A 56,886-nucleotide genomic window follows, 5' to 3' on the forward strand; every position below is an offset into this window, starting at 1 on the left:
CTCATTGCGCGCGCGACGGCGTGGGTTGTGTTAATCGCACCAAGCTTGAAACGCGCGGACTCGATATAGACCCGAAGCGTATGTTCCGAGATAGACATCGTGTCCGCTGCTTGCGCACGGTTCAGGCCCATCGCAAGGAAGGTCATCGCATCGGTCTCACGCGGGGACAAATTACGCGATGCTTCGGGCACTCTGTCAGGTTCGAATTCCAGCGCTTTTTGGTTAAAGAAATGCGCAAGCAAAATAAGCTGCCTACGGTTTGTTTGGTAAAGCCCTGCCATTCAACATCACTACAATTGTGCGACGCTGTGAACAACGCGTATTGTCCGTTCGGTCCTCGGATCGGAATTGAAAAACCTTGATTTCCAACCCCGTATTCAATTGCTTCGCGTTGAAAGTTCCGCGCTGCTTTTGATGACCAATCGAGCCGCTTCCAATCCACTGGATGAAACCGCTGATAACACCCTAGGATCACAGGATCGATGCGCAGGTATTCCTGATCAACGTATCGGGTCACCCAATCTGGCGAATAGGTGCCGCAGCCATACTGATCACCCTTAATGTTCACCCAATGGTAAACCATGTGATCAATTTGATATGTATCACGCAGACCGATTATAACGGCCTGCAGGTCTTCAAGCCCTGAAGCGCGTTCCAATGCTGCCAAGCTGCGGTCCACGTCCGCGATGTACAGTTTCTGAGCCAACGACAGGCCTTTCCATTAATGCGTCAAGTTCTGCGGTTGCAACGCGGTGGGTGCTATCAAGTTCGCCTGCAAGTTGAGTCAGGCCATTAAGTGAAGCAAACGTTTTCAAATCCGTTAGAACGCCGAGTATCCAAGTATTATTCATTATTACTCTCGCCTGTAGTAGTTAAAGAAACCTTAACACAACCATAACATGAGTTTGTTAATTTTTGGTATTCGCGAAAAACAACTCCCCAGAAATAGCGAGGTAGGGTTTCGCAACCCATTGTTGTTGTTTTACTCGCGTTCTCGAACGCATAGCGCCCACGATCACATGAGCGATTCGCGGGCGCATTGTTTCCAAATCGGAAACATGTGGGATTTAAGTCGCGTTCAGGACATCTTCAAAAGTGCGCAGACCCGTCTTTGGGGCCTGTACAAGCACAGACATATTGCCCGGCTTGTGTTCGTTACGCAGCATTTTCATATGGGCGGCTGGCAGATCATCCCATTCAAAAACCTCAGACATGCATGGGTCAAGACGGCGTTCTAACATTAACTGATTTGCAGCCGAAGCCTGCTTGAGGTGCGCAAAGTGGCTACCTTGCAAACGTTTTTGGTGCATCCACATATAGCGCACGTCGAACGTCAGATTAAAGCCGGTCGTACCCGCACAAATTACAACCATACCGCCCTTTTTAACCACGAATGTAGACACAGGGAACGTCGCTTCGCCGGGATGTTCAAACACCATATCGACGTTGTTGCCCTTGCCTGTGATGTCCCAGATCGCCTTGCCAAACTTGCGCGCTTCTTTGAACCAATCGGCGTATTCGGGCGTGTTCACTGTGGGCAGTTGTCCCCAGCAATTGAAGTCTTTGCGATTCAAAACACCCTTCGCGCCAAGGCCTATGACGAAATCACGCTTGGATTCATCAGAAATAACACCAATCGCATTGGCACCAGCCGTGTTGATCAACTGGATCGCGTAAGATCCAAGACCACCAGATGCGCCCCAAACAAGGACGTTTTGACCCGGCTTCAAATCATGTGGTTCATGGCCGAACAACATACGGTACGCAGTTGCGAGGGTTAGTGTATAACACGCTGACTCTTCCCAAGTTAGATGCTTGGGGCGGTGCATAAGCTGTTGGGCTTGTACGTTCGTGAACTGGGCAAATGATCCATCTGGCGTCTCATAGCCCCAGATACGTTGGCTTGGCGAATACATCGGATCACCGCCATTGCACTCTTCATCGTCGCCATCGTCTTGGTTGCAGTGGATCACAACTTCGTCGCCAATCTTCCAGCGTTTGACCTTGTCACCGACAGCCCAAACAATGCCCGACGCATCAGAACCAGCAATGTGATAGGCTTGCTTGTGCCCATCAAATGGTGAAATTGGCTGGCCAAGTGACGCCCAGACACCATTGTAGTTAACGCCTGCGGCCATAACCAAAACCAGTACTTCGTGACTATCCAAAACAGGCACGTCGAGCACTTCTTTTTGCATCGCTGTATCAGGGTCACCGTGGCGTTCGTGGCGGATCGCCCATGCGTACATTTTCTTGGGAACATAGCCGAGAGGAGGCATTTCGCCCATCTCGTACAGGTCTTTCTCAGGCGCGTCATACGCCACAATTCCGGTTTCGATATCCAGAGCCATATCACCCTCCTGCCAATGTATTTGCCGCAACGCAGAATCATTGCTTTCAAGAAGTGGTAGAGATCGACGCGCAACAATGCAACACATGAAAGTCTTTTTGGGTAATTTTATAACCCAGCAATCGCAGCAATTGATGCTGCGCCTGCATCCTATTTTGCGAGGTGCTCAATCGTGTTCGCATAATAGCGAAGAGCAAAGCGCTGTGCGTCGTCCACGACAACCTTGTCACCCTCAACGCGCAGGATACGGCGCTCACAAAGATGTTTCAGCGCAATCTCTGAAGCATATTCAATGTTATCGCGCGGCATGTGAACATAAGCGTCTTTCATCCGATCTAGCTGGGCTTGCATCAATCCAGGTAAGTCCGCGTGCACAACGCTTTCGCGTTCTTTCATCACGGACGCCAAAAGCGGCACAGGCACAACAGGCACCACATCCGCAATCCGTTGCATCAACTCTTCGCCCAAATGTTCCGCATCTGCATTTCCGTATTCCTGCGCATGTGCCCGCAAGGAAACGGGCGATCCAAAACTAACAGCCGCATAGCCAAAGCGATGAAAGCGCCCGATGACACGCAGCCAAAGTTGCTTAAAGAAGAACCCTGCGACAACACTTATACGCGCGCGAAACCTGCGGGTTCCGGCAGCATCTGCTGCCATTAGTATGCGATCCTCAAGAACACGGTCATAGTTCAAAGCGACGGGCACAAACAAAACATCGCGCCCACCTTCTTCATAGCCGTCCGTCAGATATTTAAGCAGACCCAGCTTTGGCGGCGCAATCTTACCGTCCAACGATAGCCCCCCCTCAGGGAACATCGCCTGCGTCACACCCGCTTGTGTCGCCAGATAAACATAGCGCGCCAGAACGCGGCGATAGAGATCACCGCGCGATTTACGGCGAATAAAATACGCACCCATCGCCTTGATCAAACGGCTTAGCGGCCAAACCCGCGCCCATTCCCCAACCGCATAAGCCAGCGCGGATCGCTCTGCCGCAAGATATGTGACCAAAACGTAGTCCATGTTCGAGCGATGGTTCATTACAAAAACAACAGTCGCATCTTTGTCCAACGCACTAAGCCCAGCATCGTCATGATACCCTAAGCGCACAAGATACAGCGCATTGCTAAGACCGCGCGCAATTCGAATGGCGATGCCGAAATACGCGGTCGCACTGAACGACGGCACGATCTCGCGCGAATATTTGCGGGCCTGTTCAAACGCGACGTTCTCGGGAACGCTATTACGTTTTGCATGATCCGCAATCGCCTGGCTGACTTCGGGATCATAGATCAAGCGTTGGATCATGTCATAGCGCCGCGCCAACTTGAACGGTTCAATCGGACGTTCAAGCCGCTCGTTTACACGTTTTACGACGCGCTCCATACGGCGGCGAAAGAACCAGCGCACAGAGGGAAACAGAAAATGGGATGCAAAGGTAACCACTGCAAAAAGCAGGATCAGCGAGAATAGCCAAATGGGAAGTTCCACGGTTTGCATCATCAAAGGACCCTTGCAGCATGGCCGCCTAGGGTAAATACGTTTCTTCACAACGGTGCGCGCATTCCCCAGAGTTGGTGGTGGAATACATCACTTCTATTTTGCTACCGAATGCGCGCCCTAAAGTTACGCTGCGGGCGCATCCCCGAGAATGCCGCAACGCGGCGAAATAATGGTTGCGTAAAGTTCCGCTCGCACGTATCAAAACGTAATATTATTACCCAAACGATTCACGAGGCGCCCTATGTCCGATATCAAAGCAGCCATCACAAAAGACCGCCCTTGGTTGATCCGTACATATGCTGGCCATTCAACTGCCAAAGCCTCAAACGCCTTGTATCGTGGCAATCTGGCCAAGGGTCAGACGGGTCTATCGGTCGCCTTCGATTTACCAACCCAAACAGGCTACGATAGTGATCACGTGCTTGCGCGCGGTGAAGTCGGCAAAGTCGGTGTTCCTGTCTGCCACTTGGGCGATATGCGCACGTTGTTCGACGAAATCCCGCTTGGGGACATGAACACCTCCATGACGATCAACGCGACCGCCCCTTGGCTGCTTGCGCTTTATGTGGCCGCAGCTGAAGAACAGGACGCGGATGTGTCCAAGCTACAAGGTACGGTTCAAAACGATCTGATCAAGGAATATTTGTCGCGCGGCACCTATATTTGCCCCCCTGCTCCAAGCCTCAAGATGATTGCGGACGTGGCTGAGTATTGCTACACCAATATCCCCAAATGGAACCCGATGAACGTGTGTTCCTACCACTTGCAAGAGGCAGGCGCGACGCCCGAACAAGAGCTGGCGTTTGCTTTGGCAACCGCGACAGCCGTTCTTGATGAACTGCGCCCACGCGTACCCGCTGAGGACTTTCCCATCCTCGTTGGTCGTATTTCTTTCTTCGTGAACGCAGGCATCCGTTTTGTGACCGAGATGTGCAAGATGCGCGCCTTCGTGGATCTATGGGACGAAATTTGTCGCGATCGCTACGCTGTAGAGGACCCAAAGATGCGTCGCTTTCGATACGGTGTGCAGGTGAATTCACTCGGCCTGACCGAACAGCAACCTGAAAATAACGTCTACCGTATCCTGATCGAAATGCTGGCCGTCACACTCTCCAAAAACGCCCGCGCCCGCGCCGTGCAATTGCCTGCGTGGAACGAAGCGCTTGGCCTGCCGCGTCCTTGGGATCAGCAGTGGTCCATGCGCATGCAACAAATCCTAGCCTATGAAACCGACCTGCTGGAATTCGACGATCTATTTGATCAAAACCCAGCCGTAGATCGCAAAGTGGAAGAGCTGAAATCAGGCGCGCGTGCAGAGCTTGCCAACCTCGATTCAATGGGCGGCGCGATTTACACAATCGACTACATGAAGTCCCGCCTTGTGGATAGCAATGCAGATCGCCTGAACAAGATCGAACGCAATGAGACCATCGTTGTCGGCGTGAACAAGTGGCAGCAGGGCGAGCAATCGCCTTTGCAAACCGAAGACGGCGGTATCATGGTCGTTGATCCAGCAGTTGAGGGCGAACAGATTAACCGTCTTGAGGAATGGCGTTCAAACCGTGACCAAGCTGCAGTGAACTGCGCCCTTGCAGCTTTGCGCGAAGCGTCTTCCAAAGGTGAGAACGTCATGCCTGCCTCCATCGCCGCCGCAAAAGCAGGCGTGACGACAGGCGAATGGGCCGCTGAAATGCGTGCTGTTCATGGCGAATATCGCGGCCCAACCGGTGTTTCCGCCTCTGTTTCCAACAAGTCAGAAGGTCTTGATGACATTCGTGAAGCTGTAAATGTTGTCAGCGACAAGCTGGGCCGTCGCCTTAAGTTCCTTGTCGGCAAACCTGGTCTTGACGGTCACTCGAACGGGTCCGAACAGATTGCGTTTCGCGCGCGCGATTGTGGAATGGACATCGAATACGATGGCATCCGCCTCACGCCTGAAGAACTCGTTACCTCTGCGGTCGAGACAAAGGCGCATGTTGTTGGGCTGTCTATCCTCTCTGGAAGTCATATCCCATTGGTCGAAGACCTGATGAAACGCATGCGCGATGCTGGCCTTGGCAACACGCCGGTTATCGTTGGCGGCATTATCCCCGATGACGACGCAGAACGCTTGCTCGCGATGGGTGTGGCACGCGTCTATACGCCAAAGGATTTCGAACTCAACGCGATCATGAAAGATATCGTTATGCTGGCTGATCCAAGCCCACTTGCGGCTGAGTGATTGACCCTATCGTGCGGCAGTCCTACCGTTGCACTAATGAAAAATGACATCATCATCCGCCCCTTGGTCCAGAGCGACGAAGCCGACTGGCGCCGCCTTTGGACCGCGTACTTAGAGTACTACGAAAGCTCCGTTACCGAAGCGGTTTACGTGACCACTTTCGAACGCCTCATCGACGCAGACAACACCAAACAATGCGCAGCTTTGGCCGTACAAGGCGATACACCTATCGGCCTTGTTCATTGGATTTATCACCCGCACAACTGGAAGATTGAGGACGTGATCTACCTGCAAGATCTCTACACCGACCCAACCGTGCGCGGCACTGGTGTTGGGCGCACGTTGATCGAACATGTGTACGATGTGGCGGATCAGAGCGAAACGTCCACCGTCTATTGGATGACACAAGAATTCAACACAACCGCGCGTCTGCTCTACGATCGCATCGCCGCGAAAACCGTCTTTGTGCAGTACAAACGTTAGGAAATCCCCATGACCATTCACATCGGTGCCAAGCCAGATCAAATCGCTGAAACTGTTCTTATGCCTGGCGATCCCTACCGCGCCAAATGGGCCGCCGAAACCTTTCTGGAGGGCGCGGAACTCGTGAACGAAGTGCGCGGCATGCTTGGATTTACTGGCACTTGGAAAGGCAACCGCGTCACGATCCAAGGCAGCGGAATGGGCATGCCTTCCTTGTCGATTTACGCCAATGAACTACTGAAAGACTATAATGCTAAAACGCTGATCCGTATTGGGTCTTGCGGCGCGATGCAGAACCATGTGGGCATCCGTGACGTTATCATCGCAATGACAGCAACCACGCTGTCCACCCCGTCGCGCGGGTTTTTTAAAGAAGTGAACTATGCCCCCTGTGCCGATTGGAGTCTGCTACGCGCCACTGTCACCGCGGCCGAGGCCAAGGGCACGAAAACCCACGTAGGCGGCATTTATTCATCGGATGTGTTCTATGACGAACGCCCCGACCTGAACGAACAAATGGTGCGCCACGGAATTTTAGGCGTAGAAATGGAAGCCGCCGAACTCTACACGCTTGCAGCGCGCTATGATGCACGTGCTTTAGCGGTGCTAACAGTGTCTGATCATTTACTAACGGGCGACGCCTTGCCTGCGTCTGATCGCGAAAGCAGCTTTGGCGAAATGGTCGAAATCGCGCTTGAAGCTGCCTTCGCCTAACGCCGCATTTTATCTACCATGCGAGCCGTCATAGCCATTTGGTTGCGGCGGCTCCCAACCCTTTAGGCTGGCACTTTTGGGCTTAAACACTTCTACAAGTAACGGATGGCATTGTGCTTCGTCGCTTGAGTGGATCGTACTGCAATCTCCACCGGGACAGGCGCTAAGCGCACCCAAAAGATCAATTTCTGCGAAAAACTCTAGATAGTCGCCCTGCCGAACGGGGCTGGCTTTCATAAAATACTGACCCATATCGCGTGTAAAACCTGTACACATGAAAACGTTTAAAACGTCATGAATATATGGCTCTGCCTCTTGCAAGGAGACGTTCAAATGATCTGCAAGAGCGCGCGTAAGGTTCGAATGACAGCAATGGTGATACTGCGTGCTGGACAACAGATTACCAGTGTAGGGATCACAGCGCGTCCCAATCACATCGTGAACAGAACCACCGAAAGCATCGATGCCATACCAGCCAAGCGTGTCCGTAGTGATCGTTGCCATGGGGCGTAGAGTAGGAAAAGAACTCCACATAGAGTCACCCGTTGTGATATGGGTTCTATGCAGCGCACGCGTTTTGCCGGAATAAAACCGTTCTGTCAGATCGTGCGCGCTCCACAGATTAAGGTCGCCGACCTGAGACCCTTCAGGGCACGAAATGCGAAAGAAATGACCTACTGGAACCTTAAAACACCGAGCGTCCCGCGCTGGTACGAGCGTTTCACTGACTTTCATAGCGGTGGCTCGCGCATTTTCATAAAGAGGCAAATCGCGTTGCGGCAAGCCTTCGACAGGATAGCAAATCACAGGTTCAATAGCACGGCGTTCGTCGGCATCTGTTGGTCTAATGTGCATCGTCATTCTCGCTAGATTTCAAACAAAGCATACGGACAAAAAAGAGACCCCACCACAAAGCTGTGACGGAGTCTCGATTTTTCTAGAAAAATCACGCGCACTTAAACTGTGCGCTCAACCATCATCTTTTTGATTTCTGCAATTGCTTTGGCAGGGTTCAGACCTTTGGGACATGTCTTTGCGCAGTTCATAATCGTGTGGCAACGGTAGAGCTTAAAGGGATCTTCAAGCTCGTCCAAACGCTCGCCTGTCGCTTCATCGCGGCTATCGATGATCCAGCGATACGCATGTAGCAGCGCGGCTGGTCCGAGATAACGATCACCGTTCCACCAGTAAGATGGGCAAGACGTTGAACAGCATGCACACATGACGCACTCATACAGACCATCGAGCTTCTTTCGATCACCGATAGACTGCTTCCACTCTTTTGCAGGGCGGTTTGTCTTTGTCTCAAGCCATGGCATGATCGACGCGTGTTGTGCGTAGAAATGCGTCAGGTCAGGGATCAAATCCTTAACCACAGACAAGTGAGGCAGCGGGTAAATCTTCACGTCGCCTTTGACTTCATCCATGCCATAGATACACGCAAGCGTATTGATCCCATCAATGTTCATCGCGCAAGAACCACAGATGCCTTCGCGGCAAGAACGGCGGAACGTCAGCGTCGGATCAATCTCGTTCTTGATCTTGATCAAACCATCCAAAATCATCGGACCGCAATTGTCCATATCCACCCAATAGGTATCGATGCTGGGATTTTTACCGTCATCGGGATTCCAGCGATAGATCTGAAACTTGCGCAAGTTGTTCGCGCCTTCAGGCTTTGGCCAAGTTTTGCCAGTCGTCATGCGGGAATTCTTGGGGAGGGTCAGTTGTACCATCGTCTCACTCCTTTACGTAAACAGGCCAAGGCCGTTTTTTGAAATACATTGCACCTTTTCGGGACGCGATGCGATTGCGGTGACGGTTTCAACAGTGCTTGGTGTGACGCCTGTTGCGCCCGCCTTTGCAATATCAAAAATCTCAAACCGGGACGCATTGTCGATCACGCAGTCGGTGATCGGCGACGCATTTACACCTGGAAATTTCTGCGCTACCACACCGTTCACGACACCTTTTGCCGTATTGCGCGCAACAGTGTCCGCAGCATCATTCGCTTGAACACATGCGCCTAACGCAAAAACCGTCGCAATTGATAAAACCAGAAGCATTAGAACGTCCGCTCTTTTGGTGCGATTTTCTTCAAACTAATGCCGCCCTCAGCTTCGGTCGTCAACGGATCGGTCACAACGGGACGATGGGACAATTCAACCTTGTTGCCGTCAACGCGGCTGATCGTGTGTACACGCCAGTTTTCGTCGTCACGCGTTGCGTAATCTTCGTGGGCATGTGCGCCGCGAGACTCCTTACGCGCCTCAGCACCAACGATTGTTGCCAAAGCGTTTGGCATCAGGTTCGTCAATTCCAGCGTTTCCATCAGATCAGAGTTCCACACAAGACTGCGATCTGTCACTTTCAGATCAGCAACTTTACCCGCAACATCCGTCATCTTTTCAACACCCTCTTTGAGGGTTTTGTCGGTGCGGAAAACAGCCGCGTCAGCTTGCATGGTTTTTTGCATTTCCAGACGCAATTCGGCGGTTGTCGTATCACCGCTTGCGTGGCGTAGACCATCGAAACGATCAAAGGCCGCATCAACAGAGGACTGGTTTAACGAACCATTCGCCGTTTCTGGATCAATAATCTTACCCGCGCGGATTGCAGCGGCACGGCCAAAGACCACAAGGTCGATCAAGGAATTTGAACCAAGGCGGTTCGCACCGTGAACTGAAGCACAGCCCGCTTCACCGACGGCCATCAGGCCCGGCACAACAGCGTTCGGGTCTTTTGCCGTCGGGTTTAACACTTCGCCAAAGTAGTTCGTCGGGATACCGCCCATGTTATAGTGCACAGTCGGCAGAACCGGAATCGGCTCTTTATTCAAGTTAACACCTGCGAAGATCTTGGCGGATTCGGAAATACCGGGAAGGCGTTCAGCAAGTGCTTCAGGTGGCAGATGTGACAAGTTCAGATGAATGTGATCACCGCCTGCGCCAACACCGCGACCTTCGCGGATCTCCATTGTCATACACCGCGACACGTAATCGCGCGGCGCAAGATCTTTGTAGTTGGGCGCGTAGCGCTCCATGAAACGCTCGCCCTCAGAGTTGGTCAGATAACCACCCTCCCCACGCGCGCCTTCTGTGATCAAGCAGCCGGAACCGTAGATACCAGTCGGGTGGAACTGAACAAACTCCATGTCCTGAAGCGCAAGCCCCTGACGCGCGACCATGCCGCCACCGTCGCCTGTGCATGTATGTGCAGACGTGGCCGAGAAATACGCGCGACCGTAGCCACCCGTCGCCAGAACGACCGTCTTGGCGTTGAAAATGTGCATCGTGCCGTCATCAAGTTTCCAGCAAACTACGCCTTGGCAGACGCCGTCATCGGACATGATTAAATCAATCGCGAAGTATTCAATATAGAATTCCGCGTTGTTCTTGAGAGACTGTCCATAAAGCGTATGCAGGATCGCGTGACCCGTGCGGTCTGCTGCAGCACATGTGCGCTGAACAGGTGGACCTTCGCCGAACTCTGTCGTGTGACCGCCGAAAGGACGTTGGTAAATCTTGCCCTCTTCAGTGCGCGAGAACGGCACGCCGTAATGCTCTAGCTCGTACACCGCTTTGGGGGCTTCGCGAGCAAGGTATTCCATCGCGTCTGTATCACCGAGCCAGTCAGAGCCCTTGACCGTATCATACATGTGCCATTGCCAGTTATCTGGACCCATGTTGGACAAAGATGCCGCAATGCCGCCCTGCGCCGCAACTGTGTGCGAACGGGTCGGGAAGACCTTGGTTATGCACGCTGTACGCAGGCCCTGTTCGGCCATACCGAGTGTTGCACGAAGACCAGCACCACCAGCGCCAACCACCACAACATCATAGTCGTGGGTTTCATATTCATAAGCTGCCATGGGGTCGCTCCGAAATTTATAGGGCCAGCTTAGCGATGGCAAAAATGCCAACCGCTGCTGCGCCGTAGCTGAGGCATGTTACAAGAATGATAAGAACTTTTTGCATCGTTCCATGCACGTAGTCTTCGATCAGCACTTGCGCGCCATCGTTGAAGTGTTTGAAGCCGACGAAGATCGTCAGGGCTGCCACAATCGCGGGGAAGGGTCGTGCGAAGTAGGCTATGACCTCCGCGTAAGTGGAGCCAAGGATACCTCCGAAGGTGAAGATAAACATCGGGACAAGGAAAAGCAGCGCAACAGAGCTGACTTTCATGGACCAGAAATGATGCGTTCCGCTTTTGGCGCTGCCCATTCCAGTTGCGCGTTTACGGTCGGTTAAATATGCCATTGATTGCGCTCCTTAAATGATGATGACAGTTATGATTGTCAGCAGGATTGACCCTCCGATAACCGCGTAACCCAGCTTGTAGGCTGTATCCAGATCAAGACCCATTGCATTGTCCCAAATCAGGTGACGCACTCCAGCCAGGGTGTGATACCACATGCCCCATAACGAGAAGAACAGCACCAGATCGCCAAACCAGCTGGTCATGAACCCGTTGGCGACAGCAAAATAGCTCTCGGAAGTTGCAGCGGCGAGAAACCACCAAACAATCAACAGCGCCGCAATCAACATGGCATTGCCAGTGATGCGCGTCAGAATCGATGTCATGGAAGTTAGCTGCGGGCGGTAAATCGTCAAATGCGGCGAGAGCGGGCGGTTGCCCCTGTTCACGTCGGCCATAAAGTCGTCCTTTCGAGTCTCTTAAGATCATTTTAGCGCAAAAAACTTTCGTGTCACCTAACGCCGCTGCGTTTAGGCGTGTCTTTTTGGCGCAATTCGTAATTTTATTGACCCATGTGATCACATGATTACGTGTAGTGATCACAAAAACCAAAACCAAGGCTATCCAACCTAGAATTCGCGATCCTTCAGAAATCCCATGGCTCTTAAAGGCAATAGCAGCAAAATAGGCAGATCAAAACTGCGTAACCTAATAGCTCTCACTTCAATGTGATCACAAATTATTTCAACCCTAATTCTTGCCCAATCGTATCAAGCCAACCCGTCATTTCTGTGCACATCGTTACGCTTTGGTCATCAAGATCGTAGAATGCGTTTGCTTCACCGCAAGCTGCGATGTTTACAACAATATCACGGGCCATTTAATCTCGCCGTTCAATGTGGCAATCTCTTCCTCGATAATTTGCATGGGCACATCGGTCCTCAAAACCAGCTGACCACGTAGCGTTGCATCACTCCCCATCTCATCAAGCACCGTGTTCCAACTGTCCGCAGCCAAAGCGTATTCATCTTCGCAACCATCAGCGTGCTCTTCTGGTAGGTCCAATTCTTGTGCGAACTCTTCCCGCCCATCCGGGTCTGCACCATAAAACAAGCTACTGTATTAAAATAGCGCTGCTCGTCTGGTCCGTGCGTATCCCAATATGCAGGATCATTCTGCGCCTCGGCCCAGAACAAGGCCGCACTATCATAAGCAATTTCTTCGGCTGCATCTGGTTCATAAAGCGCATCAATCATCAGGATCGAAAGCGTATCCGCCGCATCTTCTTCCTGACCGAAAATCGGAACCTGCATCTGGTGAATCACTGCGTGACCTAGTTCATGATAAAAGATCGTTAAAAGATTATTGTCAGTGACAATCAGCAAACGCTGGCGAAGGTAGCAACGCCAATGCTGTCACAAAAGCACGCATCATTTCGGCATCACCACCCAGTAATCGAGGTCCAACAGAACTTGGGGAACGTATTTGCCGTCGTCTCGTTTCAATTCAAATGCAGCGTCCCCTTTGTAGGCAACAAGGCGTAATCGCGTCGCTCCAATGCTGGGGTTTGAAGTGTCCGCTTTATCCAAAACTTCCGACCACGCACGCACTGTGTCACCGCTGAAACAAGGATTCGCATGTGCGCCTGCGTTCAGACCCACGATCATCTGAGCATTTGCCAATCCATTGAACGACAAAGCGCGCGCCATAGAAATCACATGACCTCCGTAGATCAGACGCTGCCCATCATCGCGGTGCATGGCGTCGAAATGCACTTTCGCCGTATTTTGCCAAAGCCGCGTCGCCAGCATGTGTTCGGCTTCTTCAATCGTGACACCGTCGACGTGATCAATCGTTTCACCAATCGCGTAGTCACCCCATCGATGCGGATCACCAGACAGTGCCGTGTCGTAATTCGAGAAATCCAAACCCTCTGGCAGCACCAGATCGGCCGCATCGATGGACTGCTTCAATTCTGGGACAACCGTTTCAGGCGCGGGCGCATTTTCATCGCGTTTGCGCACCATAACCCAGCGCACAAATTCCATCACCGTTTCGTTGTGCTGGTTCAAGCCAGATGTGCGCACATAGACAACGCCCGTTTTACCGCTCGAATTCTGCTTAAGGCCGATGACCTCGGAAACAGAACGCAATGTATCACCCTCGTAGACGGGCTTTAGCCATTTACCTTCGGCATATCCAAGGTTCGCAACCGCGTTTAGCGAAATATCAGGGACGGATTTTCCGAACACAACGTGAAACGCGGCCAAATCATCAATCGGGGACGCAGGCAGGCCACTCGCACGTGCGAATTCATCCGACGAGTACAGCGCGTGACGCGCAGGATAAAGCGCATGATACATCGCGCGTTCGCCGCCCGAGATCGTGCGCGGCACGGCGTGATGGATCACATCCCCAATGGTGTAGTCTTCGAAAAAGCGGCCTGCGTTGGTTTTGAGCATTATTGCACCCCTAATTTCATGTCCGGTGCGTACTCTGCATCTACATCCTTGGTCACGGACTGCCCGCAGCGCATGATCCCTTTCACCGGATCAAACGTTTGTGTGGGCGAGCCATATAGCGCCCAACCCTTTGCCAAGGCATCACTCACTTTGTGACAAAAGGCGGATGTGTCGTCTTCACTGAGAAAGCGGTAAATTTTGCTCATCGGTTATCCTCCGAAAGGCGAAACGCCGAGTGCAAAGTGAATAAGGGCAACAACGATAAAGCTGACCAAAGTGATCACGACCAACAGAATGTCTTTCTTGGCATCGCCCGGTGCAGGGCGCACCCATGCTTCGGCGCGATTGATCAGCGCTATGGACCCGACGGCCCAAGCGAACATGCCGCCAAACAAGATGATCGACGCCAGATCACCGTTCACCAACAAATGCGCGATGGTCCAGACCGCAACAGCCATCAACATGGGATGCCGCATCTTTCCGCGTAAACGTCCTGTTGTTGCGCTCATCCCAAACAGGAAGAAAGCACATAGCATCAGCAGATTATTTATATGCGTGAAATAAGAGGGTGGCGACCACACAGGAATGGAGTCCGCCCAGCGATACCCAAAGATCATCAGCAAAAGGCTGACCCCGATCGCGGCTGCGACCAAACCACGGCCCTTGTCCCCCAATGCCGCGCGACGCGCAGGCATGAGACGTTTGAAATAATGGGCAAATGTCCAAAGAAGAAGTCCGGCGATAAGAAGGATCATGGCTGTTTACTCCGCAGCAAGGGCGTCAATTGCCTTCGCTTTTGCCAGAGTTTCACGTGCGGTGGCAACGTGTAGGTTTTCAACGATGCGTCCATCGACCACTGCAACGCCCTGTCCACCTGCTTCAGCCTCTTCAAAAGCAGCGATTTGGCGCTGTGCCAGATCAATCTCTTCAGCGCTCGGCGCGAAGGCGGTGTTGGTCACATCGACCTGTGCAGGATGGATCAAAGTTTTACCATCAAAGCCCATGTCGCGCCCTTGGTCGCACTCAACCTTTAGACCCTCATCATCCTTGAACGCGTTATAAACGCCGTCCACAATAACCAACCCTTCGGCCTTAGCCGCCAACAGACACAGCCCCAGTGAGGCCTGCATCGGCAAACGGTCCGCGCGAAAGCGGCTTTGCAGCTCTTTAGCTAGATCATTTGTGCCCATGACCATGCCTTCCAGCTTAGGATGTGCCGCAATTTGCACCGCGTTTAACATTCCACGCGGGTTTTCCATCATCGCCCAGATCGGTAGATCACCGGTGATCGCAGCCAATGCATCCAGATCAGCGGAGCTTGCAACCTTGGGCAACAGAACTGCATCTGCATCCATCGCGCAAACCGCTTTGGCGTCATCCACACCCCACTGCGTATCAAGCGCGTTGATGCGCACGATCTTATAGCGCATGCCATATCCACCCGCCGCAAGCGCGTCTTTCAACGTGTCGCGCGCGCTGACTTTTTCTTCCAGCGAAACTGCGTCCTCCAGATCAAAGATGATCGCATCGACAGGCAGACTACGGGCCTTGTCCAACGCGCGTGGCTTGGAACCGGGGATATAAAGAACCGAACGATAGGGGCGTTGGCGCATGTCCATGAACTCTTCCTCGCAATAAAGTTGCGTACAGGTGGTCATTTATTTGCATTTCGTTCAAGCACTAAATGCCGCAATGCAGCAAATTTAGTTAAATGCTGCCAACTCTAAAGGAACGTACGCTCGGTTAACCGCTTATATACGGCTCAGCGTGCACTGTGGTCCCATCGGATACTTTGGGTAAACCGACCGGCGCAACGCCGATCATGGGACCGCAGCATCGTCCGACCAATTGAACCCTAAGGCGCATCAGCCAGTGAAGTCTGGTTGGCCCACATCGCGCCCTGATATTGAAGGAAGACGCTATGAAACAGCGAATGATGATTGGTGCACTCGGTTTTGGCATTCTGGCTTTGGCGGCCTCTACAGGTTTTGCCCAAAGCGCCCCCAACTGCGCACCGCGTGAAGCAGTTGTTGAACGCCTAGCAGAAAAATACGGCGAAGCGCGCCAGTCTATCGGTCTTGGTGCCAATAACTCCGTTGTCGAAGTTTTTTCGTCCAACGAAACAGGTACATGGACGATAACAGTCACCGTTGCGAGTGGTACAAACTGCCTTGTCGCGTCCGGTCAGAACTTTGAAACATTGGCAGAAGCGTTGCCCGCCAAAGGCAACGATGCTTAAGGCGGACCTACTTTGACGCCATTCACGTGATGGCGTCAAAGATCAATTTGGATCCAGTAAAGATCAACAAAACATAGGTCAGAATGAAAAACGCACGTTCTGGCACCATGTAATGTGCCTTAACGCCGATCCACGCGCCAATCAGCGCGAAGGGTGCAAGATACACGCCCACCATTAGCGTTTGCGCCGTAAAAATCCCCAGATAACTATACCCAACAGCTTTGAGCAGGTTCACAATCGTAAACACCAGAAGCGTGTTTGCATGATACTCAGTTTTGCTCATTTTCAACGACAGCATATACATTGCAGCCGGTGGCCCACCTGCATGGCTCACAAAACTGGTAAATCCAGCGACGCATCCCGCCAAAAGCCCTGCCACGACAGGCAATCTGGATTTCGCAACGGGCAAAACACCCAGCGCACGTGCGCCTTGCCACATCACAAACAGCAAAGCCATCGCGCCAATTAGAAAGCGGATAACGTCATCGTTGGTGATCTTGTAGATCACGACCCCCAAGATCACACCCGGCACAGATCCTACCATCAAAAGCCGCGCAGTAGGCCACTGCCACTTGCGCCAATATGGCTTGAGCGTGGTCAAATCGATCAAGATCAGCAGTGGCAACATTATCCCCAACGCCTGGCCCGGCGCCAGAACCAGCGCAAGAATCGACGCGGACGCAAAAGACGCACCAGAGCCAAATCCGCCTTTAGAGATGCCTGCAAAGACCGTAGCAAAGGCTGCAAGAGCAAAAAGTGGTAAATCGAAAATCACACAGCCCTGCTCTCAAAAATCCAATTAAGATACGGCTTTACCGCGATCCCTGCACGTTTGCCAGTTGTGCAGTTGTTAACGCTGCAGCGCAGCACCCTTGCGCCACGACGCAAACCGCACTAGCCATGCGCCAGATTTAATAGGACCGGAGAGAGATCCATGGCGAGACCCAAAATAGCACTTATCGGTGCTGGACAAATCGGTGGCACACTTGCGCACCTCGCTGCACTTAAAGAATTGGGCGACATCGTCCTTTTTGATATTTCCGAAGGAACGCCTGAAGGCAAAGCTCTCGATCTCGCGGAATCTGGCCCAGCCGAAGGGTTTGACGCAAACCTATCCGGCACACAGTCTTACGAAGACATCGCAGGCGCAGACGTTTGCATCGTAACCGCCGGCGTTCCACGCAAGCCAGGCATGAGCCGCGATGACCTGCTGGGTATCAACCTTAAAGTTATGAAATCCGTTGGCGAAGGCATCCGTGACCACGCGCCAAACGCATTCGTAATCTGCATCACCAACCCGCTTGATGCGATGGTTTGGGCACTGCGCGAATTTTCCGGCCTACCACATGAGATGGTTTGCGGCATGGCGGGTGTTCTTGATAGCGCACGTTTCCGCCACTTCTTGTCCGTGGAATTCAACGTTTCCATGCGCGACGTCACGGCCTTCGTTCTAGGCGGTCACGGCGACACGATGGTCCCACTTGAGCGCTATTCAACAGTTGCGGGCATTCCTTTGCCTGATCTGGTCAATATGGGTTGGACAACACAAGACAAACTCGACGCGATCATCCAACGCACACGCGATGGCGGCGCAGAGATAGTTGGCCTGTTGAAAACAGGTTCCGCATTCTACGCACCAGCGACATCCGCAATCGAGATGGCAGAGGCCTTCTTGAAGGACCAAAAGCGCGTTCTGCCATGTGCAGCATATGTTGATGGTGCGTACGGCCTTGATGGATTTTACGTTGGCGTTCCAACGGTGATCGGTGCTGGCGGTATCGAAAAAATCGTCAACATCAACATGAACAAAGACGAGCAAGCGATGTTCGACAAATCTGTTGATGCAGTCAAAGGCTTGGTCGAAGCGTGTAAAGGCATCGACAGTTCACTCACTTAAGACACCCAAATATCTTAAGAATAAGCCTCAGAGCTCCGCTCTGGGGCTTTTTTTATGCGCTAAGCGAGTCGTTTTTTGAAAGATAAGCGCTCACCTCATAAGATTTGTGATCACACGTAAAACTCATGTGATCACAAATGTCGGAATTATTACCTTTACGTCACTTTATCGTTTAATTCATCCGTAATATTCACACTAAGAGGGAAGTAATCGAAGCAAGACGGGACAGTTTCTTATGAACATCCACGAATATCAGGCAAAAGCACTGCTCAAAAGTTACGGTGCGCCTGTTTCAGACGGTCGTGCCGTACTGAAAGCAGAAGACGCCAAAACAGCCGCTGGTGAAATGGACGGACCACTTTGGGTCGTCAAAGCACAGATCCACGCAGGTGGTCGCGGCAAGGGGTCTTTCAAAGAAGCCGACGCTGGCGAAAAGGGCGGAGTCCGCTTGGCATTCTCCGCGACTGAAGCTGCTGAAGAAGCCAAAAAAATGCTTGGCCGCACATTGGTCACCCACCAGACTGGTCCGGCAGGTAAGCAAGTCAACCGCATCTACATCGAAGACGGTTCCGACATCGAGGCAGAGCTGTACCTCGCGCTTCTCGTGGATCGCCAAACATCACGCATTTCGTTCGTGTGCTCCACAGAAGGTGGCATGGATATCGAAGAGGTCGCAGCATCGACCCCAGAGAAAATCATCAGCTTTTCAGTAGATCCCGCGACTGGCTACCAAGCCTTTCATGGCCGCCGCATCGCTTTTGAACTCGGCCTTAAGGGCGCGCAGGTCAAGCAATGTGTTAAACTGATGGGCCAACTCTACCAAGCCTTCGTTGAAAAAGACATGGAACAGCTAGAGATCAACCCGTTGATCGTTCTGGAGGGCTCGGGCGATCTGAAAGTTCTCGACGCCAAAGTCGGTTTCGACGGCAATGCCCTTTATCGTCATGCGGACATCGTTGCGCTGCGTGATGAAACAGAAGAAGACAGCAAAGAGCTTGAGGCATCCAAACACGACCTTAACTACATCGCTCTAGACGGTGAAATTGGCTGCATGGTCAATGGTGCGGGTCTTGCGATGGCAACAATGGACATCATCAAACTCTACGGTGCTGAGCCGGCTAACTTCCTTGACGTAGGCGGTGGTGCCACCAAAGAGAAAGTGACTGAAGCTTTCAAAATTATTACGTCTGACCCACAGGTCAAAGGCATCCTGGTAAACATCTTCGGCGGCATCATGCGCTGCGATGTGATTGCCGAGGGCGTTGTTGCTGCGGTGAAAGAGGTAGGTCTGAAAGTTCCACTTGTCGTTCGCCTTGAAGGCACGAACGTGGAAGAAGGCAAAGCAATCATCAATAATTCAGACGTTGATGTGATTGCAGCCGATGATCTTAAAGATGGTGCACAAAAAATTGTTAAAGCGGTAAAAGGATGAAGAACATGAAAAATGTAGTGATTGCTCTTGGTTTGGTTGTTTTGGTCTCAGCATGCGGCGGCCGTTCCGGAGGCGGTTTTGGTGGCGGCTCAGGTGTTGGTGTCGACTTGGCAACCAACACCGATCTATCCGCCAAACAAAATGGCCCTCAATACACAAGACCCCTACGGTCGAGGCACAGCGCTCGCACCTAAATAACGCATTAGGCGCAAATGAAAATTTGTGTCGGAGCAAGCCCACTATCCGCTTTGGTTTTAAGGTTCCCGAACCAATGGAACTGCTGAACTAATTTGCGCAGGCATCGCGCCTGCGTCCCATAAAAATACATCTTAGGAGAACGCCAAATGGCAGTCCTCGTAGACGAAAATACAAAAGTAATTTGTCAGGGCCTCACAGGCTCGCAAGGCACATTCCACTCAGAGCAAGCGATTGCCTACGGCACAAAAATGGTTGGGGGCGTCACGCCTGGCAAAGGTGGCATGACCCACATCGACCTGCCTGTTTTCAACTCGGTTCACGAAGCCAAGCACGTGACAGAGGCAAATGCCTCCGTAATTTACGTGCCGCCCCCCTTCGCAGCAGACTCCATTCTTGAGGCAATTGATGCCGAGATGGAGCTGATCATCTGTATTACAGAAGGCATTCCAGTTCTCGACATGATGCGCGTTCAACGCGCGCTTGAGGGCAGCAAAAGCCGTCTTATCGGACCAAACTGCCCGGGCGTGATCACACCCGACGCGTGCAAAATCGGCATTATGCCCGGTCACATCCACAAGCGCGGCACATGTGGTGTGGTCTCCCGTTCTGGCACGCTCACATATGAAGCGGTCAAGCAGACAACGGATCTTGGTCTAGGCCAATCCACAGCGGTCGGTATTGGCGGTGACCCGATCAAGGGCACAGAGCATATCGACGTTTTGGAAATGTTCTTGGCAGACCCTGAGACACAGTCAATCATCATGATCGGCGAAATCGGTGGTTCTGCCGAAGAAGAAGCGGCACAGTTCCTTGCAGATGAGAAAAAGAAAGGCCGTTGGAAGCCAACAGCTGGTTTCATCGCAGGCCGCACAGCCCCTCCCGGCCGCCGCATGGGCCACGCTGGCGCGATTGTTGCTGGTGGCAAAGGTGGTGCTGAGGACAAGATCAACGCAATGCGCGAAGCCGGTATTGTGGTGGCAGATAGCCCCGCAACACTTGGCGAAGCTGTTATTGAAGCGATCGGTTAAGTGAAGCTGCCCCTCTCCATATCGCATTGGGCCGTGCCCATGGTCAGCAAGGTGCCATGCATCTTCCGATGGGGAGGGGCGGGTGCTTTCTGCGTACATCAGAGTGGAATTTCTTAATGTCTTCACTCCAATCAATCGCAACGAGCTTGCGCAAAAGCTTCACGTTTTCTGGCCGCGCTACGCGAAAGGAATTTTGGACTTTTTTTGTGTTCCACTTTGTTGCACTGATTATTGTATTCTGGGCAATCGTTTTGAATGCAACAGGAAGCGATACTGTCGTTGCTCTAACCCTTTTGTGCGCTTTTATGGTCCTGATAATGCCTTTCGTGTCCGTTGGCTGGCGGCGCTACCATGATATTGGTAGAGCAGGTTGGCCAAGCATCCTACCCTATCTCCTCTGGACATGTGGCATTCTATTTTCATTCATAGAGCGCGAATTTTTTTCATCTGGCCAGTTAGGCGGCATTGTCAGCGCTATGATGGCCTATTCAAGTTTTATGGTCGCAGGCATCGCCGTGCTTGTACCACTATTCCGCCCCTCCCAGCCCAGCTCAAACCAATACGGTCCTAATCCTCACAAGGTGTCTTTATGAACGACCAAAGCCCAAACGACGTGTTCCACGCCTCCTCTTTCATGCAAGGCCATAACGCCGAGTATTTAGAGCAGCTTTATGCGCAATACGCCAACGACCCGAATGCGGTTGATGCAGCGTGGCAGGAGTTCTTTTCCCAGCTTGGCGACGCAGATATGGACGTAAAAGCAGAGGCCGCTGGCCCCTCTTGGGCACGCAATGATTGGCCGCCAGTTCCGAATGATGAGTTGACTGCCGCGCTTGATGGCCAATGGGCGGAGCAGGTCGAGACCAAAGCTGCTGGCAACAAGATCAAATCCAAAGCCGCCGCCGCAGGTGTCGAAGTCAGTGACGAGGCGATCAAACGTGCCGTGCTCGACTCTATCCGCGCGCTCATGATTATTCGTGCCTACCGCATCCGTGGCCACTTGGCCGCTGATCTTGACCCCCTTGGCATGCGCGAAGCGTCCAAGCATCCGGAACTCGATGCAAAATCCTACGGCTTTACCGACGCCGACATGGATCGACCGATCTTCATCGACAACGTGCTAGGTCTACAAATTGCGTCGATGCGCCAAATCTTGGACATTGTGAAACGCACGTATTGTGGCACATTCGCCCTGCAATACATGCACATTTCTAATCCAGAAGAAGCCGCATGGCTTAAAGAACGCATCGAAGGCTTGGGGAAAGAAATCCAGTTTTCCCGTGAGGGCCGCAAAGCAATCCTGAACAAGATGGTCGAAGCCGAAGGTTTTGAGAAATTCTTGCACGTCAAATACATGGGCACCAAACGCTTCGGCCTAGATGGCGGCGAAAGCCTGATCCCTGCGATGGAGCAAGTCATCAAACGTGGCGGTGCCCTTGGCGTGCAAGATATCGTGATCGGCATGCCCCATCGTGGTCGTCTTTCGGTGCTTGCCAACGTGATGAGCAAACCCTACCGCGCGATCTTCAACGAATTTCAAGGCGGCAGTTTCAAACCTGAAGATGTCGATGGGTCCGGCGATGTGAAATATCACCTTGGTGCCAGCTCTGATCGTGAGTTTGACAATAACTCGGTCCACTTGTCGCTAACCGCGAACCCGTCGCATCTTGAGGCAGTTAACCCAGTTGTGATCGGCAAAGTGCGCGCCAAGCAGGACCAACTGAACGACATCGATCGTACCAAAGTCATGCCAATCTTGCTGCACGGCGACGCTGCCTTTGCGGGCCAAGGCGTTGTTGCTGAATGTTTCGCGCTGTCTGGTCTGCGGGGTCACAAAACCGGTGGAACGATGCATATCGTTGTGAACAACCAGATCGGCTTTACGACCGCACCACATTTCTCGCGGTCCTCGCCCTATCCCACTGACAACGCGCTTGTCGTTGAATCGCCAATCTTCCATGTGAACGGAGATGATCCAGAAGCTGTTGTTCACGCTGCAAAAGTTGCGACCGAATTCCGCCAGAGGTTCCACAAAGACGTGGTAATTGATCTTATTTGCTACCGCCGCTTTGGTCACAACGAGGGCGATGAGCCCATGTTCACAAACCCGGTCATGTACAAAAAGATCAAGACTCACAAAACCACACTTAGCCTCTATACTGAGCGTCTCGTTAAAGACGGCCTGATCCCAGAAGGCGAGATCGAGGACATGAAAGCTGCGTTCCAAGCGCATCTCAATAATGAATTTGAAGCAGGCAAAGACTACAAACCCAACAAGGCCGACTGGCTGGACGGTAAGTGGTCGCATTTGGATCGCAACAAAGACGATTACCAACGTGGCGACACTGCAATTGCATCTGAAACACTGGCCGACGTCGGCAAAGCGCTCACAACCGTACCTGACGGTTTCCCAATTCATAAAACGGTTAACCGTATTCTGGATGCCAAGAAGAAGATGCTCGAAACTGGTGAAGGTTTTGATTGGGCAACGGGCGAAGCACTGGCGTTTGGGTCTTTGCTGACAGAAAATCTTGCGGTTCGTTTGTCTGGACAGGACAGCACGCGCGGCACGTTCTCGCATCGTCACTCCGGCATCATCAACCAAGATACGGAAGAACGCTACTACCCGCTTAACAATATCCGTGCAGGTCAGGCCAATTACGAGGTCATCGATTCAATGCTGTCCGAGTACGCGGTGCTTGGGTTTGAGTACGGGTATTCCATGGCTGAACCAAACGCATTGACCCTTTGGGAAGCGCAATTCGGCGATTTTGCCAACGGCGCACAGATCATGTTTGACCAATTCATCAGCTCTGGTGAAAGCAAATGGTTGCGCATGTCAGGTCTTGTCGTGCTCTTGCCGCATGGCTTTGAGGGCCAAGGCCCAGAGCATTCTTCTGCCCGTCTTGAGCGTTTCTTACAGATGTGTGGTCAGGACAACTGGATCGTCGCAAACTGTACAACACCAGCCAACTATTTCCACATCCTGCGCCGCCAGTTGCATCGTAATTTCCGCAAGCCACTTGTTCTGATGACGCCCAAATCTTTGTTGCGTCACAAAATGGCCGTCAGCAAAGCTGAGGAATTCACGACGGGATCTAGCTTCCACCGCGTTCTTTGGGACGACGCACAGTACGGTAATTCAGACACGAAATTGGTTGCGGACAACAAAATCAAACGCGTCGTGATGTGTTCGGGCAAGGTCTACTACGATCTGCTGGAAGAACGCGATGCGCGTGGCATCAATGACATCTACATTTTGCGTTACGAGCAGTTCTACCCGTTCCCCGCCAATTCATCTGTGAACGAGCTGAAACGCTTCAAGAACGCGGAAATGGTCTGGTGTCAGGAAGAACCCAAAAACCAGGGTGCTTGGACCTTTATGGAGCCAAACATTGAATGGGCTCTCGGCAAAATTGAAGCGAAACATCAGCGCCCCGTTTACGTGGGTCGCACCGCATCGGCGTCACCTGCAACAGGTCTCGCCAGCATCCACAAAGCACAACAATCAGCGCTCGTTAACGACGCACTGACACTGGAAGGGAAGTAACCCATGACAACTGAAATTCGCGTTCCGACGCTGGGCGAGTCTGTCACCGAGGCCACAGTGGCCACATGGTTCAAAAAGCCAGGCGATACGGTCGCAGTTGATGAAATGCTCTGTGAGCTGGAAACCGATAAAGTGACCGTTGAGGTCCCTGCGACTGCCGCTGGTATAATGGGTGAAATTGTTGCCGCTGAAGGCGACACCGTTGGTGTTGACGCACTTCTAGCCACGATCCTTGAAGGATCAGGCAAAAAAAGTGCGCCGACTGAGACCAAAGCAGCAAAAGCTGCACCCGCGAAAGAAACAACAGGCGCTGCAAGCGTTGACGTTATGGTTCCCACACTTGGTGAATCTGTAACTGAGGCGACGGTCAGCACTTGGTTCAAAAAGGTCGGCGATACCGTCGCGCAGGATGAAATGCTCTGCGAACTTGAAACTGACAAAGTTTCTGTCGAAGTCCCTGCACCTGCTGCCGGTGTCTTGTCAGAAATTATCGCCGCTGAAGGCGCAACAGTTGATGCGTCTGCTAAACTCGCCGTTATCGGCGGCGCAAGTGCGTCCGCAAGTTCAGCACCCGCTGAGGCAGCGGCCGCTCCGTCTGCAGGCGGCAAAGACGTCGAAGATGCGCCTTCTGCCAAAAAAGCCATGGCCGAAGCAGGTATCAGCCGTGACGCGGTCACTGGCTCGGGCCGTGATGGGCGCATCATGAAAGACGATGTTGCCAAAGCACTCTCTTCTTCACCTGCTCCTGCCGCGGCTCCCGCAGCGGCCCCACGCGCGCCCGTTGCTGCATCTGACGCATCACGTGAGGAACGTGTGAAGATGACACGCCTGCGCCAGACAATCGCGCGTCGCCTGAAAGAAAGCCAGAACACAGCCGCAATGCTGACCACCTATAATGAGGTCGACATGACCGAGGTGATAGCGCTACGTAACGAATACAAAGACCTGTTTCTCAAGAAGCATGGCGTCAAACTGGGTTTCATGTCTTTCTTCACAAAGGCCTGTATCCATGCCTTGAATGAAGTGCCCGAAGTGAACGCCGAAATAGATGGCACCGATGTTGTCTACAAGAACTTCGTTCACATGGGCATCGCAGCAGGCACGCCAACTGGTCTGGTCGTTCCGGTCATCCGTGACGCAGACGCAATGTCCTTTGCGGGCATCGAAAAAGCCATCGCTGAAAAAGGCGCGCGCGCGCGTGACGGCAAATTGTCCATGGCGGAAATGCAGGGCGGCACGTTCACTATTTCCAACGGTGGTGTTTACGGCTCGCTTATGTCGTCACCAATCTTGAACCCGCCGCAATCTGGCATCCTCGGCATGCACAAAATCCAAGACCGCCCAATGGCGATTAAAGGGCAGGTTGTGATCCGCCCAATGATGTATCTGGCCCTGTCCTACGATCACCGTATCGTCGACGGCAAAGGTGCGGTGACGTTCCTTGTGCGCGTGAAAGAAGCCCTGGAAGATCCACGCCGCCTGCTTATGGATCTTTGATTCAAGCGCTATGGCCTATCTGAAACCTCAAACGCTTACCTGCCCACAGTGTAGTTTTAGCGCAAAGGTGGATTGGGTCATTGGTGTCGGACCAAATAGCAAACCTGGCCAGACGCCCTCGCGGCGTCTGCTCCATATCACGCCCTTTACGCGTGACCCCGATGACAAGAATGTCCTAATTTGTCCCGAATGCGAGGCACATGTCACATGAATGCGCTTGAAAAAACGGCTGTCGTCGCTTGCATGCGCAATGAGAGGCTCTTCATCGTGGAATGGGTCGCGTATCACCGCGCGATTGGCTTTGATAAGATCGTCATCTGTTCAAACGATTGCACGGATGGTTCGGACGCATTGCTTGATGCGCTTGAAACAGCAGGTGTGATTACCCATCTTTACCATAACGTTCCTCAAGGCGACACGCCCCAAGACAGCGGTATGCGCACCGCGTTTGCGCATCTTGAACAGACCAATATTCAATGGGTCGCGCATATTGACGCCGATGAGTTCATAAATATCTGTCTTGGCGGCGGGTACGTTGCAGACTTGCTTACTCAAGCGGGTGACGGCGATGTGATTGCCCTGCCTTGGTGGGCCTACGGCGACAACGCCCATGTAGGTTGGCCCGGCGACGTCCTCACTAAATTCACCCAAGCCGAAGCCACACCATCCGAAAAAACCGCGAAGTTTAAATCAATTTTTCGCTTTCGCAATTTCACCCATGCCAACGATAACATGCCCACGGGTCCGAAAGTCAAAAATCCCAAAGTGCGCTCTGCCAATGGTAACCCTCTTAACGACGAAGGTCTCTACGGCGCAAAGCGCGCCAAGTATCGCCCGCTCGACACGGCGCTTTTCCCCGAAGCTGCGTGCGTGAACCACTATGCAGTTCCCTCGCGTGATGTCTTTCTAATGAAGAATGATCGCGGTGACGGCCAAGGCAAAGCCAGCGACAAATACCACATCGGTTCACGCTGGCACAAAATCGCAAACCAAAACGCGCAACCAAACCATTCAATTCAACGTCATCTCGGCGCAACGCAGATCGAAATGGCACGTCTGCGCGCATACCCCGAAATTGCCATCGCCGAAGCCCATTGCAAGGCTTGGTTCAATGAACGCAGCCAAATGCTCCTAACCGCTGATCAAATCGAAAAATGGTCAAAGCCCCACGCCAGAAAGCAACGACAATGACACCCGAACTCATGGCCCTAACCCTTGCAGCCTTACTTCAAGTTCTGCAATTCTGCGCATATTCCGCTACATCTATCCTGCAGGTCGGCGTCTATAAAGCCGCCGGTCCACGCGACAAAAAGATCGAACTCACAGGCACCGCCGGACGTTTTCAACGCGCGATGAACAATCACTTTGAGGGCCTGATCCTTTTCACAATCGCCGTTGTTGTCGTGACCTACACAGATCAATCCAGCAACGTAACAATGCTTGCAGCGTTCACATATCTGGGCGCGCGTATTCTATATGTCCCGGCCTACGTCTTTGGCCTTGCGCCTTGGCGTTCGCTCATCTGGTTCATTGGCCTTCTCGCAATCGTCGTCATGCTTTTGGCGGCGCTCTTTTAAATCATCCTCCCCATGTCTTGGCTCTTCCCACTGAAAAGGACACATCATGTCTGACTATGACGTTATCGTAATCGGCTCCGGCCCCGGCGGCTATGTCTGCGCCATTCGCTGCGCGCAGCTCGGCCTCAAGACGGCCTGTGTAGAGGGGCGTGACACGTTGGGCGGCACTTGCCTAAACGTGGGCTGCATACCATCTAAGGCGCTGCTGCATGCGTCCCATCAGCTGCATGAAGCGGAGCATAACTTTGCCAAGATGGGCCTTAAGGGCAAAAGCCCTTCGGTAGATTGGACACAGATGCTCGCCTACAAGGACGAGGTGATCGAGGGAAACACCAAAGGCATCGAATTTCTGTTCAAGAAGAACAAGATTGATTGGCTCAAAGGATGGGGATCCATTCCAGAGGCCGGAAAAGTCAAAGTCGGTGATGACATCCACACTGCCAAGAACATCATCGTTGCCTCTGGGTCTGAACCCTCATCTTTGCCCGGCATAGAGGTGGACGAAAAGATGGTCGTGACCTCAACAGGCGCGCTTGAACTTGGAAAAATTCCCAAGAAGATGGTTGTCATTGGCGCAGGCGTTATCGGCCTAGAACTCGGCTCTGTCTATGCACGCCTTGGCGCAGAGGTAACGGTTGTTGAATTCCTTGACGCAATCACCCCTGGCATGGACGCAGAGGTACAAAAGACCTTTAAGCGCATTCTAACCAAGCAGGGTTTGAACTTTATCATGGGTGCTGCTGTGCAAGGCGTTGAAACCACGAAAACCAAGGCCAAAGTCACCTACAAGTTGCGCAAAGACAACAGCGAACATGTAATCGATGCGGATACCGTTCTCGTCGCGACGGGTCGACGTCCCTACACGGATGGTCTGGGTCTTGAAGCGCTTGGTGTGGAAATGTCAGACCGCGGCATGATTAAAACCGATAGCGCATGGCAGACCAACGTCAAAGGTATCTATGCGATCGGTGACGCTATTGATGGTCCAATGCTCGCCCACAAAGCCGAGGACGAGGGCATGGCAGCCGCCGAGCAAGTCGCAGGCAAGCATGGTCATGTGAACTACGGCGTCATTCCGGGCGTGATCTACACCCACCCCGAGGTCGCGAATGTTGGCAAGACCGAACAAGAATTGAAAGAGGCTGGCGTGAACTACAAGGTTGGTAAGTTCTCGTTCATGGGCAACGGTCGTGCAAAAGCTAATTTTGCAGGCGACGGATTTGTAAAAATCCTCGCAGACAAGGATACAGATCGCATTTTAGGCGCGCACATCATTGGCCCAAGTGCGGGTGATCTGATCCATGAAGTCTGCGTTGCAATGGAATTCGGTGCATCAGCCGAAGACTTGGCAATGACGTGCCACGCGCACCCGACCTATTCAGAGGCGGTACGCGAAGCAGCCCTTGCCTGCGGCGACGGCGCAATCCACGCCTAACTTAAGTTAAGAAACATCAAAACCCGCTTCACGCATCAATGCGTTGGAGCGGGCTTCAACCCTCTCTTCCAACAGCGCCATGAACTCATTGCGATCCACACCTGGCTCAATCGGTTCCAAAAATTCCACAACCGCAACACCCGGCTTGCGGTAAATCCCAGTGCGGGGCCAAAACACACCCACGTTTGTTGCCACTGGAAAACACGTTTGCCCAAGCTGTTCATACAGAATGCCCGTGCCACCTTTGTACGGTTTCTGCGCGCCCGGCGCGACACGCGTGCCTTGACTGTAGATAATCAACTGACCTGGTTCGACCTGACCTACCTTCACATCTGCAACCATCTTTTCAATCGCTGCGCCACGCTTTCCACGATCAACAGCAATGCAATTCAGCAGCTTCGCGTATTGCCCAACAACAGGGGTCCACAGGATCGACTTCTTCATGATGAATTTTCCTGAAGGGATCGCCGTGAAGATCATCATGATGTCTAGAAAGCTCTGGTGTTTCGCGGCAACCAACCCAGGTTCAGTTGGCGGTGTGCCACGCACCTCAACCTTTAATCCGACCATCCAGCGCGCAGTCCAAAAAACCCAACGGCTATACGTCTTGCAGCACGCCCGCGCACCGCGTTTTGAAAACAGTGCCCACGGTGCAAAGGCCAAGCCAATGATGGGCATCATGAAATAGATTTGTCCCACAAACAGCAACGAACGGACCCATTGCACGGGATTTTTCTTTTCGCTCATGTGAGGCTCCGTAAGGTGTTGCGCGCGGCCATGCGCGTTGAAAGAAAGGCAACCAAAGCTGCCAAAATCGGGACAAGTAACAAGAGCAACCAATGTGCCCCCTGAAAGCCAAGGCCCGTTAGAAAACCACCCTTTTCAGATGCGCTTGGCAGCAACAATAACGCTATGGCCCCAAGAACTGTACCAATCGCGGAACCGCCCAAAGCACGCAAAGTGAACCGGCGCACAAAGGCCTGCGCAATATAGGCGTCGCGCGCGCCGACAAGGCGCATAACCGCGATGACCTGCACGTTTGCAGCTAAGGCTGCATTTGCCGCAAGCGTGATCATCGCGCCCGTCGCCATCCCAATCAGCAGTATCGACACCCAACCCAATAATCGTAGCGATCCCGCAGCGGACACCAACGGCGCACGCCAGCGCGCGTGATTGTCCAAAACCGCACCAGGCACTTCGCCCGCAAGGCGCAGGCGTAGACCATCCCCATCGAACCCATCCGCGCTTTCGATCACTTCGATCATCTGCGGCAAAGGCAAGGTATCCAGCGCCAAATCAGACCCAAACCAAGGGGCCAGCAATGCACGCTGTTCATCAAGCGTCAAAGCGCGTGCAGTTTCGACACCTTCTGTGGTGCGTAAAACATTGAGCGCCGCCTCGGTTTGCGCCGCCATCTGTTCAACCGGCGCTGAAATTCGAACCGTCGCACTGCGCGCCAGTTCATCGCCCCACCGATTGGCAAGCCGTCCAGACGCGAGCGCCAGCGCCAGCGCGAACACGACCAAAAAGGCCATCGCGGCAGAGCTGAAAACCGTCAAACGAACCGTAAATCCTGTGGGCGGAACAACCCGTTCTGCCTGCGCATCGCAAATCGCAAAGTCTAGGATCGAACGAAGCGCGCTCATAAATCTGCCCCTGCCAATTGCAACCGACGACCAGAAATCCGCAGGACACGCGCTTGAACATGGTTTTTAGCAGCGCGAATCAATCCCAAATCATGGGTCGCTATCATGATCGTTTTGCCCATCTTGTTCAGCTCGATCAGCAAACTCAGCAAGCGTTGGGACATTTCCCAATCTACGTTCCCTGTGGGTTCGTCCGCTAAAATAACATCAGGCGACATGATCAAAGCCCGCGCAAGGGCCGCACGTTGACGTTCCCCTCCAGACAATTCAGGCGGCATCGCATCAATACGCGAGGTCAGCCCAACCCAACCCATCAATTCCTTGAGGTTCGCATCGTCATCGACCGCTTCTAGCCCACTCACCGTCAAAGGCAGCAACAAGTTTTCGCGCAAGCTAAGGTGGTCCAAAAACTGACAATCTTGGTGGACCACCCCGACACGGCGACGCGCGATTGCAATGTCATCACGACTCATCTGACGTACATCATCGCCGAAAACTCGGACGAAACCCGCAGTGGGAACCAACGCACCGTAGCACAGCTTCAAGAATGTCGTCTTACCAGACCCCGAAGGGCCCGTCAGAAAATGAAAGGACCCGGGTGCCAATCGCAAGGACACCTCATTGAAAAGCTCTCCACCGCTATAGCTATGGGCAACTGTATCGAACTCAATCAAGGTTTAGCCTTTCCTACGCGCTGCCGACTTAGGCACCAATAGCGCTGTTGTGCCTGACGAACGCGGTGGATTCAATCACTCGTCAACGGATCGTTGGAATGGGATTTACCATATGCGCCGCGCGTCATATGGTACGCGCTGTATGGATCGCAAGTGGTCCACCTAGATTGTTAATGAGGCTAGGTATGAAAACGCGTCTGATTTGCCCAAATTGCGGGGCTCAATACGAAGTTCCAACCGAAGTGATCCCCGCTGAGGGCCGTGACGTGCAGTGCTCTGCGTGTTCAAATACTTGGTTTCAAACGCATCCCGACCACGATGCAGCACTCGCTGACGAAGTAGATACGCCTAGCGTTGAACCTGTCGCGTCCCCACCAGAGCCAGAACCGATTGCTGAGTCTTTCGAAGAACAACAGCCAATGCCCCAAGCAACGCGGCGTGAGCTTGATCCAAATATTTCCGACGTTCTGCGCGAAGAAGCCGAATTCGAAGCTGCCGCACGTGCTCAGGATCAAGGAGAATCAATAGAAACCCAGCCCGATCTTGGGCTTGATTCACAAACTGAGGACGAAAGCGAGCGACGTGCGCGCGAAGCACGCGAACGCATGGCCCGCATGAGCGGTGAACCTGTACCTGCCGAGGTTGCAGTTGCGTCTGCGACAGCAGCGTCGGGCTCGCGCCGCGATCTGTTACCTGATATCGAAGAGATCAACTCAACTTTGCGATCCTCCGGTGAACGTCGTCGTCCGGCTGAGGCGACCGATGCCGACCTTGCGGGCACCAAGCCGCGCATCCAGCGTAAAGGCCATGGGTTCCGTCGTAGTTTTACAATGATCATTTTGTTGGCTGCGCTTGCCATCGGCGCATACGTGTTTGGCCCCAAGATTTCTGCGATGTTGCCTGCTGCTGAACCCTACGTCGCACAGTACAGCGGCGCAGTTGAAAGCGCGCGCACATGGCTTGGGTCATCAGTTGACAAGGGTCTTGCATGGCTCGATCAGATGGCATCCGAAAATCTTTAAGATTTAGAAACGATCCAACAAGCGGCGCAGGTAGTCGCGTTCCACTTCGGGACGCACGCTTTCGCCGCTGCGTTTTCGAATTTCATCCAACAACTCACGCGCGCGGCGATAGACGTCTTCGCCTTGCAACAAGCCTTGATCAGTTCCCGCCTGACCATTCGCACCGGGGGAACGACCAAGTGGGTCACGCTGTTCACCACCCTCGCGACCGTCAGCCGTCCCTTGCTGGCCTTCACGACCCTCTGCTTCGGCCATTGCCTCACCAAGATTGCGCATACCATCACGCAAGGCATCCATGGCCTCTGCTTGGCGATCTATCGCTTCGGCCAAATCATTTTGCTCAATCGCATCGCCTGCACCGCGCATAGCGTCTTCAGCACGCTCTAACGCATCACGCGCGGCATCCCCCGCCTCGGACCCTTGCCCCGGAAGCGCGCCGCGTTGGCGTTCAATTTCTTGGCGCAAGGCTTCCTGCCGTTCTGAAAGACTACCTGCGCCGTCCCCAGTTTGTGAACCGTCTTGCCCTTGACCTTCGCCCGACTGGCCCTCGTGGGATTCACCACGCCCTTGGCCGCCGTTGCTCCCCTCGTTACCTTCGTTTTCGCCAGTTTGTGTATTCGGGTTATATTGCTCTTGCAAGTCACGGAACGCTTGATCGGATAAACCCTGCTGACCCCGCAAAGCATCGGCCAAATCATCCATGGCCTGCTGACCTTGGGATTGCTGTTCGCCTTGACCACTCTGTCCCTCGGCGATTTGCATATTCTCCATCATTTCCTGAAGCTCTTGCAGCGCTTGTTCGGCCTCGGCCATGCGGCCTTGTTCCATCAGCTCTTGAATGCGGTCCATCATCTTTTGCAGATCGTCCTGCGTCATTTGCATCGCGTCGTCTTGATTGCCCGCTTGGCGATCTTGCTGTTCCCCATTTTGCGCCGTTTCGCGCTGCAATTGCTGAATATAATTCTCGTTGGCACGGCGCAGCTCGTCCATCAGCTCAGCAATTTCTTCGTCGCTGGCACCGTTCTTCATCGCCTCAGATAGACGTTCCTGCGCACGGCGCATCCGCTCTAACGCGTCCTCGACATCGCCGTCCTCAATCAACAACGCCAGATCCCAAAGCGCTTGCGCTGCCTCGTCGCGTGTCTCGTTTGTAAAACCGTCGTAAGCAATCTGCGTTTCAATGCGGCGCAAAATCACCCGCACGCGCAGATACGCCGTTTCCGAGCGGAACATGTCACCCGGGCGATGCGATATTGCTCGGATCATTTGGGCGGTGCGACCCGCGTTCGTTTTGGACCACATTAGCCACTGACGTTGTTCAATCAATGCCCGCGCCATCGGGTCGAAAAAACGTCGTCCGGGAAGGATCAAATGTGTTGTGTTAATTTCAGAGGTTTGTTCCTTTGCATCGCTTACAGTCATTGAAACGAGCGTTGGAAGGTTTGCAAAAGGATGTTCTGAGAAATCACCAAACAGCGTTTCGGAGAAATCACTGCGATCCCCAGAAATCGGGAGCGGCAGATCAAGTTCGATGGTCGCGCGCGGCTCTGGATCGACCTCAAAGCCATAGCGCCGCGTGATCGCACCCAGATCAAGCGCGATTTGCGCTGTTCCGCTGGTCACGTCATAGTCATCCGAGGCCGCGAATGGCAGGCTCATCACCCCGTTCGCACCGCGCTCAACGGCACCCGTCACTTCGACACGCGGGGCGCTGTCAGGGACAACCGTGATGTCCCAGCTTGCGCCATTTGGCCCAGCGACGTCTAACGTTCCACTCTTTTGTGCAAGGAAACTCTGCTCAGGGTCGGCAACACTACCCATATCTTGTAGCCGCGCAGACACCGTCTCAGACACCGTCAGCGCCCCGGTTTCGCCGTACAAACGCAGGCTGATCTGGCTGCCTTCCGGCACTTCGAATTGCCCATCTTGATCGCTTAAATATAGGCTCGGCTTTCCGGTGTACGCTGGCGGTTCAACCCAGCCTTCCCAGACAGGACCACTCGCCAAATCGGTACTACCTTGCGCAATCTCGCTCACACTTCCAACGCGCCAAAGCGACCCGAACAGCAAGGCGACACCCAGTAAAAGCACTGCAACGTAGCGCAGCGCAAATGGATCACGCGCGGCCAGCCGAACGCTTGGCTTTACCGCCTTAGCATTGTTTGCACGCTGCGCCATGCGCATTTGATGCGCGCGCCAAACGGCTGCAGATGCCTCATCTTGCGGCCCAATCGCTTGGCTATCCATCAACGTTTGAATTGGCCGCCCCTTCAGGCTGGCATCCAAACGCGCACGCGCTTCAATTCGGCTGGGCAGTCGGAATTTGATAAATCCGCGCACCAGAAAAACAAGCGCAGCGATGCACGACAGAACGGCCAAACCCCAAACCGCTTCAATCGGGAACGTCTCGTGCCACCCCAACATCAATGCGCCAAGCACCGCGATCACAAAGCTCCAAAGCGGCCAAAGGGCGCGTGCAGCACTCTCGGCAATCATCCCAAACCACGTCAGCAGCAAAGGACCGCGCAACCGCGCGAGCGTTTTGGATTGCTGAGACGTATTTTGCGTCATGCGGTGCTCCACGCTCAAACGCGCGGTGTGCGCGTCAAAGCCATTCAGGGATGGTATCTCGATTTATCATTTCGTCAAAGGTAGGGCGTGGTCGAATGACAGCAAATTGATCGCCCTTCACCAAGACTTCGGGGATCATAGGTCGTGTGTTGTACTCAGACGACATCACAGCGCCGTAGGCACCCGCTGAACGGAACGCGACCAAATCACCCGCTTTGAGAGGTGGCAAATGGCGTCCTTTTGCAAACGTGTCACCGCTTTCACAAATAGGTCCAACGACGTCATAAGGTTGCGGCAGCACGCCTGCTTCTGCCTCAATAACAGGCACGATATCGTGGTGTGCATCATACATCGCAGGACGAATAAGATCGTTCATCGCCCCATCTATTATGAGAAATTCGCGATCTTCACCTGATTTCACATAGATCACTTCGCTAACCATCAGACCCGCATTCCCCGAAATCAAACGACCCGGCTCGATCTCGATTTCGCACCCTAGATGACCAACACATTTCTTGATCAAAGCACCATATTCCGACGGCAATGGTGGAGCCTCGTTTGAGCGCGCATATGGAATGCCCAACCCGCCTCCAAGGTCCAAACGCATGATCTCGTGACCATCGGCGCGAAGTTGCTCAGTCAGCTCCGCGACTTTATTGTAGGCAGCTTCAAACGGCGCAAGATCGGTCAATTGGCTACCGATATGCACGTCGATGCCAATCACCTTAAGACCGGGCAACGACGCGGCCAGCGCATAGACTTCGCGCGCTCGGCTGATTGGGATACCAAACTTGTTCTCTGATTTACCCGTCGCGATCTTGGCGTGGGTCTTGGCATCAACATCAGGATTCACACGGATCGTGATCGGCGCAATGGCACCAAGCTCACTCGCAATCTCGGAAATGACCTGCATCTCTGGCTCGCTCTCAACGTTGAACTGGCGAATGCCACCTTCTAACGCCATGCGCACTTCGTCACGCGTTTTACCGATACCGGAAAAGACGATTCTATCGCCTTGCACACCCGCCGCCTTCGCGCGCGCGTATTCGCCGCCAGACACAACATCCATGCCTGCGCCAAGGGCCGCCAAGGTTTTAAGGATCGCCTGATTGGACGCAGCCTTCATGGCATAACAGACCAAGTGCTCCATGCCCGCGAGCGCTTCATCAAATAGCTTAAAATGCCGCTCCAACGTCGCTGTTGAATAGACATAAAACGGCGTGCCCACGCTGGCAGCAATCTCGCTGACCGGGACATCTTCGGCGTACAATGCGCCGTCACGATAAAGAAAATGATCCATGCGCGATTGGATAATCAGAATCCAGCGCGCATACAATCGGTATTGCACAGCGTTTGAGGAGTGCTGTGGTTAAACTAGACGACTGGGCGCGTGCGCAAGAATAGATATAACGGCAGTCCGCAGCTCACACCGATGCAAAACGTCGCTGGGATAGCAATCAACGCACTCCAATTGCGACGTGTGAAGACCTCCGCCAAAATCCAAATCGTCAACGCAATTGCCGCAATCGTCAAATCCCAAACCAGACCCGAGCTGGCAGCATTGCTGTGCCACGCATCCACCATTTTCATGATGTCCCACCCTTCGGCCTGAAACCACTGGACGAAATAATACATTGGGTGGATCGCCCCCCAAACAGCAAGCGCGAGGTAGACCATACGCAAAACAGACATAACAAATCCCTACTCTTCGAGTGCGTCTACTAATTCAGCATCTGCTGTATCTTTTGCGACTTGCGCCGCGGCCCTATCAGCAAGACGTTCCTTCAATGACTTGGTGGGTGTCAACGGAGCTCCATCCGCACCACACGCCGCAAGAAACGCGAGTACCAAAAGACCAGATACAATGCGTATCATGCCAGCACCTCGCGCCAGCGTTTGATCTGCGCGCGTACTTGGGTCGGCGCGGTACCGCCATAAGACGTACGCGACGCAACGGACGCTTCGACGGTCAGAACACTAAACACATCTTCAGTTATTTCTGCATGAACGGTTTGCATCTGCACAAGCGTAAGATCAGGCAAATCGCAGCCCTCGGCCTCTGCCATAGCAACCAGCGACCCCGTCACATGATGCGCATCACGAAACGGCATGTTCAACGCGCGCACGCACCAATCTGCCAAATCCGTCGCCGTGGAAAAGCCTGAGCCAGCCGCAGCAGCCAAGCTATCCGTGTTCGCGGACATATCCCGTACCATCCCGTCCATCGCAGCCAATGCCAGCATCCAATTGTCCGCCGCATCGAAGACCTGTTCTTTGTCTTCTTGCATGTCTTTGGAATACGCCAATGGCAGGCCCTTCATAACGATCATCAACGCTGTATTGGCCCCAAAAATCCGCCCAATCTTGGCACGGATTAACTCAGCCGCATCAGGGTTTTTCTTTTGCGGCATAATCGACGAGCCTGTGGAAAAGCGATCCGAAAGCGTCACAAACCTAAACTGTGCAGACGACCAAATCACCAACTCCTCGGACAAACGGCTTAGATGCATCGCGCAGATCGACGCCGTTCCAAGGAAATCCAAAGCAAAATCACGATCACTGACAGCATCGAGTGAGTTCGCAGAAGGGCGATCAAAGCCCAAGGCCTGTGCCGTTGCATCACGATCAATTGGAAACGACGTTCCCGCCAAGGCAGCGGCGCCCAAGGGACATTCATTCATTCGCGCGCGCGCATCGCGAACACGGGACAAATCACGACCCAACATTTCCACATACGCCATCATGTGATGACCCCAAGTCACCGGCTGCGCCGTTTGCAAATGCGTAAATCCGGGCATGACCCAATCTGCACCGGCCTCGGCTTGCTCAAGCAAACCGGCAATCAAAGAGAGCAACGCGCCCTCTGCGGCATCAAATTGATCGCGCACCCAAAGTTTGAAATCTGTCGCGACCTGATCATTGCGCGAACGCCCCGTATGCAAACGCCCGGCAGGTTCGCCCACAATCTCCTTCAAACGTGCTTCCACATTCATATGAATGTCTTCTAAAGCGGCGGAATACTGAAACGTTCCACTCTCGATTTCTGACAAGACCGTGAGCAGGCCTTCCCGAATGACCTCCGCATCGGTATCTGTAATAATACCTTGCGCGGCCAACATGCTTGCGTGGGCCCGAGAACCATCAATGTCCTGTCGCGCCATGCGCTTGTCAAATCCGATCGAAGCGTTAATTGCCTCCATGATTGCATCGGGTCCGGCAGCAAAACGGCCGCCCCACATCGCGTTCGAAGAAGATTTGGTCATATGCCTACCCTTGGAGGGAAAATGAAAAAGATTGTTGCTGCGATGATGTATACCGCTCTGCTGATGGGTGCAAACGTTGCACACACTGACATGAGCACGTTTTCCGAGATGCGCAGCGGTGACATGCTCAAACTGAACTTCCACACGGAACCCAAACCCGTGTCAGAGCAACCCTACATAAAAAACGATGGCTCAAACGGCTCGCTCGCAGATCATCAAGGCAAGATCGTTCTTTTGAATTTCTGGGCCACTTGGTGCGCGCCATGTCGAAAAGAAATGCCGATGCTCTCAGAATTAAAAACCGAACTGGGCGGCGACGCGTTCGAAGTCGTAACGCTCGCCACAGGCCGCAACGCACCACCTGCGATGAAAAAATTCTTCGACGACATCAATATCGCCAACCTTCCCCTGCACCGTGACCCAAAGCAGAAAATTGCACGCGATATGGCTGTCCTCGGCTTGCCCATTACAGTTATCCTAAACACAGAAGGCTTAGAAATCGCACGCTTGCGTGGTGACGCAGACTGGTCCTCCGACAACGCAAAAGAAATCCTGCGCGCGCTCATCAATGAAGCGAAACAGTAACGCTTCACCTTTTCAAAATATCCCAGAGTTTGAGGCAGCGCCTCAACCCGCCCCGAAAGGGGCTAAAACTGCGCGTCCCTTTCGGGACGCACAATAAACTTAAGCAGCTTGGTGCGTTAAAATTGCTGCTTCAGATTTGGATAAAATCCGGCGTGCATACCCACCATAGCTGTTAGGGTCAGACTCAAGTTGGTCATTCACCATGGCCAATCGCGCTCGATCTTTTTCAGGGATCGTCGACAACGCTGTAGACGCCGGATGGAAACTTTCTGTCTCGACGCCATTGGCCAAAACAATTTGATGGCTCGGTAACATCAAATGAATATAGGTCACCTGTTTCACTTGCGTGTCCAATATAACCGTTGACCCGTTTAGCAAGTCTTTCGCGGCAACAAGAACTTTGGGTGTATTGAACAAATCACGTGCAATTGCGCCTTTGACCAACATCCGGTGGTTCAGCGAGACCAAAAATTCCTGATCTGGTTGATCAACGTTGAACGCACCCACACTGATTCGAATTGGACGCAGTTCGGGCATCGCAAAAAGCCGCGCACCCGTCATACGCCGTGCACCAATCCATTGGATATCTTGCGCTCCGCTATCGCGGGTTTGCAATTGATCCCCTTCGCGTAATTCCTCGACTAAACGCGCATTAGGCGTGTCGATCATCGTCCCAAGTGTAAAACAAATGGCACCTCCCTTGGACACCGAAACCATATCGTGGCTGCGGATATCAATTGTGTGATGCACAATCCATAGATCAACGTCTCTTGGTGGCATTTCATCAAGAAACATCAGCAACGGCGCCTTACTTCCAGCTAAGTCAATCAAAGTGATTGTGTAACTTTGCGCACCATCAGTCGCCACGAAACTACTGTCGCGGATCGGGTGATCTACCTCAACGTCATCTAAGTCATTTACATCAGTCAGCGCCGCGCCAACTAATTTTCGTACCATTTTTGCGGCGCGTTTGCGAATCTCGCATCGCCGTTTGCCTCATCCAATCGCAACAAGTCCGCTGGTCCGTCAACGCGTGTCGCGTCGCCAGTCCAAGCCCATGCCGTACCAACATCCAAGGACTGCAGTGGAACAGCCCTCATACCATCTAACTTTGTTAACGACCAAGATATGACAAACGTGCCTCGAAAGCCCGTTTTCATCCTCTAGTCCTGCCTCATCATTTCTTTTTTATTACCAGGAGGTTAACAAGCGAAGTTAAAGCTGGGAAGAATTATTAACTATGCACCTTGGGATTGTGGCTAGAATGTCTCAGACATTTCAAAGCCAACCGAACAGACCCAACAAGCTGATCGCTCGCTTGGGATTTAAATTCGCGGCCCAAATAGGTAATTCCAACAAAGCCATGCCCTTTTTTTCTTTGCCAATGCATACCTGCACGCACACGGTCCCGACGGTCTGTTAAAACCAATCCCTGACTGCTTGGCAAATATGCGCTTTCAGAAACGATGGCCGTATCAAAACCAACGACAAAAGAAACACCGCCGCTGCCACTGCCAAGACCCATTGTGCGATAGCGCTGCCCCGTGATCCCGTCACGAACCATAAGATCGCCCCGCGTCATTCGCCCAATTTCAAAATCAACGCCCCCTCGCACCAGCGTTTCAACACCTGCGCGTGCTTCTACAAACGGACGCACCTGTGAACGTGAGTCAAGTGCGAAGGGCTTTCCAAATTCAACGACAACACCTGGATAAATTTTGTTTCCAACTTGCGCGTCACGTGTCGATTGGGACGGAGGTGCAACGCCTAGTGCATCGTGTAGCGCGGTTTGAAACTGATCCAAACGCGTATTTGGTCCAACAGCAAAAAGCTCACTGCCCATCGCGATTTCAATGCCACGCTGCTCATAATGTGTATGTAATCCTAGTGCTACAGACCCAGCAAAAGGTCTATCGCCTGCCGCGGCGTTAACCAAATTCTCGGGCGCTTTGATATCAGCCTGCACGCGGAACTCTAAAATTTCGCACGCGCGCGTTGGAAGCGATTCACCCCAAGCCTTACCATAAATGCGACTAGACACGTAGGATCCTGTTTGGCCACGATCTTTGAAATCACCCAGGAAATCATTGTTCACCAAACGGCCATACCCAAGTTGAACGATGTTTTGAGCATTCACATGAAACGGTGCAAACACGGCAATGCTGACGATCGCTGCTTTCACCGCAATGTAAAATCCACGCATATGAATATTCCCGTTTCTAAGCTTCAAGGTTACCTGCCTACCCGCCTGCCGTGCATCAAACCAGTCTTCAGCACGCATATCGCGCATCCAAGAATTTTCTGTGCCAATTCAGTCGCGCAGAGCGAGGTCGTACCACCATACAAACTACACAATAGTGGCCTGAGTTTGACCCACTACAGAGCGAAAAAACAGTCTAGACCGGCAAAGCGGTTGTCTTAAAAACGGTCCTCAGCGCAAACGAACTTTGCATTTGTGCAACCCCGGGAAGGCGCGCAAGGTACTGGCGATGAATGCGCGCAAAGTCTTCCGTATCCTCAGCCACAACCTTAAGCAGGTAGTCAGCACTTCCTGCCATCAGATGGCATTCCAACACATCCGGTATGCGCGCAACCGATTTTTCAAAGGCATCAAGGACATCATCCGCCTGTCCGCGTAGTGTAATTTCAACAAAAACCGTAGATGGCACACCAATTTTACGAGCATCTAACAACGCCACGTAGTCACGAATGTACCCATCATTTTCCAACCGCTGCACACGCCTATGACACGCTGACGGCGAAAGGTTCACCTCTTCTGACAAGGTAGCATTCGACATGCGACCGCTTTTTTGTAGCTCCGTTAGAATGCAGCGGTCGATTGAATCAAGGCTCATTACGCAGCTTTCCAGTCATAAATGGTGTTTGTCTCAATCGTTATCGCATTAAACACAATGCGCATAAACAAAAAAACCCGCCATCACTGGCTGGCCTTCCAATCTCCCCTGAGGGTAGATTACTTCTTCAACGCTACAAGGATGTCAGCCAAAAGCTCTTCCTGCGTTGGACCCGCAAGTGCCGGTGCTGGTGCTGCTTCTTCAGCCTTCTTCATTTTGTTGAGCGAACGCACCAACATGAAGACAACGAATGCGATGACCAAGAAGTTGATGATCGCCATGATGAAGTTACCGTAAGTGAATGTTGCTTCACCAACAGACGCGGACAGACCAGCAAAATCAACGCCGCCCATTAAGAGACCAATCAAAGGATTGATCATGTCTGCAACCAAGATGCCGACGATTGCAGTGAACGCTGCACCGATGATGATACCAACGGCCATGTCCATGACGTTGCCTTTGGCGATAAAGTCTTTGAATTCGTTTAGCGTAATATTTTCCCTTAGTTCCCGTTTCCCTTAAGTGCGCATTTTTTGTTTTTTGCATTTGCGCTGGCGCACCATGAATAGCTCGCACGGAACTGTCACTGTTTTAATGGGAAAAGAAACATGCATTTGTCGTAATGTTGGAAGAATGTGGCGTGCTAACCCAGCGCGACCAACTCAAGCGGGCAGGCTTCCAGTCAAAACATAACGCAGAATTTCCGCAACTTGCTGCGGCTCTGAACATACAGCAAGCGCCGCGGCATCCACCTCTTTCAAAGCATGTTGATGATCGTCACCGTGCAACACGATCAAAGACTTGCCAAGCGCGGCCGCATAGCCTGCATCAAATGCAGCATTCCACTGCTTGTACTTGTCGCCAAAGCGCACAACCACAACGTCCGCATCCGTAATCCCTTTGCGCGTGCGAATAGCGTTCACCATCGCACCCTTGTGATCATGCCAATACTTGTTGGTTTCCGCGCCCAAGATTGCGACACCGCAATCATCACTCGCTTCGTGATCTGTCACAGGCGCAGAAAAAGACACATCAAGACCGCGCGCGCTTTCGATTATCTGCTCACGCCAATCGGAATGAATTTCACCCGACAAATAAACCTTAAGCATTGCGTCTTCCTCTCTCGCTAAATATCCCCGCCGGAGGCATTCTTATCAGAACACCATTACCCGCGCAGAACACCGCCTGTTGCCTTGGTGACTTTTTCGATGATCTTAGCACCAACCGCTTCGATCTCTGCATCTTTTAGTGTCGCATCAACAGGCTGCAAACGCACCGTCACAGCGATGGACTTCTTGCCCTCGCCTAACGATCCACCAACGAACTCATCGAAAACGCGCACATTTTCAATCAGCGCTTTTTCCGCACCCGCTGCCGCGTTGACCAAAGTCAGCGCTTCTACATCGCTGTCCACAACAAATGCAAAATCACGCTCAACCGCTTGCAAGTCACGCATCACCAAAGCAGGGCGTGTGGATGTTTTCTTCTTCGGCAAAGGCACTTCAGCAGGCCAGATCGTAAAGCCCATTGCAGGGCCTTTTACATCCATCGCGGCCAGCACTTTGGGATGAATTTCACCAAACACGCCGAGAACCTTCTTCGGCCCCAGACAAATTTTTCCATGACGACCAGGATGCCACCATTCTTCTGCACCGCGCAGAATTTGAACCTTCGCAGGCGCGCCAATCGCGGCCAAGATCGCCTCTGCATCGGCTTTCACGTCAAACACATCCACCCCGCGCGACGTACCATGCACGTCTTTAGGACCCGTACGACCAACAATCAGGCCAGACACCTGAACATGCTGTTCACCCGGCTCACCACCGCTGAACGCTGTACCAACCTCGAACAAGGCTTGATCCATCAAGCCACGCGCCTGATTGCGCGCAGCAGCTTGTAACAAACCGGCCAGCAACGCAGGACGCATATGGCTCATCTCTGAACTGATCGGGTTGGCCAGCATCGTCGCATCAGACCCGCCACCAAAGAGCGCGGCAGACGGCTGATCAATGAAGCTATACGTGATGCATTCGTTATACCCCAAAGAGGCCGCCGTACGTTTAGCAGAGCGTTCACGCAATTGCGCAGGCGACAAGATCGCGCGCGTCACGCCGTCGTGCAAACGCGGCAAAGGCTTGCCCACAAGGCCCGTCAGCGATTCAATGCGCGCAACTTCTTCAACCAAGTCCGCTTCGCCCAAAACGTCAGGACGCCAACTCGGCACTTGCGCCATGTCGCCGTCCATCACAAAGCCAAGCGCGGTCAACGTCGCGACCTGCTTTTCGGCGGGGATCACCATGCCAACCAAAGACTGCACACTATCTGTATCCAACTTATAGGCGCGCGACACATCAGGAACGGCGCCCGCTTGCAGCACTTCAGATGCTTCACCACCCGCGTTGTCCACGATCATACGAACCGCGTGCTCCAAACCTTCCAGCGTGAACGCCGGATCAATACCGCGCTCAAAACGATAACGCGCGTCAGAATTAATCTTCAACGCACGACCCGTGTAGGCGATTTGGATCGGATCCCAATACGCGCTTTCCACGAAGACATTGACAGTCTCTTCGGTGCAGCCCGTTTCAGCACCACCCATAACACCCGCAATGCTTTCAGGACCGCTGTCATCAGAAATAACCATCTGACCCGCGAGCAGCGTGTATTCCTTATCATCAAGCGCGACCATCGTTTCGCCACCCGCTGCGCGGTGAACGCGCAGGTTTCCGTTGACCTTTGCCATGTCAAACACGTGCAAAGGACGGTTGCGATCGTATGTGAAGAAGTTCGTCACATCGACAAGGAAACTAATCGGACGCAGCCCAATCGCGCGCAAAGCGTCTTGCAACCAGACAGGGGACGGTCCGTTTTTCACGCCCTTGATCACACGACCAAAGAACACAGGACAGCCATCCAACGTGTCCGCTTCGATGCTGATGTCAATGTCAGCTTTAAAGCTGGCTGCAACAGGTTCAACATCACGCGCCTTGAGCGTACCCAGACCACGTGCTGCCAGATCACGGGCGATGCCACGAACGCCAAGCGCATCAGGACGGTTCGGCGTGATCGCAATCTCGATCACCGAATCAACTTTGCTCGGATCATTCTCTGCCAGCCAGCTCACGAAGGTCTGACCCACTTCACCCGAGGGCAATTCGATAATACCGTCGTGCTCTTCCGATAACTCCAACTCACGCTCGGACGCCATCATCCCGTGGCTTTCAACGCCGCGAATGTTGCCGACCGACAGCGTAACATCAATGCCCGGAACATAATCGCCCGGCTTACAAAGCACGACCGTAATCCCCTCGCGCGCGTTCGGCGCACCGCACACGATCTGCTGCATGCCAATGTCCGTCTCGACTTGGCAAACGCGCAAGCGATCCGCATCTGGATGCTGCTCTGCTGTTTTGACCTTCGCCAATGTGAAGGATTTCAGCTTGTCAGCGGGGTTCGTGACCTCTTCCACTTCCAGACCCAAATCGGTCAAAGCGTAGAGAATATCATCCAAAGACGCGTCTGTTTCCAGATGATCCTTCAACCAGGACAGTGTGAATTTCATGTCATATCTTCCTGTTACTTAAGGCCAAGCGCTTCACGAGCAAGCGCATGCCAATCTGTGTCGATGCGCTCAGGCACCTGTACCCAATCCTTGAACGGCCTGCCCTTGCCCGAAGGGTCAAACGGCACGGCCTCAAGGTGGGTCGCGAAAATTTCTTGAACGCGTGTCACGCCCAGCTTAAACACCATGCAGTCTTGGAAAAACGACAACACAGGCTTGCCCCCACCCAGCTTTGCACAAGTCTTGTCGAACATCTGAGTGATCTCAAGGCTAGGAGACTCGTCGCGCATTTCGTCGATGAAGTCGGTGAAGGCTTGGGGGATAGCCATTAAACAAAGCCTTTCGATAGATCTAGCAACAATTGAATTATGAAGGCACCACCAAAAATAATCAGCATCCACAACAACCAATAGGCCCAGTTAGGATATTGGCGAACAGTGAAGAAATCAACGAGTTTGCCAATCGCTTCTTCACACCGAACGGACACGATGAATGCAGCGCGCTGATTCAAATAAACACAATCAAGAGAAACTAATTCTCGTGCACCCACATAAGGAATCGTGACCAAACACTGCCCATTCTCAATGGTTTCATAGAAAACTTTTTGCGCTGGATTGATAGCAATATTTCTTGGAAAATGACTAAGGACAAGGCTGATGTCAGTCGCCGCCTTTCTGTCTTCATTCAAAATGAAAAACTGCTCGCTATATATCTCCAAAAAATTGTCAGGCTCTTCATCGCTCTTATTCGCAATGTTGAGGTTGTGGAGGCTACTATGTGCTCGGCCAAAAACTAGTTTAGGTTTCAGACGAAACAGATAAAAAACCAAGGCACCAAAAAGCGAGAACGCTAGAGCAACGTACTGGTCACCGTGTTCGGCAACTAACTCCCAAATGGTTGTTAAAACATCCATTGATCAGCCTAAAACCCCGTCGCCAAGTTCGGCTGATCCAAACTCGCAAACCCATAATGACGCAACCAGCGCAAATCTGAATCAAAGAACGCCCTCAAATCAGGAATTCCGTATTTCAGCATCGCCATGCGGTCGATGCCCATGCCGAACGCAAAACCCTGCCATTCAGCGGGATCAATGCCACCCGCTTGCAAGACCTTGGGGTGCACCATGCCAGAACCAAGCACTTCGAGCCAATCATCGCCCTCGCCCACTTTGACAGAGCCATTTTCCCAGCGGCACTGGATATCCACCTCTGCGGAGGGTTCCGTGAACGGGAAATGCGAGGCGCGGAAACGGGTTTTGACTTCGGTTCCGAAAAAGACCGAGAAAAACTCTTCCAACGTCCATTTCAGGTTCGCCATTGAGATATCTTTGTCGATGGCCAAACCTTCGACTTGGTTGAACATGGGCGTGTGCGTTTGGTCGTAATCCGCGCGGTACACGCGACCCGGACAGATGATGCGGCACGGTGCGCCGTGCGCTTCCATGTGACGGATTTGAACAGGCGATGTGTGCGTGCGCAAAACATGCGGCGGGCGATCATCACCCTCTGCGCGATGCGTGTAGAACGTGTCCATCTCGGCGCGCGCAGGGTGGTGGCCTGGGATGTTCAACGCATCGAAATTATACCAATCAGACTCAATCTGTGGACCCTCGGCAACCGCAAAACCCAAATCAGCAAGGATCGCTGTGACCTCATCCGTGACTTGGCTGATCGGGTGGATCGTTCCCGCAGGACGCTGGCGACCGGGCAGCGTCACGTCCAACCATTCACCGCGCAGACGTTCGTCCAATGCGGCATCCCCTAGCGCTGTTTTCTTCGCAGCCAGCGCCGAATTAATCTCGTCCCTCAACGCATTCAGCATCGGACCCGCCGTTTGGCGTTCCTCGGGGGACATCTTGCCAAGCTGGCGCATTTGCAGGCTGATTTCGCCCTTTTTGCCAACGGCCTGAACGCGCAAGTCTTCTAGCGTGCTTTCATCCGATGCGGCCGCGATTAAGCTGACGTATTTATCTCTTAGATCATCCATGGCGGGCCTCTTAGAACTTATGCGCAAAACTGCGTGCAAACTGTTGGCTTGGGATTACCCGCTTGGCCCAGATCGCACAACGAAAAAGGCCCCAACCAATGGTCAGGGCCTCTTAATTCTCTACCCTTCAAGCGCGATTAAGCGGCCAAAGCTGCTTTCGCTTGTTCAACGATCGCTGTAAATGCGTCTGGCTCGTTTACTGCGAGATCGGACAGAACCTTACGGTCTACTTCGATACCTGCAAGCATCAGACCATTGATGAAGCGGCTGTATGTCAGCGCCTCGTCGTGGCTGCGCACAGCTGCGTTGATACGCTGGATCCACAATGCACGGAAGCTACGCTTACGATTCTTGCGGTCGCGTGTCGCGTACTGGTTCGCTTTATCAACGGCCTGTGCTGCGACTTTGAATGTATTTTTACGACGTCCGTAGTAGCCTTTGGCTGCTTTGACGACTTTACGGTGACGGGCGTGGGTTACTGTACCACCTTTAACGCGTGACATCTTTCAAATCTCCTTAGCGAGCGTAGGGCATCATCGACTTGATGATTTTCTCATCAGGAGCCGATAGCGTGGTTGTTCCACGTGCGTTGCGAAGGAACTTGTTAGAGCGCTTGATCATACCGTGCTGTTTGCCAGCTTGCGCTGCTACAACACGACCGCTCGCCGTTGTTTTGAACCGCTTTTTGCAGCTCGATTTTGTCTTCATCTTGGGCATTTCCGTCTCCTTTTAGGGTCGGTAGGAACGCGTACACTCGGCATGCCACTTAAGCCGGACTCGCGCATAGAAAGGGCCGTTTAGGATAGGCCCGTAGATTCCGCAAGTACTAAGTTAGCCATGCAAGTCGCGTGTGACCTGCACGAACACATCCGGGATTTCGTCAAAGCTGTACCCACCTGGTTTGCGGGTCACCGCCCACACAACAAGGGACCCACCCACGATAAGCATCAGGGATCTCATGCGCGGTGTTCTGCTATCAGAAAACGCCGACATTATTGCGGGGATCGCAAACCCCGCAATTAGCGTTCCAAAAAACAAAGCTAGATCATAACTCATACCACATTCCTAACACTTAGAAGGTGATCGCAACACTACTCTGGATCGGATGCGTAAATCAAACGTTCCTCACAGGGTGCAACCCTAAGAATGTTTGTTGTGCCTGGAATGTTAAACGGAACACCCGCGGTCACAACGATCTGATCTTTCTCCGTTGCCAATCCGCTAGACCGCGCCGCGCGCGCTGCTGACACAACTGCGCTCTTAAAGCGCTCAAGCTCAGCGGTTTTTACGCAGAACGTGCCCCATGTCAGTGCAAGGCGACGTGCCGTACGCGTCTCTGAGGTCATCGCAATGATCGGAACACGTGGACGTTCCCGCGCTGTCAACAATGCAGTCGTCCCACTTTGCGTAAAACAGCAAATCGCTTTGATTTCGGTCGTTTCCGCAATTTCACGCGCCGCCGCAACGATGCCATCGGCAACAGTTGTGCGCTTTGCAGTGCGTGAGGCTTCCAGAATTTCTGTATATGTTGGATCGCTCTCAACTTCGCGCGCCACGTTGTCCATGGTTTGAACTGCATCAATCGGGAAATCACCCGCCGCACTTTCAGCGCTTAGCATGATCGCATCCGCACCTTCATAGATCGCGGTCGCAACGTCAGACACTTCTGCACGCGTCGGCATTGGGCTTTCGATCATGGATTCCAACATCTGCGTTGCAACAATCACAGGCTTTGCCGCCGCACGACATTTACGGACCAAACGCTTTTGGATCGGTGGGACGTTCTGCACGGGCAGTTCAACGCCCAGATCGCCACGCGCGACCATGATGCCATCTGAGGCATCCAGAATTTCGTCAAAGCTGGTAACCGCGGACGGCTTTTCAATCTTGGACAGCACAGCAGCGCGCCCTTTAACCAGATCACGTGCATCCCAAACATCTTTGGCACGCTGCACAAAAGACAACGCCAACCAATCAACACCGAGTTCACAAACAAATTCCAGATCCGCGAGATCTTTTTCAGACAGAGCAGCCAAGGGCAGCACTACGTCCGGCACATTAACCCCTTTGCGATTCGAAATTGTGCCGCCAATAATCACTTCGCAATTGGCAAAATCCGCACCGCAGTCTTTTACCTTAAGACGGATCTTACCATCGTTCACCAGCAGGGAGGATCCAGCTTCCAACGCTGCAAAAATCTCGGGGTGGGGCAATGTTATACGCGACAAATCACCTGTTGTGTCATCCAGATCCAGACGGAAATCAGCGCCAACAACCAGCTCTTCAGACCCGTTCTCAAATTCTCCAACACGCAACTTAGGCCCTTGAAGGTCTGCAAGAATACCGATCGGACTATCCAGATCCGCCTCGACCTTGCGAATAATCGCATGCATTTCGCCAATCTTGTCGTGACTACCGTGGCTCATGTTGAGACGGAACACATCTGCGCCCGCTTCGTGCAATGCACGGATCATTTTATAGTCGCTGGATGCTGGCCCTAGCGTTGCTACGATCTTTACACTGCGGTTGCGTCTCATACTTAATTCCTCAAATCCGGTTCAGCTACGTCAATCACGATAATATGTTACCGCTAACAATTCGTTGTGCTTATTGCGCATTTCCATTTGCTCGGCAACTGCCTTAATGCTTAGCGAAACTAGGAAACAGATACGTGACATACCAGCCTTTCTTTGAATACGGAACCACGCGTTCCAGCCGTTGGACTGTGACCAGTGATCATGCCGCCAACACCGTTCCTGACTTTGTGAACGGTGGCGATCTTGGTATTGCCACGACAGATATGGCCCGCCACATCGCGTTTGATATAGGGGCTGCAGGTCTTGCGCAGATGCTAGGCGACTTATTGGACGGCCCAGTGATTTGTTCAAACTTCTCGCGCCTTGTGATTGATCCAAATCGCGGTGCAAATGACCCCACACTTTTGATGAAACTCTACGATGGGACAATCATTCCCGCCAACCGCCACGCAGGTCCGAAAGAGCAAGAAAAACGCATGCAGGCCTGTTACCACCCCTATCACAGCGCACTAGACACCTTGATGAAACGTCGCGCGGATCCTGTCTTGTTGTCGGTCCACTCTTTCACACCTCAGCTCAAAGGCCGCCCGCTGCGACCTTGGGAAATTGGCGTCCTTTACGCGGATGACACGCGCCTTTCGTCCTCGCTGCTTGATGTCTTGCGCGCAGAACCTGATTTGACCATTGGCGACAACGAACCCTACACTGGCCACCTGCCCGGCGACGCGGTCGATACGCATGCGTTACAGCACGGCCATCTGAATGTGTTGGTAGAGCTTCGCAATGATTTGATCGAAACCGAAGCACAGCAACAAGATTGGGCAACCCGCCTCGCGCCTTTGCTTGAAAAAGCTCTCGCGCGCACCAAACACTAAATACACACCGCCAGGAGATCCCATCATGGACGAACAAACACAGCTTGAACTTGAAGCAGCCGCCTTTCGCCGTATGCGCGATCACTTGGCTAAGCGCACAGATGTGCAAAACATTGACATGATGAATTTGACGGGCTTTTGCCGCAACTGCTTGTCGCGTTGGTATCAAGAGGCCGCAAACGAGCGCGGCATCGAGATGAGCAAAGATGAAGGCCGCGAAGCATTCTACGGAATGCCCTTCAACGAATGGCGTGACCAATTTCAGGCCGACGCATCAGACGCGCAAAAAGCGGCGTTTGATGTATCTCACAAACAAGCGACCTAATTTTATCGTTGCCCCCAACGCAAAGTCACGCGCCGGTTGGCTGCGCGACCTGTGTCGGTGGCATTGTCTGCAATCGGTTTGCTGCCACCGTAACCAATCGCAGAAATCGCATCCGCAGAAACACCGCTATTGATCAAAGCTGCGCGCACAAAAAGCGCGCGGTTTGCGCTGTGTTCGAACTTGCCATTGCCCGTGTTGTCCGTATGGCCTGCAAGTTCAGCACTCAGGTTTGCGCCCCGAATGCAACGGTTCAGGATAACCGCCAGCCCACTGATCACGGGCGCGCTACGTGCATCGAAATCGGCAACACCGCTTGCGAAATTGATCTTAGCGCTTGCGAGGAAACCGTTGGTCTGCTCCGTACAATTGCTCAATGTCGGCGTGAAATCAAACGCCTGCATCCACGCTCCAAACTGAAACTGTACTTGCACACCCGTGATCACATTGACCCGCCGCGCGCCATCTTGCGGCAGCGTTTTTAACGTGGATAAAGAAAGCACCGTGCCTTCTGCAAACTCCGCTTTCATTTGATCAGCAAGCTGCGCAGCATCTACATTTGGTGCAACAACGCCTGTCAGACTGGCAACGTCCTCTTTCATAGTGAATGTGATATTTTCCAACTGAGGAAGCCATGGCTTTAACGCACTTAAAGCAGCCAGAACCACTGCCGGATCACCCTTCTCAACAACCACAGCATCACCCGTTGCTTTCAATTCGCACAGCGCCTGAGCGATTTGCACCACGTTCAAACCAGTTGGCAACGTCCCTGTCACCGTCACACCACGACCGATATCAAAAGCGATCTCATAGGCCACCAGCAGACCATCATCACGCGTTTCAATATCGCTTTCAAACGTGAAGCCATCAGGCAAAGTAACAGAAGCAAGGAGGGCCGCGCGCGCTCGGCTCGTCAACCAATCCCGTCAAACGCAGGGTCGCACCGTTCAGCGAAACAGACCCCTCCTCCATTTGCGACAGCGCTTTCAAACCCGCACCAATGGCTTTTTCCCACAGTTCTGGCGCACCAGAGGCAAGCGTCAAACCCTCAGCACCAGAAACACCGCTGTTAGCAAAAACCGCGCGCAAATCTTCTGTTGGAACATTGCCCTGTAGCAGAGTTTGCCCGCCCTTGCGCGTTGCAGCGATCATATAGGGTTTAGCAATGGGAAGCAGTGTCAGATCATCGGTGACACCCCGAGCGCCTTCAATCCCGTTCAACGCACCGAGCAGCGCATCGCGTTCGGCCTCTGTATCGGCAAAGCCAGAAATTCGAATGTCACGGCCAGACACCTCGGCTTGCACATTGTGAACCGCGTTTTCTGCAACGCTTTGCGCACGTTCTGAAATCGCGGCCTGCACACCTTTGGCACGTTCGCTTACGCGCCACAGGACAAAACCGCCAACTGCTGCGATCAAAATGACCCCGCCAATTACTTTTTGCATCGCTTCGCCCCTCACATTTCACCACGTGCCCAGATTACAAAAATCCGACACTACGGCAAACACGATAGGCGAAGCTACGCGCAAAGGCTTTGCTAGATCGCTTTCTTGATGCTCTCTTCAAGGTAGATTTCGCGCAAACGCGGCGCAACTTTTCCGGGCGTCCTATCACCCAACTGCGCCCCGTCGATTTCGACGACTGGCATCACGAATGTGGACGCAGACGTGATAAACGCCTCATCTGCTTGCATCGCTTCTTCAATGGTAAAGTTACGCTCTTCCACTTCCATCTGCGCCTCTTTGGCAAACCGCAGAACTGCAGCGCGGGTGATACCGTGCAAGATGTCATTGGATAGGGCGCGCGTGATAATCTTGTTGCCCTTCACGATATAGGCGTTATTGGATGTGCCCTCGGTGACAAAACCGTCCTCGACCATCCACGCATCATCTGCGCCCGCTTTCTTAGCCATCATCTTACCCATAGACGGGTAGAGCAATTGAACCGTTTTGATGTCGCGACGGCCCCAACGGGCGTCCTCGATCGAGATGACTTTGATACCCACCTTCGCAACGGGTGAATTCGCCAGACCCGGCTTGTTCTGTGTGAACAGAACAATCGTTTGCGGCGTTGTTTCTGGATCAGGGAAGACGAAATCACGATCATCCGGCGCACCGCGCGTGATCTGAAGATAGATCATCCCATCCACAATTTTGTTTTCACGCACCAATTCACGGTGGACCTCCAAAAGGTCTTCCTTGGAAATCGGATTGTTCATGTCCAACTCATCCAGTGAACGGTTCAAACGGACTGCGTGACCGTCAAAATCGATCAGCTTGCCACCCAGAACAGACGTCACCTCATACACACCATCCGCCATCAGAAAGCCGCGATCAAAGATCGAAACCTTCGCTTCGTTTTCGGGTAGATATTCGCCGTTTAAATAAACAGTACGTGTCATCGTTCTCTCCTATCCCCAGAGCTTTGAGCTGGGCGGGTGGACGCCAGCGGCGTCAAATTGAAGGGGTGTCGCGCGGTCTTCGGCCAGAAGCAGCGGGCCGTCAAGGTCTGTTACCAATGCGCCTTGTGCAAGCAATGTCGCAGGTGCCATTGCAAGCGAGGACCCAACCATGCAGCCAACCATCACTTGATAGCCCTGCGCCAAGGCCGCCTCTTTCAGCGCTAGCGCTTCGGTCAAACCACCTGTTTTATCCAGCTTGATGTTCACCACATCATACTTGCCCTTCAGCTTGGGCAGGCTGTCGCGATCATGACAGGATTCGTCCGCACACACAGGCAGCGGACGTTCTATCTCGCTTAGGGCATCGTCTTCGCCAGCAGGCAAAGGTTGCTCCACCAGCTCTACGCCAAGGCCAACTAAATGCGGGGCGAGGTCTGCGTAAACATCTGCGCTCCAGCCCTCATTAGCATCAATGATTATCCGTGATTTCGGCGCACCACGGCGCACTGCCTCAAGCCGAGGCATGTCGTCGGGTGTGCCCAGTTTAATCTTAAGCAAAGGGCGGAACGCATTTTCGCTGGCCTGCTTTTGCATCGCGTCCCGCGTTCCTAGCGATAATGTATAGGCTGTGATCTCTGGCCACGGCTTGTTCAAACCTGCCAGTTGCCAAACGGCTTTGCCCGCACGTTTGGCTTCCATATCCCAAAGCGCACAATCAACTGCATTGCGCGCGGCACCTGCGTCTAACAAATCGTAAAGATCAGCGCGCGTGAAGGTTTCAGGAAGCCTGCGAATTTGCGCTTCTACACTTTCTAACGTTTCATCATAGCGCGCATACGGGACGCATTCGCCCCAGCCCATGTGATGACCGTCTTGCAAGCAAACCGTCAAAACCTTGGCCTCGGTACGCGAACCACGCGAAATGGTGAACACCTGCGCGAGCTGAAATACATCGCGCGTGACATCAATTTTCATGTTGTTCATTCCTTGGGTCATTCGTGACGCGCGCAGCCGAGGCCACGCGCGGCAAAAGCATCAGATATCGGCAAGCGCGTCAACCAAGCGATCCGCGCCGTGACGGTATGGATCAACCGCTGGCAAACCCATGCGATCCTCGACCTCTTTCAGATACGCAACGGCAACGTCCTCGGACATATGCTGTGTGTTCACTGAAATACCGACAACCTTACAGGCTAGGTTTCCAACTTGCGCCAACGGCAACGCCGTATCGCGCAACTGCTCAAGCGTTGGCAGTGTGTATGTCGGCAAGCCACGCATGTGTGTGCGTGTTGGTTCGTGGCACAGGATCAACGCATCAGGCTGACCACCATGGACAAGCGCCATGGTCACACCGGAATAGGACACGTGGAACAGACTGCCCTGACCTTCAATCATATCCCAGTGATCTTCGTCATTGTCAGGTGTGAGATATTCAACTGCACCCGCCATAAAGTCCGCGATCACCGCGTCCAAAGGAACGCCGTTGCCTGTGATCAAGATACCCGTCTGGCCCGTTGCACGGAACGTGGATTTCAGACCCCGCTCTTGCATGACTTTGTCCATCGCCAAAGCTGTGTACATCTTGCCCGCAGAGCAATCTGTGCCAACCGCCAAGCAACGCTTGCCTGTGCGTTTGATGCCGTTCGCAATGGGATAGCCAACCGTTGGAACGCGCACGTCGTGCAATGTGCCACCGCTGGTTTGCGCAGCAGCGACCAAATCGCCCTCGTCACGCAACAGATTGTGCAGACCGGACGCCAGATCATAGCCCATCTCAAGCGCTTCGATCAGCACTGTTTTCCAAGCTTGGCTAATGATGCCGCCACGGTTGGCAACACCGATGACAAGCGTTTTGGCACCGGCTGCTTTGGCCTCAGCCAATGTCATGTCTTTGAGGCCCACGTCAGCGCCGCAGCCCTCCAAGCGCAACTGACCAACCGAATTTTCAGGGCGCCAATCTTTGATACCCTGCGCAACTTTCGCAGACAGTTGGTCAGGCGCATCGCCCAAGAAAAGCAGATATGGAGTTTCAATCATGGTAGTCCCCTCGGAATCATAAGTGTCAACGCGGATATTGGCGCGGGAATTGCACGATTATCTCGCGTAATTACGTGGATTTTCATAAATATCGGGAAAATATTGCGTAGATACAAAGTAAATTAGAATTATCTTTCTCAAATCTAGAATTACACACACGCGTCGTGCGTCTCTGCATTGCAGCGCGCACGAATGCAGCTGCAGAAAATTCCCTTGCGAACGCTCTCGCAACGAAATAACTCTAACGCAGATCAAAACGTAATTAAATTACCCGAAAGGTCCGCTATGAGCTTCCGCATCCAACCTACACCCGTTGCACGTCCCAACCGCTGCCAGCTTTTCGGACCCGGTTCTCGCCCTGCGATCTTTGAGAAAATGGCAGCAAGTGCTGCAGACGTCATCAACCTTGATCTTGAAGACAGCGTCGCACCGTCCGACAAAGACAGCGCGCGTGCCAATGTGATCAAAGCGATCAGCGATGTGGATTGGGGCGACAAGACGCTGTCCGTGCGCATCAACGGTCTCGATACACCTTATTGGTATCGCGATGTTGTGGACCTTTTGGAACAAGCAGGCGAGCGATTAGATCAAATCATGATCCCCAAAGTGGGTTGCGCTGCCGATATCTATGCAGTCGACGCACTGGTCACAGCGATCGAAACCGCAAAAGGGCGCACCAAGCCGATTTCATTTGAAGTCATCATCGAAAGTGCTGCTGGCATTGCCCACGTCGAAGAGATCGCCGCCGCCTCCCCCCGCCTCCAAGCGATGAGCCTTGGCGCAGCCGATTTCGCGGCCTCCATGGGCATGGCAACGACGGGCATCGGCGGCACACAAGCCAACTACTACATGATCCACGAAGGCCAGAAACATTGGTCCGACCCGTGGCACTGGGCACAGGCCGCAATCGTCGCCGCCTGCCGCACGCACGGCGTTTTGCCTGTCGATGGACCGTTCGGCGACTTCTCTGATGACGAGGGCTTTGTCGCCCAAGCACGCCGTTCCGCAACCCTAGGCATGGTCGGAAAATGGGCAATCCACCCTAAACAAATCGCACTGTCTAACGAGGTGTTCACCCCCTCCACCGAGGCCGTCGCAGAAGCCCGCGAAATCCTAGCCGCGATGGAAACGGCAAAAGCCAACGGCGAAGGCGCAACCGTTTACAAAGGCCGCTTGGTCGACATCGCGTCGATCAAACAGGCCGAAGTGATCGTGCGCAGTTCTGAGATGATGGGCGGCTAACCCGCCAAACATTCCGTGAAGCTATCTGCAAGTCCTTGCAGCAGTTCGAAATACAGATCAGGGCCGGGCGAAAGTCTGGCCCCCATTGCATCCAGCTCACCTATTTTCGTATCCGTTCCCTCGATCACGACATCCACAAGCCGCGCGCTTTGCTGCAGCTCAGTAAACACACACGCCAATCCATGTTCACGCAACTGATCACGTGCAGTCGCGATCCGCTTCGGGCTTGGCGCTGTCGCATCGCCCAGCGCGATTGAGCCTTCAAATTCAGGACCAAAGCGGCGATCAAAATACTGAAATCCATCATGAAGAACCATTTAGAGCTGCGACTTTACCGCGCTCAATTGCGAATCAATGCGCGCCGTCAGCGCTGTCAAACTCTGCACCGCTTTCAACGCATTCGCGCCGTAAGCATCGGAATTTTCGGGATCAGCGGCACTTAGGCACGTTTCAATTGCACCAATCCATAGTTTGGCATTCGCAGGATCCAACCACCCATGCGGATCAAGATCATCGTCGCC

Annotated in this window: 59 protein-coding genes and 3 pseudogenes; 18 read left to right on the forward strand and 44 right to left on the reverse strand. The window is 53.1% G+C overall.

From position 1 onward, the window contains the following. From QZ279_RS08965 to QZ279_RS08980, 4 genes and pseudogenes are all read right to left on the reverse strand, one after another. A pseudogene (locus tag QZ279_RS08965) lies at positions 1-706 on the reverse strand (LuxR family transcriptional regulator); the annotation flags it as partial. Next, positions 636-851 (reverse strand): hypothetical protein, encoded by a 216-nt coding sequence (locus QZ279_RS08970; RefSeq protein ID WP_293450136.1) that lies wholly within the window; start codon positions 849-851, stop codon positions 636-638. The pseudogene QZ279_RS08965 and the gene QZ279_RS08970, both read right to left, overlap by 71 nt. 216 nt (positions 852-1,067) lie before the next feature. After that, positions 1,068-2,351, reverse strand: a complete 1,284-nt coding sequence (gene ccrA, locus QZ279_RS08975; RefSeq protein WP_293450025.1) for a crotonyl-CoA carboxylase/reductase — start codon at positions 2,349-2,351, stop codon at positions 1,068-1,070. A gap of 149 nt (positions 2,352-2,500) precedes the next feature. Beyond that, positions 2,501-3,856, reverse strand: a complete 1,356-nt coding sequence (locus QZ279_RS08980; protein ID WP_293450026.1) for a 1-acyl-sn-glycerol-3-phosphate acyltransferase — start codon at positions 3,854-3,856, stop codon at positions 2,501-2,503. Positions 3,857-4,097: 241 nt separating this feature from the next. On the opposite strand from QZ279_RS08980, the gene QZ279_RS08985 reads away from it, so the two are divergent. From QZ279_RS08985 to deoD, 3 genes are read left to right on the forward strand one after another with little or no spacing between them, the layout of a single operon-like run. Continuing rightward, the gene (locus QZ279_RS08985) at positions 4,098-6,077 is read left to right on the forward strand and encodes a protein meaA (protein ID WP_293450027.1); all 1,980 of its coding nucleotides are present in this window, start codon (positions 4,098-4,100) and stop codon (positions 6,075-6,077) included. 36 nt (positions 6,078-6,113) lie between these two features. After that, positions 6,114-6,560, forward strand: coding sequence for a GNAT family N-acetyltransferase (locus QZ279_RS08990; RefSeq protein ID WP_293450028.1), 447 nt, complete (start codon positions 6,114-6,116; stop codon positions 6,558-6,560). A 9-nt stretch (positions 6,561-6,569) separates the two neighbouring features. Beyond that, the gene (gene deoD / locus QZ279_RS08995) at positions 6,570-7,274 is read left to right on the forward strand and encodes a purine-nucleoside phosphorylase (protein ID WP_293450029.1); all 705 of its coding nucleotides are present in this window, start codon (positions 6,570-6,572) and stop codon (positions 7,272-7,274) included. A 9-nt stretch (positions 7,275-7,283) separates the two neighbouring features. Here the strand turns inward: deoD and QZ279_RS09000 are convergent, their stop codons facing one another. From QZ279_RS09000 to QZ279_RS09055, 12 genes are all read right to left on the reverse strand, one after another. Continuing rightward, on the reverse strand, positions 7,284-8,129 hold the full coding sequence (locus QZ279_RS09000) for a DUF1989 domain-containing protein (protein ID WP_293450128.1): 846 nt from the start codon (positions 8,127-8,129) through the stop codon (positions 7,284-7,286). A gap of 101 nt (positions 8,130-8,230) precedes the next feature. Then, a complete protein-coding gene (locus tag QZ279_RS09005) occupies positions 8,231-9,010 on the reverse strand; it encodes a succinate dehydrogenase iron-sulfur subunit (RefSeq protein ID WP_293450030.1) in 780 nt (259 codons plus the stop codon). 12 nt (positions 9,011-9,022) lie between these two features. Continuing rightward, entirely contained in the window at positions 9,023-9,340 is a 318-nt protein-coding gene (locus QZ279_RS09010; protein ID WP_293450032.1) for a succinate dehydrogenase, read from the reverse strand. Next, positions 9,340-11,145, reverse strand: a complete 1,806-nt coding sequence (gene sdhA, locus QZ279_RS09015; protein WP_293450034.1) for a succinate dehydrogenase flavoprotein subunit — start codon at positions 11,143-11,145, stop codon at positions 9,340-9,342. Before sdhA ends, QZ279_RS09010 begins: the two co-directional genes overlap by 1 nt. A gap of 16 nt (positions 11,146-11,161) precedes the next feature. Then, a complete protein-coding gene (gene sdhD / locus QZ279_RS09020; protein ID WP_293450036.1) occupies positions 11,162-11,533 on the reverse strand; it encodes a succinate dehydrogenase, hydrophobic membrane anchor protein in 372 nt (123 codons plus the stop codon). Positions 11,534-11,545: 12 nt separating this feature from the next. Next, positions 11,546-11,929 carry a succinate dehydrogenase, cytochrome b556 subunit gene (gene sdhC, locus QZ279_RS09025; RefSeq protein ID WP_293450038.1) on the reverse strand — a complete coding sequence of 128 codons (384 nt, stop codon included), beginning with the start codon at positions 11,927-11,929 and terminating at the stop codon, positions 11,546-11,548. Between the two features lie 281 nt (positions 11,930-12,210). Continuing rightward, positions 12,211-12,351, reverse strand: a complete 141-nt coding sequence (locus tag QZ279_RS09030; protein ID WP_293450040.1) for a DUF4344 domain-containing metallopeptidase — start codon at positions 12,349-12,351, stop codon at positions 12,211-12,213. A gap of 61 nt (positions 12,352-12,412) precedes the next feature. After that, entirely contained in the window at positions 12,413-12,856 is a 444-nt protein-coding gene (locus tag QZ279_RS09035) for a DUF4344 domain-containing metallopeptidase (protein WP_293450042.1), read from the reverse strand. A 45-nt stretch (positions 12,857-12,901) separates the two neighbouring features. After that, positions 12,902-13,933, reverse strand: coding sequence for a MaoC family dehydratase (locus tag QZ279_RS09040; RefSeq protein WP_293450045.1), 1,032 nt, complete (start codon positions 13,931-13,933; stop codon positions 12,902-12,904). Continuing rightward, positions 13,933-14,139 carry a DUF1737 domain-containing protein gene (locus QZ279_RS09045; protein WP_293450047.1) on the reverse strand — a complete coding sequence of 69 codons (207 nt, stop codon included), beginning with the start codon at positions 14,137-14,139 and terminating at the stop codon, positions 13,933-13,935. Before QZ279_RS09045 ends, QZ279_RS09040 begins: the two co-directional genes overlap by 1 nt. 3 nt (positions 14,140-14,142) lie before the next feature. After that, positions 14,143-14,688 (reverse strand): NnrU family protein, encoded by a 546-nt coding sequence (locus QZ279_RS09050; RefSeq protein ID WP_293450049.1) that lies wholly within the window; start codon positions 14,686-14,688, stop codon positions 14,143-14,145. A gap of 6 nt (positions 14,689-14,694) precedes the next feature. After that, the gene (locus QZ279_RS09055; protein ID WP_293450130.1) at positions 14,695-15,552 is read right to left on the reverse strand and encodes a CoA ester lyase; all 858 of its coding nucleotides are present in this window, start codon (positions 15,550-15,552) and stop codon (positions 14,695-14,697) included. Between the two features lie 302 nt (positions 15,553-15,854). On the opposite strand from QZ279_RS09055, the gene QZ279_RS09060 reads away from it, so the two are divergent. Next, on the forward strand, positions 15,855-16,172 hold the full coding sequence (locus QZ279_RS09060; RefSeq protein ID WP_293450051.1) for a hypothetical protein: 318 nt from the start codon (positions 15,855-15,857) through the stop codon (positions 16,170-16,172). A gap of 22 nt (positions 16,173-16,194) precedes the next feature. Here QZ279_RS09060 and QZ279_RS09065 read toward each other — a convergent pair whose 3' ends face one another. Next, complete coding sequence (locus tag QZ279_RS09065; protein WP_293450132.1) at positions 16,195-16,944, reverse strand: sulfite exporter TauE/SafE family protein; 750 nt, start codon at positions 16,942-16,944, stop codon at positions 16,195-16,197. Positions 16,945-17,106: 162 nt separating this feature from the next. Here QZ279_RS09065 and mdh point away from each other — a divergent pair, with 162 nt between their 5' ends. From mdh to lpdA, 9 genes are all read left to right on the forward strand, one after another. Further along, the gene (mdh, locus tag QZ279_RS09070) at positions 17,107-18,069 is read left to right on the forward strand and encodes a malate dehydrogenase (RefSeq protein WP_293450053.1); all 963 of its coding nucleotides are present in this window, start codon (positions 17,107-17,109) and stop codon (positions 18,067-18,069) included. Positions 18,070-18,304: 235 nt separating this feature from the next. Next, a complete protein-coding gene (sucC, locus tag QZ279_RS09075) occupies positions 18,305-19,501 on the forward strand; it encodes an ADP-forming succinate--CoA ligase subunit beta (RefSeq protein WP_293450055.1) in 1,197 nt (398 codons plus the stop codon). 344 nt (positions 19,502-19,845) lie between these two features. Continuing rightward, on the forward strand, positions 19,846-20,727 hold the full coding sequence (gene sucD / locus QZ279_RS09080) for a succinate--CoA ligase subunit alpha (RefSeq protein WP_293450057.1): 882 nt from the start codon (positions 19,846-19,848) through the stop codon (positions 20,725-20,727). Between the two features lie 116 nt (positions 20,728-20,843). Then, positions 20,844-21,320, forward strand: a complete 477-nt coding sequence (locus QZ279_RS15740; protein ID WP_366513922.1) for a DUF805 domain-containing protein — start codon at positions 20,844-20,846, stop codon at positions 21,318-21,320. After that, on the forward strand, positions 21,317-24,277 hold the full coding sequence (locus tag QZ279_RS09085) for a 2-oxoglutarate dehydrogenase E1 component (protein WP_293450059.1): 2,961 nt from the start codon (positions 21,317-21,319) through the stop codon (positions 24,275-24,277). Before QZ279_RS15740 ends, QZ279_RS09085 begins: the two co-directional genes overlap by 4 nt. A 3-nt stretch (positions 24,278-24,280) precedes the next feature. After that, on the forward strand, positions 24,281-25,774 hold the full coding sequence (odhB, locus tag QZ279_RS09090; protein WP_293450061.1) for a 2-oxoglutarate dehydrogenase complex dihydrolipoyllysine-residue succinyltransferase: 1,494 nt from the start codon (positions 24,281-24,283) through the stop codon (positions 25,772-25,774). 243 nt (positions 25,775-26,017) lie between these two features. After that, positions 26,018-26,965 carry a glycosyltransferase family 2 protein gene (locus QZ279_RS09095; protein WP_293450063.1) on the forward strand — a complete coding sequence of 316 codons (948 nt, stop codon included), beginning with the start codon at positions 26,018-26,020 and terminating at the stop codon, positions 26,963-26,965. Next, positions 26,962-27,351 carry an MAPEG family protein gene (locus QZ279_RS09100; RefSeq protein ID WP_293450065.1) on the forward strand — a complete coding sequence of 130 codons (390 nt, stop codon included), beginning with the start codon at positions 26,962-26,964 and terminating at the stop codon, positions 27,349-27,351. The genes QZ279_RS09095 and QZ279_RS09100 overlap by 4 nt, the downstream gene beginning before the upstream one ends. 46 nt (positions 27,352-27,397) lie before the next feature. After that, positions 27,398-28,786, forward strand: coding sequence for a dihydrolipoyl dehydrogenase (gene lpdA, locus QZ279_RS09105; RefSeq protein WP_293450067.1), 1,389 nt, complete (start codon positions 27,398-27,400; stop codon positions 28,784-28,786). A 6-nt stretch (positions 28,787-28,792) separates the two neighbouring features. On the opposite strand, the gene QZ279_RS09110 is transcribed toward lpdA, so the two are convergent. The 3 genes from QZ279_RS09110 to QZ279_RS09120 are packed head-to-tail and all read right to left on the reverse strand — an operon-like array spanning position 28,793 to position 31,106. Then, positions 28,793-29,533 carry a lysophospholipid acyltransferase family protein gene (locus tag QZ279_RS09110; protein WP_293450069.1) on the reverse strand — a complete coding sequence of 247 codons (741 nt, stop codon included), beginning with the start codon at positions 29,531-29,533 and terminating at the stop codon, positions 28,793-28,795. Then, positions 29,530-30,432 carry an FtsX-like permease family protein gene (locus QZ279_RS09115; RefSeq protein WP_293450071.1) on the reverse strand — a complete coding sequence of 301 codons (903 nt, stop codon included), beginning with the start codon at positions 30,430-30,432 and terminating at the stop codon, positions 29,530-29,532. Before QZ279_RS09115 ends, QZ279_RS09110 begins: the two co-directional genes overlap by 4 nt. After that, complete coding sequence (locus QZ279_RS09120; RefSeq protein WP_293450073.1) at positions 30,429-31,106, reverse strand: ATP-binding cassette domain-containing protein; 678 nt, start codon at positions 31,104-31,106, stop codon at positions 30,429-30,431. The genes QZ279_RS09115 and QZ279_RS09120 overlap by 4 nt, the downstream gene beginning before the upstream one ends. Before the next feature lie 185 nt (positions 31,107-31,291). Between QZ279_RS09120 and QZ279_RS09125 the strand changes: the two genes are divergently transcribed. Beyond that, on the forward strand, positions 31,292-32,128 hold the full coding sequence (locus QZ279_RS09125; protein ID WP_293450075.1) for a zinc-ribbon domain-containing protein: 837 nt from the start codon (positions 31,292-31,294) through the stop codon (positions 32,126-32,128). Between the two features lie 3 nt (positions 32,129-32,131). Here QZ279_RS09125 and QZ279_RS09130 read toward each other — a convergent pair whose 3' ends face one another. The 5 genes from QZ279_RS09130 to argH all read right to left on the reverse strand — a co-directional run bounded on the left by QZ279_RS09130 (position 32,132) and on the right by argH (position 37,962). Beyond that, positions 32,132-34,699 (reverse strand): TIGR02302 family protein, encoded by a 2,568-nt coding sequence (locus QZ279_RS09130; RefSeq protein ID WP_293450077.1) that lies wholly within the window; start codon positions 34,697-34,699, stop codon positions 32,132-32,134. Positions 34,700-34,733: 34 nt separating this feature from the next. Beyond that, positions 34,734-35,999 carry a diaminopimelate decarboxylase gene (lysA, locus tag QZ279_RS09135; protein ID WP_293450079.1) on the reverse strand — a complete coding sequence of 422 codons (1,266 nt, stop codon included), beginning with the start codon at positions 35,997-35,999 and terminating at the stop codon, positions 34,734-34,736. 74 nt (positions 36,000-36,073) lie between these two features. Continuing rightward, positions 36,074-36,391, reverse strand: a complete 318-nt coding sequence (locus tag QZ279_RS09140) for a DUF2834 domain-containing protein (protein ID WP_293450081.1) — start codon at positions 36,389-36,391, stop codon at positions 36,074-36,076. A gap of 9 nt (positions 36,392-36,400) precedes the next feature. Beyond that, on the reverse strand, positions 36,401-36,574 hold the full coding sequence (locus QZ279_RS09145) for a hypothetical protein (protein ID WP_293450083.1): 174 nt from the start codon (positions 36,572-36,574) through the stop codon (positions 36,401-36,403). After that, positions 36,571-37,962 carry an argininosuccinate lyase gene (gene argH / locus QZ279_RS09150; protein WP_293450085.1) on the reverse strand — a complete coding sequence of 464 codons (1,392 nt, stop codon included), beginning with the start codon at positions 37,960-37,962 and terminating at the stop codon, positions 36,571-36,573. Before argH ends, QZ279_RS09145 begins: the two co-directional genes overlap by 4 nt. 21 nt (positions 37,963-37,983) lie before the next feature. Here argH and QZ279_RS09155 point away from each other — a divergent pair, with 21 nt between their 5' ends. Continuing rightward, complete coding sequence (locus QZ279_RS09155) at positions 37,984-38,547, forward strand: TlpA disulfide reductase family protein (protein WP_293450087.1); 564 nt, start codon at positions 37,984-37,986, stop codon at positions 38,545-38,547. 99 nt (positions 38,548-38,646) lie between these two features. On the opposite strand, the pseudogene QZ279_RS09160 reads toward QZ279_RS09155, so the two are convergent. The 13 genes and pseudogenes from QZ279_RS09160 to pyk all read right to left on the reverse strand — a co-directional run bounded on the left by QZ279_RS09160 (position 38,647) and on the right by pyk (position 49,487). Next, a pseudogene (locus tag QZ279_RS09160) lies at positions 38,647-39,707 on the reverse strand (Hint domain-containing protein). 74 nt (positions 39,708-39,781) lie between these two features. Further along, positions 39,782-40,750, reverse strand: a complete 969-nt coding sequence (locus tag QZ279_RS09165) for a lipid A-modifier LpxR family protein (RefSeq protein ID WP_293450089.1) — start codon at positions 40,748-40,750, stop codon at positions 39,782-39,784. Positions 40,751-40,943: 193 nt separating this feature from the next. Beyond that, on the reverse strand, positions 40,944-41,402 hold the full coding sequence (locus tag QZ279_RS09170; protein WP_293450091.1) for an Lrp/AsnC family transcriptional regulator: 459 nt from the start codon (positions 41,400-41,402) through the stop codon (positions 40,944-40,946). A gap of 119 nt (positions 41,403-41,521) precedes the next feature. Then, the gene (gene mscL, locus QZ279_RS09175; protein ID WP_293450134.1) at positions 41,522-41,896 is read right to left on the reverse strand and encodes a large conductance mechanosensitive channel protein MscL; all 375 of its coding nucleotides are present in this window, start codon (positions 41,894-41,896) and stop codon (positions 41,522-41,524) included. A gap of 168 nt (positions 41,897-42,064) precedes the next feature. Then, positions 42,065-42,511: a YtoQ family protein gene (locus tag QZ279_RS09180; RefSeq protein WP_293450093.1), complete on the reverse strand. Its 447-nt coding sequence runs from the start codon at positions 42,509-42,511 to the stop codon at positions 42,065-42,067. A 56-nt stretch (positions 42,512-42,567) separates the two neighbouring features. Then, positions 42,568-44,964, reverse strand: coding sequence for a phenylalanine--tRNA ligase subunit beta (pheT, locus tag QZ279_RS09185; protein ID WP_293450095.1), 2,397 nt, complete (start codon positions 44,962-44,964; stop codon positions 42,568-42,570). Between the two features lie 14 nt (positions 44,965-44,978). Next, positions 44,979-45,293 (reverse strand): hypothetical protein, encoded by a 315-nt coding sequence (locus QZ279_RS09190; protein WP_293450097.1) that lies wholly within the window; start codon positions 45,291-45,293, stop codon positions 44,979-44,981. Beyond that, positions 45,293-45,877, reverse strand: coding sequence for a hypothetical protein (locus QZ279_RS09195; RefSeq protein WP_293450099.1), 585 nt, complete (start codon positions 45,875-45,877; stop codon positions 45,293-45,295). The genes QZ279_RS09190 and QZ279_RS09195 overlap by 1 nt, the downstream gene beginning before the upstream one ends. A gap of 8 nt (positions 45,878-45,885) precedes the next feature. Then, positions 45,886-46,950 (reverse strand): phenylalanine--tRNA ligase subunit alpha, encoded by a 1,065-nt coding sequence (gene pheS / locus QZ279_RS09200; RefSeq protein WP_293450101.1) that lies wholly within the window; start codon positions 46,948-46,950, stop codon positions 45,886-45,888. A 137-nt stretch (positions 46,951-47,087) separates the two neighbouring features. Then, positions 47,088-47,453, reverse strand: coding sequence for a 50S ribosomal protein L20 (gene rplT / locus QZ279_RS09205; protein WP_085306864.1), 366 nt, complete (start codon positions 47,451-47,453; stop codon positions 47,088-47,090). Between the two features lie 13 nt (positions 47,454-47,466). After that, on the reverse strand, positions 47,467-47,667 hold the full coding sequence (gene rpmI, locus QZ279_RS09210; RefSeq protein WP_293441546.1) for a 50S ribosomal protein L35: 201 nt from the start codon (positions 47,665-47,667) through the stop codon (positions 47,467-47,469). Positions 47,668-47,781: 114 nt separating this feature from the next. Continuing rightward, the gene (locus QZ279_RS09215; protein WP_293450106.1) at positions 47,782-48,006 is read right to left on the reverse strand and encodes a hypothetical protein; all 225 of its coding nucleotides are present in this window, start codon (positions 48,004-48,006) and stop codon (positions 47,782-47,784) included. Positions 48,007-48,041: 35 nt separating this feature from the next. Then, on the reverse strand, positions 48,042-49,487 hold the full coding sequence (gene pyk, locus QZ279_RS09220; protein ID WP_293450108.1) for a pyruvate kinase: 1,446 nt from the start codon (positions 49,485-49,487) through the stop codon (positions 48,042-48,044). 134 nt (positions 49,488-49,621) lie between these two features. Between pyk and QZ279_RS09225 the strand changes: the two genes are divergently transcribed. Together QZ279_RS09225 and QZ279_RS09230 are read left to right on the forward strand one after the other, a co-directional pair. After that, complete coding sequence (locus QZ279_RS09225) at positions 49,622-50,362, forward strand: N-formylglutamate amidohydrolase (RefSeq protein WP_293450110.1); 741 nt, start codon at positions 49,622-49,624, stop codon at positions 50,360-50,362. Positions 50,363-50,387: 25 nt separating this feature from the next. Beyond that, positions 50,388-50,687 (forward strand): DUF1244 domain-containing protein, encoded by a 300-nt coding sequence (locus QZ279_RS09230; RefSeq protein ID WP_293450112.1) that lies wholly within the window; start codon positions 50,388-50,390, stop codon positions 50,685-50,687. A gap of 2 nt (positions 50,688-50,689) precedes the next feature. Here QZ279_RS09230 and QZ279_RS09235 read toward each other — a convergent pair whose 3' ends face one another. The 5 genes from QZ279_RS09235 to dgcN all read right to left on the reverse strand — a co-directional run bounded on the left by QZ279_RS09235 (position 50,690) and on the right by dgcN (position 55,123). Beyond that, positions 50,690-51,559: an OmpA family protein gene (locus QZ279_RS09235; RefSeq protein ID WP_293450114.1), complete on the reverse strand. Its 870-nt coding sequence runs from the start codon at positions 51,557-51,559 to the stop codon at positions 50,690-50,692. Then, positions 51,552-52,130, reverse strand: coding sequence for a BON domain-containing protein (locus tag QZ279_RS09240; RefSeq protein ID WP_293450116.1), 579 nt, complete (start codon positions 52,128-52,130; stop codon positions 51,552-51,554). The genes QZ279_RS09235 and QZ279_RS09240 overlap by 8 nt, the downstream gene beginning before the upstream one ends. A 92-nt stretch (positions 52,131-52,222) precedes the next feature. Then, the gene (locus tag QZ279_RS09245) at positions 52,223-53,086 is read right to left on the reverse strand and encodes a D-amino-acid transaminase (RefSeq protein WP_293450118.1); all 864 of its coding nucleotides are present in this window, start codon (positions 53,084-53,086) and stop codon (positions 52,223-52,225) included. A gap of 9 nt (positions 53,087-53,095) precedes the next feature. After that, the gene (gene dgcA, locus QZ279_RS09250; RefSeq protein WP_293450120.1) at positions 53,096-54,061 is read right to left on the reverse strand and encodes an N-acetyl-D-Glu racemase DgcA; all 966 of its coding nucleotides are present in this window, start codon (positions 54,059-54,061) and stop codon (positions 53,096-53,098) included. Positions 54,062-54,121: 60 nt separating this feature from the next. Next, entirely contained in the window at positions 54,122-55,123 is a 1,002-nt protein-coding gene (dgcN, locus tag QZ279_RS09255; RefSeq protein ID WP_293450122.1) for an N-acetyltransferase DgcN, read from the reverse strand. Positions 55,124-55,408: 285 nt separating this feature from the next. Here dgcN and QZ279_RS09260 point away from each other — a divergent pair, with 285 nt between their 5' ends. Next, positions 55,409-56,365: an L-malyl-CoA/beta-methylmalyl-CoA lyase gene (locus QZ279_RS09260; RefSeq protein ID WP_293450124.1), complete on the forward strand. Its 957-nt coding sequence runs from the start codon at positions 55,409-55,411 to the stop codon at positions 56,363-56,365. On the opposite strand, the pseudogene QZ279_RS09265 reads toward QZ279_RS09260, so the two are convergent. Beyond that, a pseudogene (locus QZ279_RS09265) lies at positions 56,362-56,856 on the reverse strand (zinc ABC transporter substrate-binding protein). The gene QZ279_RS09260 and the pseudogene QZ279_RS09265 overlap by 4 nt on opposite strands. Positions 56,857-56,886: the final 30 nt, after the last annotated feature.

Origin of the sequence: Planktotalea sp., assembly GCF_018607965.1 — a bacterium.
In the GTDB taxonomy this organism is placed as follows: domain Bacteria; phylum Pseudomonadota; class Alphaproteobacteria; order Rhodobacterales; family Rhodobacteraceae; genus Planktotalea.

Bases quoted from the DNA above. Each gene is read 5' to 3' on its own strand.
- QZ279_RS08970 (WP_293450136.1), bottom strand. From the start codon at position 851: ATGAATAATACTTGGATACTCGGCGTTCTAACGGATTTGAAAACGTTT.
- ccrA (WP_293450025.1), bottom strand. From the start codon at position 2,351: ATGGCTCTGGATATCGAAACCGGAATTGTGGCGTATGACGCGCCTGAG.
- QZ279_RS08980 (WP_293450026.1), bottom strand. From the start codon at position 3,856: ATGATGCAAACCGTGGAACTTCCCATTTGGCTATTCTCGCTGATCCTG.
- QZ279_RS08985 (WP_293450027.1), top strand. From the start codon at position 4,098: ATGTCCGATATCAAAGCAGCCATCACAAAAGACCGCCCTTGGTTGATC.
- QZ279_RS08990 (WP_293450028.1), top strand. From the start codon at position 6,114: ATGAAAAATGACATCATCATCCGCCCCTTGGTCCAGAGCGACGAAGCC.
- deoD (WP_293450029.1), top strand. From the start codon at position 6,570: ATGACCATTCACATCGGTGCCAAGCCAGATCAAATCGCTGAAACTGTT.
- QZ279_RS09000 (WP_293450128.1), bottom strand. From the start codon at position 8,129: ATGCACATTAGACCAACAGATGCCGACGAACGCCGTGCTATTGAACCT.
- QZ279_RS09005 (WP_293450030.1), bottom strand. From the start codon at position 9,010: ATGGTACAACTGACCCTCCCCAAGAATTCCCGCATGACGACTGGCAAA.
- QZ279_RS09010 (WP_293450032.1), bottom strand. From the start codon at position 9,340: ATGCTTCTGGTTTTATCAATTGCGACGGTTTTTGCGTTAGGCGCATGT.
- sdhA (WP_293450034.1), bottom strand. From the start codon at position 11,145: ATGGCAGCTTATGAATATGAAACCCACGACTATGATGTTGTGGTGGTT.
- sdhD (WP_293450036.1), bottom strand. From the start codon at position 11,533: ATGGCATATTTAACCGACCGTAAACGCGCAACTGGAATGGGCAGCGCC.
- sdhC (WP_293450038.1), bottom strand. From the start codon at position 11,929: ATGGCCGACGTGAACAGGGGCAACCGCCCGCTCTCGCCGCATTTGACG.
- QZ279_RS09030 (WP_293450040.1), bottom strand. From the start codon at position 12,351: ATGGCCCGTGATATTGTTGTAAACATCGCAGCTTGCGGTGAAGCAAAC.
- QZ279_RS09040 (WP_293450045.1), bottom strand. From the start codon at position 13,933: ATGCTCAAAACCAACGCAGGCCGCTTTTTCGAAGACTACACCATTGGG.
- QZ279_RS09045 (WP_293450047.1), bottom strand. From the start codon at position 14,139: ATGAGCAAAATTTACCGCTTTCTCAGTGAAGACGACACATCCGCCTTT.
- QZ279_RS09050 (WP_293450049.1), bottom strand. From the start codon at position 14,688: ATGATCCTTCTTATCGCCGGACTTCTTCTTTGGACATTTGCCCATTAT.
- QZ279_RS09055 (WP_293450130.1), bottom strand. From the start codon at position 15,552: ATGGACATGCGCCAACGCCCCTATCGTTCGGTTCTTTATATCCCCGGT.
- QZ279_RS09060 (WP_293450051.1), top strand. From the start codon at position 15,855: ATGAAACAGCGAATGATGATTGGTGCACTCGGTTTTGGCATTCTGGCT.
- mdh (WP_293450053.1), top strand. From the start codon at position 17,107: ATGGCGAGACCCAAAATAGCACTTATCGGTGCTGGACAAATCGGTGGC.
- sucC (WP_293450055.1), top strand. From the start codon at position 18,305: ATGAACATCCACGAATATCAGGCAAAAGCACTGCTCAAAAGTTACGGT.
- sucD (WP_293450057.1), top strand. From the start codon at position 19,846: ATGGCAGTCCTCGTAGACGAAAATACAAAAGTAATTTGTCAGGGCCTC.
- QZ279_RS15740 (WP_366513922.1), top strand. From the start codon at position 20,844: ATGTCTTCACTCCAATCAATCGCAACGAGCTTGCGCAAAAGCTTCACG.
- QZ279_RS09085 (WP_293450059.1), top strand. From the start codon at position 21,317: ATGAACGACCAAAGCCCAAACGACGTGTTCCACGCCTCCTCTTTCATG.
- odhB (WP_293450061.1), top strand. From the start codon at position 24,281: ATGACAACTGAAATTCGCGTTCCGACGCTGGGCGAGTCTGTCACCGAG.
- QZ279_RS09095 (WP_293450063.1), top strand. From the start codon at position 26,018: ATGCGCAATGAGAGGCTCTTCATCGTGGAATGGGTCGCGTATCACCGC.
- QZ279_RS09100 (WP_293450065.1), top strand. From the start codon at position 26,962: ATGACACCCGAACTCATGGCCCTAACCCTTGCAGCCTTACTTCAAGTT.
- lpdA (WP_293450067.1), top strand. From the start codon at position 27,398: ATGTCTGACTATGACGTTATCGTAATCGGCTCCGGCCCCGGCGGCTAT.
- QZ279_RS09110 (WP_293450069.1), bottom strand. From the start codon at position 29,533: ATGAGCGAAAAGAAAAATCCCGTGCAATGGGTCCGTTCGTTGCTGTTT.
- QZ279_RS09115 (WP_293450071.1), bottom strand. From the start codon at position 30,432: ATGAGCGCGCTTCGTTCGATCCTAGACTTTGCGATTTGCGATGCGCAG.
- QZ279_RS09125 (WP_293450075.1), top strand. From the start codon at position 31,292: ATGAAAACGCGTCTGATTTGCCCAAATTGCGGGGCTCAATACGAAGTT.
- QZ279_RS09130 (WP_293450077.1), bottom strand. From the start codon at position 34,699: ATGACGCAAAATACGTCTCAGCAATCCAAAACGCTCGCGCGGTTGCGC.
- lysA (WP_293450079.1), bottom strand. From the start codon at position 35,999: ATGGATCATTTTCTTTATCGTGACGGCGCATTGTACGCCGAAGATGTC.
- QZ279_RS09140 (WP_293450081.1), bottom strand. From the start codon at position 36,391: ATGTCTGTTTTGCGTATGGTCTACCTCGCGCTTGCTGTTTGGGGGGCG.
- QZ279_RS09145 (WP_293450083.1), bottom strand. From the start codon at position 36,574: ATGATACGCATTGTATCTGGTCTTTTGGTACTCGCGTTTCTTGCGGCG.
- argH (WP_293450085.1), bottom strand. From the start codon at position 37,962: ATGACCAAATCTTCTTCGAACGCGATGTGGGGCGGCCGTTTTGCTGCC.
- QZ279_RS09155 (WP_293450087.1), top strand. From the start codon at position 37,984: ATGAAAAAGATTGTTGCTGCGATGATGTATACCGCTCTGCTGATGGGT.
- QZ279_RS09165 (WP_293450089.1), bottom strand. From the start codon at position 40,750: ATGCGTGGATTTTACATTGCGGTGAAAGCAGCGATCGTCAGCATTGCC.
- QZ279_RS09170 (WP_293450091.1), bottom strand. From the start codon at position 41,402: ATGAGCCTTGATTCAATCGACCGCTGCATTCTAACGGAGCTACAAAAA.
- QZ279_RS09180 (WP_293450093.1), bottom strand. From the start codon at position 42,511: ATGCTTAAGGTTTATTTGTCGGGTGAAATTCATTCCGATTGGCGTGAG.
- pheT (WP_293450095.1), bottom strand. From the start codon at position 44,964: ATGAAATTCACACTGTCCTGGTTGAAGGATCATCTGGAAACAGACGCG.
- QZ279_RS09190 (WP_293450097.1), bottom strand. From the start codon at position 45,293: ATGGCTATCCCCCAAGCCTTCACCGACTTCATCGACGAAATGCGCGAC.
- QZ279_RS09195 (WP_293450099.1), bottom strand. From the start codon at position 45,877: ATGGATGTTTTAACAACCATTTGGGAGTTAGTTGCCGAACACGGTGAC.
- pheS (WP_293450101.1), bottom strand. From the start codon at position 46,950: ATGGATGATCTAAGAGATAAATACGTCAGCTTAATCGCGGCCGCATCG.
- rplT (WP_085306864.1), bottom strand. From the start codon at position 47,453: ATGTCACGCGTTAAAGGTGGTACAGTAACCCACGCCCGTCACCGTAAA.
- rpmI (WP_293441546.1), bottom strand. From the start codon at position 47,667: ATGCCCAAGATGAAGACAAAATCGAGCTGCAAAAAGCGGTTCAAAACA.
- QZ279_RS09215 (WP_293450106.1), bottom strand. From the start codon at position 48,006: ATGAGTTATGATCTAGCTTTGTTTTTTGGAACGCTAATTGCGGGGTTT.
- pyk (WP_293450108.1), bottom strand. From the start codon at position 49,487: ATGAGACGCAACCGCAGTGTAAAGATCGTAGCAACGCTAGGGCCAGCA.
- QZ279_RS09230 (WP_293450112.1), top strand. From the start codon at position 50,388: ATGGACGAACAAACACAGCTTGAACTTGAAGCAGCCGCCTTTCGCCGT.
- QZ279_RS09240 (WP_293450116.1), bottom strand. From the start codon at position 52,130: ATGCAAAAAGTAATTGGCGGGGTCATTTTGATCGCAGCAGTTGGCGGT.
- QZ279_RS09245 (WP_293450118.1), bottom strand. From the start codon at position 53,086: ATGACACGTACTGTTTATTTAAACGGCGAATATCTACCCGAAAACGAA.
- dgcA (WP_293450120.1), bottom strand. From the start codon at position 54,061: ATGAAAATTGATGTCACGCGCGATGTATTTCAGCTCGCGCAGGTGTTC.
- dgcN (WP_293450122.1), bottom strand. From the start codon at position 55,123: ATGATTGAAACTCCATATCTGCTTTTCTTGGGCGATGCGCCTGACCAA.
- QZ279_RS09260 (WP_293450124.1), top strand. From the start codon at position 55,409: ATGAGCTTCCGCATCCAACCTACACCCGTTGCACGTCCCAACCGCTGC.